At 72.4% G+C, this 56078-nt stretch carries 50 protein-coding genes, 3 pseudogenes and 2 riboswitches (1 of these 55 running past the window's edge); of the genes and pseudogenes, 30 read left to right on the top strand and 23 right to left on the bottom strand.

The features are described from left to right. On the top strand, nucleotides 1-115 hold the final stretch of the coding sequence (locus tag ACZ5ON_RS02040) for an ArsR/SmtB family transcription factor (RefSeq protein ID WP_465583735.1). The gene continues 242 nt to the left of window position 1, outside the view; the window shows 115 of its 357 coding nt (coding positions 243-357); the start codon falls outside the window, past its left edge; it ends in the stop codon at nucleotides 113-115. Nucleotides 116-168: 53 nt separating this feature from the next. Here ACZ5ON_RS02040 and ACZ5ON_RS02045 read toward each other — a convergent pair whose 3' ends face one another. Next, nucleotides 169-1089 (bottom strand): alpha/beta fold hydrolase, encoded by a 921-nt coding sequence (locus ACZ5ON_RS02045; protein ID WP_465583738.1) that lies wholly within the window; start codon nucleotides 1087-1089, stop codon nucleotides 169-171. Nucleotides 1090-1226: 137 nt separating this feature from the next. Between ACZ5ON_RS02045 and ACZ5ON_RS02050 the strand changes: the two genes are divergently transcribed. Next, nucleotides 1227-1703: a MarR family transcriptional regulator gene (locus tag ACZ5ON_RS02050; RefSeq protein ID WP_465583743.1), complete on the top strand. Its 477-nt coding sequence runs from the start codon at nucleotides 1227-1229 to the stop codon at nucleotides 1701-1703. A 191-nt stretch (nucleotides 1704-1894) separates the two neighbouring features. Here ACZ5ON_RS02050 and ACZ5ON_RS02055 read toward each other — a convergent pair whose 3' ends face one another. Together ACZ5ON_RS02055 and ACZ5ON_RS02060 are read right to left on the bottom strand one after the other, a co-directional pair. After that, nucleotides 1895-4156, bottom strand: a complete 2262-nt coding sequence (locus tag ACZ5ON_RS02055; protein WP_465583746.1) for a glycosyltransferase family 39 protein — start codon at nucleotides 4154-4156, stop codon at nucleotides 1895-1897. Between the two features lie 166 nt (nucleotides 4157-4322). After that, nucleotides 4323-5453, bottom strand: coding sequence for an alpha/beta hydrolase (locus tag ACZ5ON_RS02060; RefSeq protein ID WP_465583750.1), 1131 nt, complete (start codon nucleotides 5451-5453; stop codon nucleotides 4323-4325). 310 nt (nucleotides 5454-5763) lie between these two features. Here ACZ5ON_RS02060 and ACZ5ON_RS02065 point away from each other — a divergent pair, with 310 nt between their 5' ends. Next, entirely contained in the window at nucleotides 5764-6207 is a 444-nt protein-coding gene (locus tag ACZ5ON_RS02065; RefSeq protein ID WP_465583753.1) for a hypothetical protein, read from the top strand. A 247-nt stretch (nucleotides 6208-6454) separates the two neighbouring features. Here ACZ5ON_RS02065 and ACZ5ON_RS02070 read toward each other — a convergent pair. Then, nucleotides 6455-6745 (bottom strand): annotated as a pseudogene (locus ACZ5ON_RS02070) (serine hydrolase); the annotation flags it as partial. Between the two features lie 65 nt (nucleotides 6746-6810). Between ACZ5ON_RS02070 and ACZ5ON_RS02075 the strand changes: the two are divergent. Both ACZ5ON_RS02075 and ACZ5ON_RS02080 read left to right on the top strand, forming a co-directional pair. Continuing rightward, on the top strand, nucleotides 6811-7410 hold the full coding sequence (locus tag ACZ5ON_RS02075; RefSeq protein ID WP_465583759.1) for an ArsR/SmtB family transcription factor: 600 nt from the start codon (nucleotides 6811-6813) through the stop codon (nucleotides 7408-7410). Nucleotides 7411-7417: 7 nt separating this feature from the next. Next, on the top strand, nucleotides 7418-8848 hold the full coding sequence (locus ACZ5ON_RS02080) for an alpha/beta hydrolase family protein (RefSeq protein ID WP_465583763.1): 1431 nt from the start codon (nucleotides 7418-7420) through the stop codon (nucleotides 8846-8848). Between the two features lie 310 nt (nucleotides 8849-9158). On the opposite strand, the gene ACZ5ON_RS02085 is transcribed toward ACZ5ON_RS02080, so the two are convergent. Further along, on the bottom strand, nucleotides 9159-10022 hold the full coding sequence (locus ACZ5ON_RS02085; protein WP_465583767.1) for an alpha/beta fold hydrolase: 864 nt from the start codon (nucleotides 10020-10022) through the stop codon (nucleotides 9159-9161). Between the two features lie 501 nt (nucleotides 10023-10523). Further along, a complete protein-coding gene (locus ACZ5ON_RS02090) occupies nucleotides 10524-11123 on the bottom strand; it encodes a TetR/AcrR family transcriptional regulator (protein WP_465583980.1) in 600 nt (199 codons plus the stop codon). Nucleotides 11124-11183: 60 nt separating this feature from the next. On the opposite strand from ACZ5ON_RS02090, the gene ACZ5ON_RS02095 reads away from it, so the two are divergent. Together ACZ5ON_RS02095 and ACZ5ON_RS02100 are read left to right on the top strand one after the other, a co-directional pair. Further along, on the top strand, nucleotides 11184-12047 hold the full coding sequence (locus ACZ5ON_RS02095) for an alpha/beta fold hydrolase (RefSeq protein ID WP_465583770.1): 864 nt from the start codon (nucleotides 11184-11186) through the stop codon (nucleotides 12045-12047). 801 nt (nucleotides 12048-12848) lie between these two features. Further along, nucleotides 12849-14465: a hypothetical protein gene (locus ACZ5ON_RS02100; protein WP_465583774.1), complete on the top strand. Its 1617-nt coding sequence runs from the start codon at nucleotides 12849-12851 to the stop codon at nucleotides 14463-14465. Nucleotides 14466-14569: 104 nt separating this feature from the next. Here ACZ5ON_RS02100 and ACZ5ON_RS02105 read toward each other — a convergent pair whose 3' ends face one another. After that, nucleotides 14570-15322 (bottom strand): ferritin-like domain-containing protein, encoded by a 753-nt coding sequence (locus ACZ5ON_RS02105; protein WP_465583777.1) that lies wholly within the window; start codon nucleotides 15320-15322, stop codon nucleotides 14570-14572. Between the two features lie 469 nt (nucleotides 15323-15791). Then, nucleotides 15792-16046 carry an alpha/beta fold hydrolase gene (locus ACZ5ON_RS02110; protein ID WP_465583780.1) on the bottom strand — a complete coding sequence of 85 codons (255 nt, stop codon included), beginning with the start codon at nucleotides 16044-16046 and terminating at the stop codon, nucleotides 15792-15794. 277 nt (nucleotides 16047-16323) lie between these two features. On the opposite strand from ACZ5ON_RS02110, the gene ACZ5ON_RS02115 reads away from it, so the two are divergent. Beyond that, nucleotides 16324-17109, top strand: a complete 786-nt coding sequence (locus tag ACZ5ON_RS02115) for a pyrimidine reductase family protein (protein WP_465583783.1) — start codon at nucleotides 16324-16326, stop codon at nucleotides 17107-17109. Here ACZ5ON_RS02115 and ACZ5ON_RS02120 read toward each other — a convergent pair. After that, nucleotides 17079-18083 (bottom strand): hypothetical protein, encoded by a 1005-nt coding sequence (locus tag ACZ5ON_RS02120; RefSeq protein ID WP_465583786.1) that lies wholly within the window; start codon nucleotides 18081-18083, stop codon nucleotides 17079-17081. The genes ACZ5ON_RS02115 and ACZ5ON_RS02120 overlap by 31 nt on opposite strands. Before the next feature lie 171 nt (nucleotides 18084-18254). Between ACZ5ON_RS02120 and ACZ5ON_RS02125 the strand changes: the two genes are divergently transcribed. After that, entirely contained in the window at nucleotides 18255-18452 is a 198-nt protein-coding gene (locus tag ACZ5ON_RS02125) for a superinfection immunity protein (RefSeq protein WP_465583789.1), read from the top strand. 16 nt (nucleotides 18453-18468) lie between these two features. Here ACZ5ON_RS02125 and ACZ5ON_RS02130 read toward each other — a convergent pair whose 3' ends face one another. Further along, entirely contained in the window at nucleotides 18469-19212 is a 744-nt protein-coding gene (locus tag ACZ5ON_RS02130; protein WP_465583792.1) for a class I SAM-dependent methyltransferase, read from the bottom strand. Nucleotides 19213-19531: 319 nt separating this feature from the next. Here ACZ5ON_RS02130 and ACZ5ON_RS02135 point away from each other — a divergent pair, with 319 nt between their 5' ends. Further along, nucleotides 19532-21703, top strand: a complete 2172-nt coding sequence (locus tag ACZ5ON_RS02135; RefSeq protein WP_465583795.1) for a PIG-L family deacetylase — start codon at nucleotides 19532-19534, stop codon at nucleotides 21701-21703. A 52-nt stretch (nucleotides 21704-21755) separates the two neighbouring features. Here the strand turns inward: ACZ5ON_RS02135 and ACZ5ON_RS02140 are convergent, their stop codons facing one another. Further along, nucleotides 21756-23609 carry a stealth family protein gene (locus ACZ5ON_RS02140; RefSeq protein WP_465583802.1) on the bottom strand — a complete coding sequence of 618 codons (1854 nt, stop codon included), beginning with the start codon at nucleotides 23607-23609 and terminating at the stop codon, nucleotides 21756-21758. Between the two features lie 773 nt (nucleotides 23610-24382). On the opposite strand from ACZ5ON_RS02140, the gene ACZ5ON_RS02145 reads away from it, so the two are divergent. From ACZ5ON_RS02145 to ACZ5ON_RS02155, 3 genes are all read left to right on the top strand, one after another. Beyond that, nucleotides 24383-25336 carry an SPFH domain-containing protein gene (locus ACZ5ON_RS02145; RefSeq protein WP_465583805.1) on the top strand — a complete coding sequence of 318 codons (954 nt, stop codon included), beginning with the start codon at nucleotides 24383-24385 and terminating at the stop codon, nucleotides 25334-25336. Nucleotides 25337-25358: 22 nt separating this feature from the next. After that, a complete protein-coding gene (locus tag ACZ5ON_RS02150) occupies nucleotides 25359-25592 on the top strand; it encodes a type II toxin-antitoxin system antitoxin (RefSeq protein WP_465583808.1) in 234 nt (77 codons plus the stop codon). Nucleotides 25593-25760: 168 nt separating this feature from the next. Beyond that, entirely contained in the window at nucleotides 25761-26390 is a 630-nt protein-coding gene (locus tag ACZ5ON_RS02155) for a GOLPH3/VPS74 family protein (RefSeq protein WP_465583811.1), read from the top strand. 84 nt (nucleotides 26391-26474) lie between these two features. Here ACZ5ON_RS02155 and ACZ5ON_RS02160 read toward each other — a convergent pair. Together ACZ5ON_RS02160 and ACZ5ON_RS02165 are read right to left on the bottom strand one after the other, a co-directional pair. Then, a pseudogene (locus ACZ5ON_RS02160) lies at nucleotides 26475-26996 on the bottom strand (cupin domain-containing protein). Nucleotides 26997-27100: 104 nt separating this feature from the next. Continuing rightward, a complete protein-coding gene (locus ACZ5ON_RS02165; RefSeq protein WP_465583814.1) occupies nucleotides 27101-27514 on the bottom strand; it encodes a DUF488 domain-containing protein in 414 nt (137 codons plus the stop codon). Between the two features lie 202 nt (nucleotides 27515-27716). Here ACZ5ON_RS02165 and ACZ5ON_RS02170 point away from each other — a divergent pair. Then, nucleotides 27717-28229 (top strand): annotated as a pseudogene (locus ACZ5ON_RS02170) (DinB family protein). 2 nt (nucleotides 28230-28231) lie between these two features. Here ACZ5ON_RS02170 and ACZ5ON_RS02175 read toward each other — a convergent pair. After that, nucleotides 28232-28900: an HAD family hydrolase gene (locus tag ACZ5ON_RS02175; protein ID WP_465583817.1), complete on the bottom strand. Its 669-nt coding sequence runs from the start codon at nucleotides 28898-28900 to the stop codon at nucleotides 28232-28234. A gap of 4 nt (nucleotides 28901-28904) precedes the next feature. Further along, complete coding sequence (locus ACZ5ON_RS02180) at nucleotides 28905-29042, bottom strand: hypothetical protein (RefSeq protein ID WP_465583820.1); 138 nt, start codon at nucleotides 29040-29042, stop codon at nucleotides 28905-28907. A 93-nt stretch (nucleotides 29043-29135) separates the two neighbouring features. Between ACZ5ON_RS02180 and ACZ5ON_RS02185 the strand changes: the two genes are divergently transcribed. Next, the gene (locus ACZ5ON_RS02185) at nucleotides 29136-29282 is read left to right on the top strand and encodes a hypothetical protein (protein WP_465583823.1); all 147 of its coding nucleotides are present in this window, start codon (nucleotides 29136-29138) and stop codon (nucleotides 29280-29282) included. A gap of 171 nt (nucleotides 29283-29453) precedes the next feature. Then, on the top strand, nucleotides 29454-29900 hold the full coding sequence (locus ACZ5ON_RS02190; protein WP_465583826.1) for a DUF1508 domain-containing protein: 447 nt from the start codon (nucleotides 29454-29456) through the stop codon (nucleotides 29898-29900). 163 nt (nucleotides 29901-30063) lie between these two features. On the opposite strand, the gene ACZ5ON_RS02195 is transcribed toward ACZ5ON_RS02190, so the two are convergent. After that, on the bottom strand, nucleotides 30064-30459 hold the full coding sequence (locus tag ACZ5ON_RS02195; RefSeq protein ID WP_465583829.1) for a DUF2087 domain-containing protein: 396 nt from the start codon (nucleotides 30457-30459) through the stop codon (nucleotides 30064-30066). Nucleotides 30460-30805: 346 nt separating this feature from the next. On the opposite strand from ACZ5ON_RS02195, the gene ACZ5ON_RS02200 reads away from it, so the two are divergent. Then, nucleotides 30806-32179, top strand: coding sequence for a hypothetical protein (locus ACZ5ON_RS02200; protein ID WP_465583832.1), 1374 nt, complete (start codon nucleotides 30806-30808; stop codon nucleotides 32177-32179). Between the two features lie 237 nt (nucleotides 32180-32416). Further along, nucleotides 32417-33088 (top strand): hypothetical protein, encoded by a 672-nt coding sequence (locus ACZ5ON_RS02205; RefSeq protein ID WP_465583835.1) that lies wholly within the window; start codon nucleotides 32417-32419, stop codon nucleotides 33086-33088. An 88-nt stretch (nucleotides 33089-33176) separates the two neighbouring features. On the opposite strand, the gene ACZ5ON_RS02210 is transcribed toward ACZ5ON_RS02205, so the two are convergent. Both ACZ5ON_RS02210 and ACZ5ON_RS02215 read right to left on the bottom strand, forming a co-directional pair. Then, nucleotides 33177-34301, bottom strand: a complete 1125-nt coding sequence (locus tag ACZ5ON_RS02210; RefSeq protein ID WP_465583838.1) for a hypothetical protein — start codon at nucleotides 34299-34301, stop codon at nucleotides 33177-33179. A gap of 147 nt (nucleotides 34302-34448) precedes the next feature. Next, nucleotides 34449-35345, bottom strand: coding sequence for a phosphotransferase family protein (locus tag ACZ5ON_RS02215; RefSeq protein WP_465583842.1), 897 nt, complete (start codon nucleotides 35343-35345; stop codon nucleotides 34449-34451). 433 nt (nucleotides 35346-35778) lie between these two features. Here ACZ5ON_RS02215 and ACZ5ON_RS02220 point away from each other — a divergent pair, with 433 nt between their 5' ends. Together ACZ5ON_RS02220 and ACZ5ON_RS02225 are read left to right on the top strand one after the other, a co-directional pair. Continuing rightward, nucleotides 35779-36105, top strand: a complete 327-nt coding sequence (locus ACZ5ON_RS02220; protein WP_465583845.1) for a hypothetical protein — start codon at nucleotides 35779-35781, stop codon at nucleotides 36103-36105. Between the two features lie 113 nt (nucleotides 36106-36218). Beyond that, the gene (locus ACZ5ON_RS02225) at nucleotides 36219-37007 is read left to right on the top strand and encodes an AfsR/SARP family transcriptional regulator (RefSeq protein WP_465583848.1); all 789 of its coding nucleotides are present in this window, start codon (nucleotides 36219-36221) and stop codon (nucleotides 37005-37007) included. A gap of 225 nt (nucleotides 37008-37232) precedes the next feature. Here the strand turns inward: ACZ5ON_RS02225 and ACZ5ON_RS02230 are convergent, their stop codons facing one another. Further along, nucleotides 37233-37649, bottom strand: coding sequence for a DUF3592 domain-containing protein (locus ACZ5ON_RS02230; protein ID WP_465583852.1), 417 nt, complete (start codon nucleotides 37647-37649; stop codon nucleotides 37233-37235). 416 nt (nucleotides 37650-38065) lie between these two features. Here ACZ5ON_RS02230 and ACZ5ON_RS02235 point away from each other — a divergent pair, with 416 nt between their 5' ends. The 4 genes from ACZ5ON_RS02235 to ACZ5ON_RS02250 all read left to right on the top strand — a co-directional run bounded on the left by ACZ5ON_RS02235 (nucleotide 38066) and on the right by ACZ5ON_RS02250 (nucleotide 42686). Next, entirely contained in the window at nucleotides 38066-38389 is a 324-nt protein-coding gene (locus ACZ5ON_RS02235) for an SAV_915 family protein (protein WP_465583857.1), read from the top strand. Continuing rightward, nucleotides 38386-38835 carry an Lrp/AsnC family transcriptional regulator gene (locus tag ACZ5ON_RS02240; protein WP_465583860.1) on the top strand — a complete coding sequence of 150 codons (450 nt, stop codon included), beginning with the start codon at nucleotides 38386-38388 and terminating at the stop codon, nucleotides 38833-38835. The genes ACZ5ON_RS02235 and ACZ5ON_RS02240 overlap by 4 nt, the downstream gene beginning before the upstream one ends. 155 nt (nucleotides 38836-38990) lie before the next feature. Beyond that, on the top strand, nucleotides 38991-39959 hold the full coding sequence (locus tag ACZ5ON_RS02245) for a DUF4331 family protein (protein ID WP_465583863.1): 969 nt from the start codon (nucleotides 38991-38993) through the stop codon (nucleotides 39957-39959). A 234-nt stretch (nucleotides 39960-40193) separates the two neighbouring features. Next, nucleotides 40194-42686: a DUF4118 domain-containing protein gene (locus tag ACZ5ON_RS02250; protein ID WP_465583866.1), complete on the top strand. Its 2493-nt coding sequence runs from the start codon at nucleotides 40194-40196 to the stop codon at nucleotides 42684-42686. Between the two features lie 45 nt (nucleotides 42687-42731). On the opposite strand, the gene ACZ5ON_RS02255 is transcribed toward ACZ5ON_RS02250, so the two are convergent. Continuing rightward, nucleotides 42732-43259: a universal stress protein gene (locus ACZ5ON_RS02255; RefSeq protein WP_465583869.1), complete on the bottom strand. Its 528-nt coding sequence runs from the start codon at nucleotides 43257-43259 to the stop codon at nucleotides 42732-42734. 386 nt (nucleotides 43260-43645) lie between these two features. Here ACZ5ON_RS02255 and kdpB point away from each other — a divergent pair, with 386 nt between their 5' ends. Beyond that, nucleotides 43646-45727, top strand: a complete 2082-nt coding sequence (gene kdpB, locus ACZ5ON_RS02260; protein WP_465583983.1) for a potassium-transporting ATPase subunit KdpB — start codon at nucleotides 43646-43648, stop codon at nucleotides 45725-45727. 57 nt (nucleotides 45728-45784) lie between these two features. Here the strand turns inward: kdpB and ACZ5ON_RS02265 are convergent, their stop codons facing one another. Then, entirely contained in the window at nucleotides 45785-46144 is a 360-nt protein-coding gene (locus tag ACZ5ON_RS02265) for an ArsR/SmtB family transcription factor (protein WP_465583872.1), read from the bottom strand. A 105-nt stretch (nucleotides 46145-46249) separates the two neighbouring features. Here ACZ5ON_RS02265 and ACZ5ON_RS02270 point away from each other — a divergent pair, with 105 nt between their 5' ends. Then, complete coding sequence (locus ACZ5ON_RS02270) at nucleotides 46250-47488, top strand: MFS transporter (protein ID WP_465583875.1); 1239 nt, start codon at nucleotides 46250-46252, stop codon at nucleotides 47486-47488. Between the two features lie 439 nt (nucleotides 47489-47927). Here the strand turns inward: ACZ5ON_RS02270 and pdxR are convergent, their stop codons facing one another. Beyond that, nucleotides 47928-49367, bottom strand: coding sequence for a MocR-like pyridoxine biosynthesis transcription factor PdxR (gene pdxR / locus ACZ5ON_RS02275; protein WP_465583878.1), 1440 nt, complete (start codon nucleotides 49365-49367; stop codon nucleotides 47928-47930). A 96-nt stretch (nucleotides 49368-49463) separates the two neighbouring features. Between pdxR and ACZ5ON_RS02280 the strand changes: the two genes are divergently transcribed. Together ACZ5ON_RS02280 and ACZ5ON_RS02285 are read left to right on the top strand one after the other, a co-directional pair. Continuing rightward, on the top strand, nucleotides 49464-50108 hold the full coding sequence (locus ACZ5ON_RS02280; protein ID WP_465583881.1) for a DsbA family protein: 645 nt from the start codon (nucleotides 49464-49466) through the stop codon (nucleotides 50106-50108). 270 nt (nucleotides 50109-50378) lie between these two features. Beyond that, nucleotides 50379-50547, top strand: a riboswitch (cyclic di-AMP (ydaO/yuaA leader). 2 nt (nucleotides 50548-50549) lie between these two features. Next, nucleotides 50550-51497, top strand: a complete 948-nt coding sequence (locus tag ACZ5ON_RS02285) for a CAP domain-containing protein (protein ID WP_465583884.1) — start codon at nucleotides 50550-50552, stop codon at nucleotides 51495-51497. 103 nt (nucleotides 51498-51600) lie between these two features. On the opposite strand, the gene ACZ5ON_RS02290 is transcribed toward ACZ5ON_RS02285, so the two are convergent. Further along, complete coding sequence (locus ACZ5ON_RS02290; protein WP_465583887.1) at nucleotides 51601-51867, bottom strand: hypothetical protein; 267 nt, start codon at nucleotides 51865-51867, stop codon at nucleotides 51601-51603. Between the two features lie 377 nt (nucleotides 51868-52244). On the opposite strand from ACZ5ON_RS02290, the gene ACZ5ON_RS02295 reads away from it, so the two are divergent. Both ACZ5ON_RS02295 and ACZ5ON_RS02300 read left to right on the top strand, forming a co-directional pair. Continuing rightward, a complete protein-coding gene (locus ACZ5ON_RS02295) occupies nucleotides 52245-53660 on the top strand; it encodes an NAD(P)/FAD-dependent oxidoreductase (protein ID WP_465583890.1) in 1416 nt (471 codons plus the stop codon). Nucleotides 53661-53790: 130 nt separating this feature from the next. Beyond that, a riboswitch (M-box (ykoK) riboswitch) is annotated at nucleotides 53791-53966 on the top strand. A 337-nt stretch (nucleotides 53967-54303) separates the two neighbouring features. After that, nucleotides 54304-55953, top strand: a complete 1650-nt coding sequence (locus ACZ5ON_RS02300) for an NRAMP family divalent metal transporter (RefSeq protein ID WP_465583893.1) — start codon at nucleotides 54304-54306, stop codon at nucleotides 55951-55953. Nucleotides 55954-56078 lie beyond the last annotated feature (125 nt).

Here is a 56078-nt window from a genome sequence, read left to right on the forward strand (position 1 = left end):
GCGGCTGAACGAGCTGCGCCGCGAGGAGTTGCAGCAGCGCTTCCCCGGAGTGCTGGATGCGATCCTCGCCGCCGCCGGCCCGGGCGAGCCGGGGCCGGTCGGCCAGGAGGACTGAGGGGTCGACCGGGTGGGCGGTGGGGGTCGTGGCGGCGGGTCGGCGGGGCCCGGTCACGCGGTGGGGGCGGTCTGTGCCGGGCTGTTGAGGAAACGGGTCAGGTGGTCGTTCAGTGGAGCGGGGTCGGCCATCGGCGCCGCGTGGTGCGAGACGCCGGGCAGCACGGCGACCTCGGCGTTCGGTAGCAACGCCCGTGCACGCTCGGCGACTCGGGCGCTCCGGTGGGGGTGGCTCAGCTCCGCCGTCAGGACCAGGGTCGGACTGCCGAGCGAGCGCAGCTGCTCGATGGCGGGGCGCGGGCCGGTGACCGGCTTGGATGTCGGGAAGTGCGCCGTGCCGAGCGCATGCACGGTCGACCAGGCGGGGTCGATCAGCCCTCGGGCGGGCGCACCGCCGGTCTCCCAGTCGATGAAGGCGCGGGCGCTGGCGGCCGTCGGCCGGAGCAGCATCGGAAGGGCCCGCAGCAGGTAGCCGAGCCGGTACCCGGCGAAGCACTGTGTCGGGTCCAGCAGGGCGAGCCGCTCCACCCGGTGCGGGGCGTGCAACGCGTAGGTGAGCGCGATCCAGCCGCCGTAGGAGTGGCCCACCACGGCGGTCGAGTCCAGGCCAAGGTGGTCGAGGACGGTGTCCAGCCATGCCGTCATGTCCTCGGCGTGCCGGATCGGGCGCCCGTCGTGGACGCTTCGGCCCGGATCGCCGATGAGGTCGACCGCGTACACGCGGTGGGTGGCCGCGAGTGCCGCGACGTTGGCGTACCAGACCGCCGAGGTGGCGCCGCCGCCGGACAGCAGCACCACCGGGCGGCCGTCCTCGGGGCCACAGGCGTTGAGCCGGGTGGTTCCGAACTCGGAGCAGGCGGTGATCGGCGTGGGCGGGACCGGCCAGCGGGCCAGTGCGGCTTCGTACGCGGAGAAGAAGGCGGTCTCGGCCTCGGGCGTTCCGAAGGCGGGCGGGCCGGCCGGTCGTGTACTCATGCTGCAACCCCCAGATCTGGCAGAATCCACCTGTCAAGCAACATTCTCGATGAGCAATACTCTCGCTCAGCGAGATATTAGATCCATCGGTGCCCCCGTGGAAGCCCGGACGGGCCCGAGCGGACGGAAGAAGGAACATGGGAACGGAGCAGGGCTCGACGGGTGCCGTCGACAGCTCGATGCAACTGGTGCACCTGCTGCGCGCGCTCACCGTCGAACTCGACCTGCTCGGCGGCGAGTTCGCGAACCTGCACGGGCTGCACCCGACCGACCTGCGTGCCCTGATCCACCTGCTGGACGCCGCACGCGCCGGAACCGAGGTGACGCCCGGCCGGCTGGGCGAGCAACTGCGCCTCAACTCCGCCGGGACGACGGCCCTGGTCGACCGGCTGGAGCGGCTCGGCCACATCCGCCGGGTGCGGGACACCCGGGACCGCCGCCGGGTGCTGCTCGTGGTCGAGGAAGGGGCGATGGAACTCGGGCAGTCGTTCTTCGGTCCGCTGATCAACGGGATGGTGACGGCGCTCGGCGACTTCGACGCCGCGGAACTGGCGGTGGCCAGACGCTTCCTGCTGGCGATGACCCAGGTGGTCGCGGCCACCCGGGAGGGATAGCGGCTACGGGGCGGTGACCGGCGGGTCGCCCGGCGGTGGCCGGCCGGGTCGACTGGCCGCCCGACCCGCGACAGGGTGAGGCCGAAGGAGGGGTGGGCCCAGCGGGGATCGTCCAGGTGCCCTCGCGAGGACGGCCGAGGGCCCACCGGCGGGGAGAGCCGGTGGGCCCAGGGCGGTCAACGGGTGGTGCTTCAGCCGGTGGCCGGCGCCGTCAGGTCGTAGACCGTGGTGTTGCCGACGGTCCTGGCGGTGTGGTGGGCGGCCACCCAGGCGGCGATCTGGTTGGACTGCGAGTTCGAACCGCCGCGCGTGAAGCCGCCGTTGAAGCGGGAGCTCTCGCCGGCGCCGTTGTCCCCGCTCCTGCCCCCGGCCGCTGCGCCCATGCCGGCGCCCTCGCCGGAGCCGATGAAGTAGTGGATCCTGCCCTCCTTCACGTACTGCTGGAAGGCCGCCAAACTCAGCGAGGGATCGGTGCCGTTGAAGCCACCGAGGGCCATCACCGGCTTTCCGGTGGCGAGTTGGTAGCTGGCCTGGTTCTGCGAACCGACGGTGGCCGCAACCCAGGTGTACGAGCCGGCGTTCTGCTCGAGCAGGTCGGCGAGCTGGCTGCTGACCCGGGCACCGTTGAGCAGCCCGCCCGTTCCGCCGCCGCCCGTTCCGCCGCCGGGGAAGCCGCCGCCCATGCCACCCGGGAAGGAGCCGTTCTGGCCGCCCGCCCGGCCGCCGCGCTGTCCACCGGGAGAGCCGCCGGGGAAGCCGCCGGGGAAGCCGCCCGGGAAGCCGCGCCCGCCGCGTCCGAAGCCGTCGCCGCTAGCCACCCGGGGCCCGGCGGTCACGATCGAGCCGGTGTGCGCGGTCGACACGGTGTCCAGTGCGTACGCCGTCGGCCCGCCGAGGGCGGTGGCCAGGCCGGCCAGGCCGGCCACCGCGGCCACCCGCCCGGCCAGTCGGCCCGCCAGCAGCAGTGCGGCCGCCGCCAGCAGACCGCCGACCAGGACGGCCCACCGCAGCCACGGCAGAAAGGACGAGCTGCGTCCCAGCAGTACGTAGGACCACACCGCCGTCCCGGCCGTCACCACGGCCAGCAGCGCCGCGTACGGCAGTTGCTTGCGGGCTCGCCACAGCCCGTCCACGCCCATGCCGACCAGCGCGGCGACGGCGGGGGAGAGGGCGACGGTGTAGTACTGGTGGAAGATCCCGGACATGAAGCTGAAGACCAGTCCGGTGCAGACCAGCCAGCTGCCCCAGACCAGGAAGGCGGTCCGGGCGCCGTCGGTGCGGGGGTGGCGCCGGGTCGCCCAGAGGCCGAGCGCCAGCAGCACCAGCGCGGCCGGGATCAGCCAGGCGATCTGGCCGCCGATGTCGGTGCCGAAGAGCCGGGTGATGCCGGTGCTGCCCCAGTGGCCGCCTCCGCCTCCGCCGCCGCCCGCGGGGCCGCCACCGCCGACGCTGCCGGTCTCGTTGCCGGTCAGTCGGCCCAGGCCGTTGTAGCCGAGCGCGACCGAGATGAAGCTGTTGTCCTGCGAGCCGCCGATGTACGGCCGGGAGGAGGCCGGAACCAGCTCGACGATCGCGACCCACCAGCCGGCCGAGAGCACCAACGCCAGCCCGCCGAGCAGCAGTTGGCGTACCCGGTGCCAGAGGCCGGCTGGTGCGGCCACCAGGTGGATCAGCGCGAAGGCGGGCAGGACCAGGAAGGCCGCCAGCGTCTTGGTGAGGAAGGCGAAGCCGAACATCGTCCCGGTGAAGACCAGCCACCGGGCGCTCGCGGTCTCGGTGGCCCGCACCAGCCCGTACGCGGCGAGCGAGAGCAGCAGCACCAGCAGCGCGTCAGGGTTGTTGAAGCGGAACATCAGCGCGGCGACCGGGGTGAGCGCCATCGCCGCACCCGCGACCAGGCCGCCCAGCGGCGAGAAGCGCCGGCGCACCGTCGCGTACACCGTGGCGACCGTGGCCACCGCCATCAGCGCCTGCGGGGCGAGGATGCCGAACGAGTCGAGCCCGAAAACGCGGGCCGAGAGCTCCATCGGCCACAGGAACATCGGGGGCTTGTCGACGGTGATGAAGTTCGCGGCGTCCGAGGAGCCGTAGAAGAACGCCTTCCAGCTCTGGGTGCCCGCCTGGACGGCGGCCGAGTAGAAGGAGTTGGCCCAGCCGGAGACCGAGATGTTCCACAGGTAGAGCACGGCGGTCGCCGCCAGCAGGGCGAGCAGCGCGGGGCGGGCCCAGCGGGGGTCGTCCGGGCGGCCGCGCCAGGCCCGGGCGGGCAGGGTCCGCAGCCGGCCGCCCCAGGACGCCAGGCCCTTGGGGCCGGGGGCGGGCAACTCGACCGGGGGGAAGAGCGGTTGTCCGGCTGTGACGCTCGTACCGCTCGCCGGGGGCTCTGGCGGCGGGTAGTTCGCAGCCTCGGGCCACGGTTCGTCGGTCGGAGGAGCGGAACTGGTCGAGGTCATGGCACCACGCTCGGGGCCGTCACTGAGATTCCCATGAGTCCCAGCTATGAGCGTGGTGTGATCTCGCCCGGGCCGGACGGTCGGGGATCGCCCCCCGGGCTGGTGCGAGCCCACCGGCTGGCAGCGTGGGGATGGCCGTGCCGTACCGGGGCCGAAGGGCCGGCTACTACGCGGACTTCGCGGGCTGCGGCGGGGTGATCCGCTTGCCCAGCCACTCCAGGGCGGGCGGGATCTCGCGGGTCCAGGTGTGGAAGTTGTGGCCGCCGCTGTTCAGGGTGATGGTGGACATCGCGGTCGGGGCCCTGAACGCGGCGACCATCTTCTGGGTCGCGGCGTAGTTCTCCTCGTTGGGGCTGGTCGCCAGCAGCAGCGAGACGGGCTCGGCGGGCTTGTTCTTCAGCCGCCACAGCAGGTCGTTCTCCCGCTTGAGCTCGGCGCTGCCGCCGAACAGGTCACCGGTGGTGGGGTCGTTGGAGACGCTGTAGTAGGCGGAGTACGAGGCGGCCGCCCGGTACGCGTCGGGCTTGCGCAGCGCGAACTTCAGCGCGCAGTACCCGCCGGTGGAGTCACCCATCGCCGCGCGCGCGTCGGGCCGGTCCAGCACCCGGTAGTCGGTGGCCATCGCCTTCGGCAGGTCCTCGGTGAAGAAGGTCTCGACCTTGGGCCCGCCGGGGATGTCCATGCACTCGGTGTCGCGGTTGCCGGACAGCGTCGGCTGCATCATCACCAGTACGGTGGGCGGCAGTTGCTTGGCCTCGATCGCCTTGAGCGTGGAGGCCGGGTACTGCAGCAGGCTGATCAGCTTCTCGGCCGAGCCCGGGTACCCGGAGAGTACCAGGGCCATCGGGAACCGCTGCCCGACGTACTCCGGCTGGAAGTACTGCGGCGGCAGGTAGACGTACGCCTTGCCGGCCATGCCCGAGGCCGCGCCCTGGATCTGGACCTGCTGGATCAGGCCGGAGCGGTCCTTGGCCGAGCCCTGAGAGGAGTACATCTTCTGCTCGCCGGTCACCGAGATCGCCTTGCCGCCCGGCTTGTGGTCGACCACCGTGCCGGGGGCGCCGTCCAGGCCGAGCAGGTCGCTCCAGGTGCTGTAGAAGCCGAAGTACGAGTTGGCCACCAGCGCGAGCGCGGCCAGTACCGCGACCTGGGTCACGAGGAAGGCGCCGATCCTGCCCAGCCAGGCCCGCCAACTCCCCCCGCTCAGGCGGGGCCAGAGCCACATCGTGGCGGCGAAGACGGCGATCGCCAGGACGGTGGCGATGATCTGCAGCGGAAATCCGGTCAGGCTGGGCACCCGCCGATGGTAATTGACCTCTTCACGGGCCCTCGGGCGGCCCCCTGTCCGGAGGCTCGGTGGGTCGCGCCGACCGGTCGGTCTGAGGCTGTGAGGCCGTACGGCTTGCTGGGCGTGAGGTCGTACGGCCTGATGGTGACGGGCTGCGGTGCCCGGGGCCGTGCCGGCGCCGCGGTCAGCCGATCGGTGGACCGCCTCAGCCGTCCGGTTGGTCGGCCGGTCCAGCCGCGGTCCCATGGGATCGGCTGATGCGCGGCCTGCCGCGGTGTTGCGACGCTGGAGGCCGTCCAGCCGGAAAGGAGAAGGCCAGATGAACATCCGCACACCGCGGCCCGCAGCGACGGCCGACGAAGCTCTGGACCACCCACCCACCCTGACGGCGTTTCGCACCATGAAGCGCCTGATCGGCGGCTACGCCGCGATCAGCGTGCTCACCCTAGGGGCCGTCTACCTGCTCCGCCACGACACCGGGCTGGTGAACCGGACGGTCTGGATCCGGGGCGGGATCGTCGCCCTCACCTCCCTGCTGATGCTCGCCTTCGCCGTCGGCGCCTCCCGCGGCCGCCGCCGGGCGTACCTCCGGCTGCGGATCGCCTCGGGCGTCATGACGGTGGCCATCGCGGTCCTCGTCTCGCTGCCGGGCTTCCTACCGGTGTGGATGAGGCTCGAGCAGGGCGTCTGCGGGATGTTGCTGGCGGGTGTCGTCGCGATCGCGAACGGCAGGCACCTGCGCGCGCTGTTCGCCACCAGGTAGCCCGCGTCGGTCGGGACCGGCCTGACCTTCGTGTGGCTGAGCCGAGTCGGCGGCGCCGCCGACTCCCCCGCGACCACCACCGTCCCGCCTCCCGGGCCGGACCGGCGTCCGCCCGGTCCGTCGAGGTCGAGGGGCGGATCGGTCCGGGAACCGGCCCAGGAATCCAGCATGGAAGCGGTCCTTACGCATGGTCCGGTCGCCGTCTAGGTTCGGAACCGAGGGGGCCGGCGGAGGGAGACGGGCGTGAACGCGTCGCTGCCAACGGACTTGGCGCGACGGACATGCCGTCGAGCAGCAGAGCGTAGAAACGGTTGAGATCCTCCATGGTCGACACCAGAGCGGCCGCCGGGCCCGCCCAGGACATGTCGTAGACGCTGTAGTCGCGCGGTGGGTCGATCAAGCAGTAGAAGGCCTCGTACATGCGCGAGTGCGGTCCCTCGATGTCCGGACCGGTCGGGAACCCGGTGTGCCGGAGCCCGGCGCGCTCGATGACGTTCCGGGTGACGCACTCCTCGGCCGTGGTTCCGGCCACCTGCTGTCCGCTGCCGTCAGATTGCAAAGAGTACTTGCAAGGCGCCTTTGCAACTCTGTAGGTTGAGCGGCATGACAGTCCAGCCCCCGCCTCAGGAGATCACTGACGTTGCCGCGCTGAAGGTGCTGGCGCACCCGATGAGGCAGCGGATCGAGCAACAATTGCGGCACGGTCCCGCCAACTCGGCCGCTCTCGCGGCGACGCTCGGCGAGAGCACCGGCCTGATCAGCTACCACCTGCGGCAGATGGCCCTGCACGGGTTCATCGAGGAGGTCCCCGAACTGGCCAAGGGGCGGGAGCGCTGGTGGCGGGCGGTCCCCGGGGACCGTCGCTTCCCGCCGCACAGCCGACAGACACCGCAGATGCGCGACGCGCTCACCGAGATGAACCGGCTGAACTTCGCCGAGCTCGTCGAGCAGTTCACCCGGTTCGAGGCGGAGCGGGATGCCATCGGGCCGTGGGCCGACGCCTTCATCTTCTCCCGCACCACGTTGCGCCTCGCGCCGGAGGAACTCCGCAGGTTCTTCGAGGAGTACATCGCGCTGGTCTACCGCTACTCGCGTCCCGTGGAGGAGGCCGGTTCCGACGCACGCGCGGTGCTCGTCCGGATGCTCGGCTTCCCCGAGATCAACGAGCCCTCCGGGGCGTCCGCCGGCCCGGTCGAGGAGTGAGTGTTCCGTGACAGTCGATCACACGCGCCGGAATGCCGGACGTTTCCTGACGGCGTTACTGCTGGCCCTGCTGGCCGCCGCATTCTGGCCTGCCGAATCCGCTTGTGCCGCCGATGACCTGGCCCGTACCGAGGTCACCTTCCAGGGCGGCGGCGGGCTCACGCTACACGGAACGGTCCTGGAACCGGCAGCGCACCACGACGCGCTTCCGGGCATCGTGCTGGTCGGCGGCTCCGGGCCGGGCCCGCGCGAGGAGTACCTCGCAGAGGCCGAGGGATTCGCGCGCGCCGGGATCGCGACCCTGGTCTACGACAAGCGGACCACCGGCTACTCCACGCTGCACCGGGACTTCCGGCTGCTCGCAGACGACGCGTTGGCCGGGGTGGAACTGCTGCGCTCCCACCCCGGTGTCCAGCCGTCCGCGGTCGGGCTGTGGGGCTTCAGCGAGGGCGGCTGGGTGGCGCCACTTGCCGCAGCCAGTTCTCCGGACGTGGCCTTCGTGATCACCATCGGCGGATCCGGTCTGACGCCGCTGCGTAGCCAGGCATGGAACCTCGACACCCACCTCGCCCACCGCGGCGCCCCCGGATCGCTGCTCGGTGCCGTCAGCGGTCCAGGCGCCCAACTGCTCGACACTGCAGGACTGTTCCCCGACGCCGACTACGACCCGCTTCCCGCACTGGAGCACCTGCGCCAGCCGGTCCTTGCCCTGTGGGGCGAGCACGACACCAAGGTTCCCCCGCAGGAGAGCTCACAGGTCTTCCGAACCGTACTCGCCAAGGCCGGCAACGACCACGTCACCATCGCCTTCGTGCCCGGAGCAGGCCACAACGGGCACCGCAGTTCGGACGGCTTCGACAACCTCGGCGGCCCGACGTTCCAGGGCCACCCGCTCGGGGCGCTCGGCCCCGGATACCTCGACGTGATGACCTCGTGGACCAAGCAGGTAGCCGCCGGGCAGCCGCCGCTGTCCACCGCTGCCCCGGCCCCGCCGCAAACACTCCTGAGCCGCGATGCCGACTCCGGCCCCTGGTACGAGTCGGCAAGCGTGCGGTGGGCAGCCGCAGCCCTCCTCCTGGCGGGCTTCCTCGGCAGCCCCCTGATCGGATCGCTCCGCCAAGCACCCGCACGGCTGCGCCGCCCGGCCCGCTACCTGTCCGTGCTCGGCACGGCAGCCGTCGTCGGGGCTCCGGTGTTCGTGGTGTACGTCTTCGCCACCGACGCGAAGGCCATCGGCCCTGTCATCGCCGGACGCCCACTACTGTGGCTGCTGCTCCAAGTCGCCACTGGCGCCGTCCTCGCTCTCACGCTGGCTCTGGCTGTGGCGGCGTGGCGCGAGCGACGTGTGCTGCCCGCCCGGACCTCGACCGTGCTGGTGACACGGATCACCACCGGTCTGCTGTTCGTTCCGTGGGCGCTGGGCTGGGGGCTGGCCTAGAAGACCGATGAAGGTCTTGGGTTCTGGCCCCATCGCGTGCGTGGCGGGACCACACTCGTCCCGTGGCGGTGGGGGAATGGTCCGGGGGGACTGACACGGAGAAGGAGGACCACAAGGCCGCCCGCCTGCGCCGGGGTTCACGCGGCGGACGGCCTCCGGGCTTCGACAGAGACCGGTACAAGGACCGCAACACGGTGGAGAGAGCCATCGGCAAGCTCGAGCAGCTCAGAGCCGTCGCTATCCGATATGACAGACGAGGGACGTCTACCTCGGCACTGTCACCGCCGCCGCTGTCCTCAGCTGGCTCCGATCATGATTCGGCAGGCAAGAGCGCGGCGATTTCACCCAGAACTCGGGCCGCCGGTGCCGGGTCGACCAGCCACTTCAGGTGGCTGCTGGTGAGCGTACGGACGTCGTAGGGGTTCTCCGGCGTCAGCGCGTCGCCCTCGCGGATCATCCGGTCCTGCATGGCGAGCGGCACGCTGGTGTCCTCAGCCAGCCGGACGTACGTCTTGGGGATCCGCCCCCAGGTGTCGGGCTGCGCCCGGTCATCGGGCGTGCCGGCGTCGAGGTTCTCGTCGGGCTGGAAGGTGTTGAGGAAAACCATGAACTCCTCGTCCGTCCCGTCGGCGAGGAACGCCGCCTTGAAGGCCGCGAGGACGCCAGGGTCGGCGGTGCGGAAGTTGGAGCGCAGCAGCCCGAGCTCGGCAGGGTTCCCGACCATCGCCGATGCCAGCCCGGTGGCGTCGACCGTGGCCATCTCGGGCTCGGCGTAGTAGGCGCTGACGTCGAGGTCGACGGGGCACCAGGCGGAGACGTAGACGATGCGGTCGATCAGGTCGGGCCGCCGGTTGGCTGCGACGGTGGCCGTCATGCCGCCGCGGCTGTGCGAGACGAGGATGACGGGCCCGTTCCGCTTGGCCCGCTCCAGTATCCCGATGAGGTGCGCGGCGTTGTCGGCGAGCGTGACGCCCTTGATGGCTCCGGGCGCGGTGGCGAGCCCTCCGAGGTCCTGCGGCGCCTGATAGGCCCGCGGGTACGTCGCGGCGAACCCGTGCCCCGGAAGATCGACGGCGACCGAGCGGTGTCCGAGGAGGCCGAGTTCGGCCTGGAGCGGCGCGAAGGAGAAGGAGTTCGCGAAAGCTCCGTGAACCAGTACGAACGTCGGTTGCATCTATCTACACTCACTTTCTGGTCCTCTGCGGCGTCGGCGGCACGCGCGTCGCTCTTCCCGACGCCGCGAGCCACCTCGCGGCCGAGGAACGAGACGTCGTCCTGCGGCGCACCATCCGCCGCAGACACGTCTTCGTGCATGGCAAGCGTCAGCGGTCAAGCGCGGAGTCACGAGGGCGGCGTGCGAACGGCTGCCCACTGTCCGGTGATTCACACTACTCAGTGAAAGATCATCAGCACTACCCGGACGAGCCCTTTCAACGCCCGGACCGCAGCCACCGCGACTATTCCGGCCAGGGCGCTCGCCGAGATCGGTGAGATCGCCCGGGTGGAGCCGGACCACATCCCCGATCGGTGCACCGAGGGCCGGGCCCGTCGGATCCGGTCCGCTCTGGTGCGCCTCACCGACCCGTTGGCGCCCGTGCGTCACGTCGACGGCCGACCCGATCGGCGTTCTGAACCGGGACACCGGGCCGGACTCGGAGTCGGCCCTCGCCGTTCCTCAGGACGACCGGAACAGCTCGTCCAGGTGGTGGTCGAGGATCGCCAGAGCGGCCTCGCCGGTGCGCTGGTAGCCCAACACGCTTGAGCCCAGGCCGTTGACCATGGCCAGCAGTCCGGCCGCGGTCATCTCGGGGTTCCGGTCGGGGTCGATCTCCCCGGCCTGCTGGGCCGCGCGGATCTGCTTGGCGAGGAAGGCCTCGAGCACGTCGGGCTGGGATGTGCCGTGCTGCCCCACCAGTTCGGGATCGGTGAGGACCAGGGTGTAGTAGGCGGCGTAGGTTCTGGTGATCCGGCGGCTCTCCTGGTCGGTCGGCAGGATGCTCGACAGGATCGCGGTCACGATGCTGCGCGGTGTGGCGGGGGAGCCCGCTGCCCTGATCCAGCTGTCCATGCGGGCCTGGAGTTGGGTGCCGAGCCTGGCCAGCGCGTCCAGCAGAAGCGCCTGCTTGGTGGTGAAGTAGTACTGCACCAGCCGCAGTGAGACGCCGGCTTCGGCGGCGACCGCCCGCATGCTGGCCGACTGCAGGCCCTGGGTGTCGGCGATGCGCAGCAGCGCCTCGGCGATCTGCCTCCTGCGCTCCTCGTGATCCACCCGCACGGTCATGATGCGACCTCCCTCTCCTGGTACACCCGTATCATGCCGTGATACACATGTATCATGAGAATCAGCGAGTTCAGGAACGACCAGGCCAGAGACCGATTCCGGGCTGCCTACGAGCGGACCCTGGAGGAACTGTGGCCTGAGCCGCGGACGGCGCTCGACATACCGACCGCCTTCGGGACCACCCGCGTCTACCGGACCGGGCCGCCGAGCGGTGAACCGATCGTGCTACTGCCGGGATCGGGCGGAAACGCTCTGATGTGGCATCGGTACATCGACGTGCTGGGACGGCACCGTCCGGTCATCGCCGTCGACACGATCGGCGAGCCGGGCGCGAGCGTGCAGACCGCTCCGGTCGGCGACGGACGGGACGGTGCGGCCTGGCTGGACGAACTCCTGGCCGCGTTGGACGTGACGGCGGCCCATGTCGTCGGCTGCTCCTACGGCGGCTGGCTGGCGCTCAACCACCAGATCCACCGCCCCGGCCGGACCGCCTCTCTCACCATGGTGGACCCGGCGGGCTTCGCCGACTTTGGCCCCGGGTTCTACGCCTGGCTGATCGCCGGCGGGCTCGCCGCAGCGGCGCCGCGTCCGCTCCGCCCCCGTCTGGCTCGCCTGGTCGGCAACACCGCCATCCTGGAGAGCGAGCTCATGAGCCTGATGCGAGCGTCGATGGGGTTCCGCCGCGCGCTCCCGGTGCCCCCGGTCTTCTCCGACGAGGAACTGCGCCGCTTGCGCGTTCCATCGCTGTTCCTGCTCGGGGCGCGCAGCGCCATGCACGACTCGCGCGAGGTCGCCGAACGCCTCGGCAGGCTCGTGCCCCCGGCCCGGGTGGAGATCGTGCCCGGCGCTGGCCACGCGCTGCCAACCGACCAGCCTGCTTTGGTGGCTGAACGCATCCTCGACGTCGCCGGGCGGTAGTCCCACCTGCTCATCGAGAGGTGCTCCTCAAGAGTCGCACTCGAGAAAGCCTCGGACTCAGCAGCGGTCATGAGTGCTGGCCGGCCGGTACTACCAGGCCGGCTCGATCGTCCGGTGCACCAACGGCGGTTACTACCGGGCCACCCAGCGGCGGCAACCCCGCCCAGGTGCAGAGCCGGACCAACGCGTACCAGAACTTCACCTGGATCCTCGGCGTCGACCCCGGCCCGAATCTAGGATGCTGACGGACGGTCACCGGGCCCGCCACCCGGATCTCCTGGTCGCCTGGGCGAGGTAGTGAGAGTGAACGGACCGGCGAGGCCGGCCGGCACGAACACCGTGGTCGAGTGCTTCGAGTCGTGTTCGTCCGGTTCGCCGGTCCCGGGGTGCCTCACGGCGGGGCGTCGTGGCCAAGCTGGCCGTGTCGTGGGGGCCTCCGGTCGCTCGTGCCGTGCTGCCGGGGGCCGAGGTGGCGGACCAGGTGAGCAGTGCGGCGGCGACCGCTCCCGGGCCGGCCAGGAACGGTCGGCGGTCAACTGTCGGACGGGCAGGGCGAGTACGCGACAGCTGAACACGCGATCCCATCGGCCTCGGGGGTGACCGTCGGGCCGTATCGTGCACTGCGGTGTCGACGGGCGTACGGGGCGGCAGGGATCAGATCGTTTACGCACGATGCTCTGTGGATCTGATCTCTTGAGCATTGCTTGAGCAGCGGTTTACCTTTGCTGACTACTTGTCAGTAGCATGTCGGCGCAGGCAAGTTCTGCCTTCCCTACCCTCGTGACGAAGGTGATCACCAGCTTGTCCATACGTACCTTTGCGCTGCCCGCGCTCGCCGCAACCGCGTTGTTCACGGTCTGCGGCTGCAATCCGACCACGCCGGCGGACCGGTCGGCCGATACCGCGGCCACGGCCGCCGAGGCCGCGTCCGCCCCGATCGCCCGGACCGCTTCGAGTCAGGTGACCGGCCTGGACACGGCCGGTGCCTCGAAGGTGGTGCTGGCAACTCCGGCTGCGGAGACCTCGGCGGCCGGCCAGGCCACCACCGGCGCGCCGAACGTGGCGCTGGCCAGCCCGTCCCCGTCCGGGGCGCCCGCCGTGATCGGCACTCCCGACCTGAAGCTGGACTCCTACGACCAGCGGACCGGCGAGGCCGTCCTCGCCGTCGCCGACAAGCCCGCGGTCGCACCCGGCCACAGCACCTCGGCGTCAGCCCCGGCCTCGGCGTCCGCATCGGCATCCGCGCCCGCCTCGGCCAAGGCCTTGGCCTCGGCCTCAGTCTCGGCCTCGGCCTCCGCGTCCGCCCCGGCCAAAGCCGCTGCGGCCGCTGCCGTGGCCGGTGTCCGCGCCGGTCAGCTGATCGACAGCCCGCCGTCGTCGGCCGCGCCGCGCGGCGCGCTGGTGGCGATCACCGACGTGCGGCCGGTCGACGGCGGAAAGGTGGCGGTCAGCACCCGCCCGGCCACCATCTCCGAACTGCTCGGCCAGACCACCGCCAAGCTCCGCAGCGCTCTCGACTCGCACAACATCAAGGTCGAGCCGCTGGTCAAGGACCTCAAGGTGTCCTTCGACCCGCATCCCGGCGGCGGCAACGGCTCCGTCTCGGCGGGGCTGCAGCTGAACGCGAACACCACCATCCCGCTGCCGCACGGAGCATCGGTCGGTCTCTCCGGCTCGCTGGAACTCGACCCGACCGTCGACTTCTCCTACCAGGGTGGCCACGGCATCCTCGGCCCCCAGCAGGCCCGGGTCGGCTTCGATCTCGGTGCGAAGGCCAACTGGCACGTCAACGCCGGACTCACCGCGTCCGCCACCCCGATCCGGATCCCGGTCGCCAAGCTCAACGCCAGCCCGGTGCTGATGGTCGGACAGCTGCCCGTCGTGGTGAACCTGGATCTCACCCTTGCCGCGGAGATCGCCGCGGACGGTACCGTCACCGTCGACGTCGAGCAGGACCTCGCCGGCAGCTGGGGCATCCATGCCGACTACACCAAGGGCAGCGGCTGGACCACGGCCACCGACCCCGGCACCACCACGATCTCCCCGGTCCGGGCCAAGTTCGCCGGCAGCGCCTCGGTGCGTACCGGGCTGGTCGCCGACGCATCGGTCGCGCTCTACGACACCGTCGGCGTGAAGGCGACCATCGAGCCGTACCTGCGGACCTCGCTCGACGGTTCGGTCGCCATCGACACCAGCGGTGCCGCGCCGACCGTCAACGGGAAGTTCGGTCTGTACGGCGGGCTCGACGTCAAGGGAGCCCTGATGGCGCGCATCGCGATCCTCGGCACCCCGCTCCTGGAGAAGGACCTGCCGCTCCCGGTCTTCCACCGCGAATGGCCGATCGTGCTGCGTGGTGTCGGAAACGGGGCCGCTGGCGGCCCTGACGACTCCAAGGGTGTAGTCACCAAGAAGAACTGACGTCCAGTCGGTTCGACTTCCGTCCGGGGATCGATGGTCAGGTCGATCCCCGGACGGGCCGGAGCAAGGGGCGTCGGCGGTTCGGCGCCGGGCCCCGCGTACCGTCAGGCCGAGAGGGGAAGCTGCGAGGCGGCCCCCGCCGTGCGGGCTCGGTGCCTGCCGAGCATGGCCGCCGCGACGCTCGTCGAGGAGCGCATGACGCGGGCGAGGAAGCGGGTCCGCCGCACCTGGAGTGCGCTCAGTGCCGGGCCGTGGTCCAGGGCGACGAAGAGGGTGGCGGCCAGTAGCAGGAGGCGCCAGCCGAGCACCGTGACGGGTCGCAGGGCTGCGGGCAGTTCCTCGATCGAGTGGCTAAGGCGCTTGCAGTGGAAGGGGATGTGGCGCCGTTCGTCGGCCAGGATCCTGGCGGTGACCTCACGGGTCAGCGGGTCCTCGGCCCCGTCGCGGACGGTCCGGTAGTACTCGACGGCGACCAGCTCGGCGATCATCAGGACCATCAACTCCAGGCGCATCCCCAGCAGTCGGCGGAACCACACGAAGATCCGGTCACTCCAGTGGCCTTCCAGGATGGCGAAGCCACCGGCCGCCAGCAGGCGGGCCAACTGGCGCCCGTGGTTCTGCTCCTCCGCGATGAACAGGCGGACCGCGGTGGCGTAGGTGTCGTCACCGGCCTGGTCGGCCTTGCTGATCAGGTTCCGGCCGTCCCCGTCCTCGCCGACCTGGAAGCGCTGGAGGCTGTGCCAGACGGCGGCCGGCAGGGTGGCCCCTTGTGACCAGTCAGGGTCCCCGGCCCTGGCCCGGCGCTCCTTCTCGGCTTCGAACTCCGCCACCCAGTCGGCGAATCCGTCCGTGCTCATCTCTTCCCCCTGCGTGTCAGTCATCGGATGGAGGACGCCCGCCGCACGGACCGGTCGTGACTCGCCCCCACCGGTCCGGGTGGCCTGCGGACACAGCGGTCCCCAAGGCGGGTGCGCGGCGGAAGCGGCGCGCCGCCGCGGCGTCCCGGCACACCGTAACCTAACATTGAACGCGTTCAAATCTGTGGCCGGGCGGTGCGCGGCGGACCCCGTCCGGACGCTGCCCCGGGGCGCGGGTGGCGGGAGGCAGTGAGCCGCCCCCACCCCGGACCTCGCCGAGAGGCCGCCTGTAGCGCACCCCCGTGCCGGTAGCCCCGGGGTGCGGACCGCGCTGCCGCTGGTCGCCGGAGCGATCCTGCTCAGCCTTGCCGCGGCCGCCCTCCCGGCCTCCGCACCCGCCCGGTGCAGGTGGGTACGGAGCGGCAGTAGCGGCCCCGGGGCGCGGCCCCGATCGCCGCCCTCCGGTGGCTCATCGGGTGAACTCGTCCACCAGCTTGACGAACTCTTCGGGCTTCCCGAAGAGCGCCACGTGCCCGGCGTCGATCTCGGCGTAGTGGCTGTCCGCGATCGCCGCGTGCAGTGCCCTGCTGTTCTCGACGGGCACGGTGGCGTCCTGGGTGCAGCCGATGACCAGGGTCTCCGCCTGGATGCGGGGCAGCAGGGCGCGGATGTCGACGCGGAGGTCGTAGTCGACGTGGCACAGGGTGCCCGGGGTGGGCGGCAAGACCCGTCGACCTCGACTGCCAGGTCCTGCTCGCCCCCGAGGGCGACCAGCGCCTCGTCCTCTACACCCCGCCGGCCGGCACCGACGCGGCCGGCCGCCTCGCCCTCCTCGACGTGGTCGGCACCGAGCGGTTCAGCCCGGCCGGCTGAGGCACCGAAGGATCTGTCGCGATTCCGACTGGCGAACTCGCACGGAACCTGGGCATTGGCGACGCATCGACACATCGTCGGCCCGGCTGTGGCCGACGGCGGGACGTGAGGGTGCCAGACTGGTCGACATGAGGCGGCTGTACCCCCAACCCGTGCTGGTGGCACCGGAGTCGGACCGGGCCCGGTGGCTGGCCGAGGTGTACCGCTATCCGGCCGGGGCAGCGGCCGGGCGACCCTGGGCGCGGGCGTGCATGGTGTCGGCGCTGGACGGGGCGGCGGTGTGGCAGGGGCGGTCGGGCGGGCTCTCGGGGCCGGCGGACGCGGAACTGCTGGGCGTGCTGAGGGCGTTGGCCGACGTGGTGCTGGTCGGTGCGGGGACGGCGCGCAGCGAGGGGTACGGACCTGCCGAGGTGCACCCGGAGCTGGTGCGTGCCAGGTCGGCCGCCGGGCAGGGACCGGCGCCCGCGATCGCGGTGGTGAGCGCCCGGCTGGACCTCGATCCCGCCTCGGACCTCTTCGCCCGCCCTGCGGCGTCCCCCGGCGCACGGACCCTGGTGATCACCACACGGCAGGCACCGGCCGCCGCCCGACGGGCGCTGGAGCGGGTCGCCGAGGTGGTCGTCGCGGGCGAGGAGCAGGTCGAACCATCGCTGTTGATGGGAGAGTTGGCGAGGCGCGGGCTGTGTCGGGTGCACTGTGAGGGCGGTCCGCGGCTGCTCGGCCTGCTGTGGGCGGCCGGGCTGCTGGACGAGCTCTGCCTGACCGTCTCCCCGCTGCTCACGGCGGGCGGGAGTCCGCGCATCCTGGCGCAGCGGGGTGTGGCGGACCGGACCGCGATGGCCCTCGCCGCGGTGCTGGAGGAGGACGGCTTCCTCTTCACGCGCTACACCCGCAGCTGGGCGGCCTCGCGGTAGGCGCGGCTGTCGCGTTCGACCTGGTCGAGCACCTCGCGCGCGGCGTGGATCCGGGCCTCCAGGCGGTCCAGCACCCAGACCCGGGCCGCCGTCACCAGGCCGATGTTGCTGCCGCCCTCGGAGATTTCGCCCGGTGGGGTCCAACGCCCCTTCCTGGTGCGTCGCTTCATGATGTCGTCGGCCTCGCGCAGCACCGCGTTCACGGCGCTGTGGATCTCCACCCGGTGGTCGTGGGACCACTGCGGATCCGACGACCGCCCGAGCTGCTGCTCGAACCGGCTGAGCACGGGCGGGCCCTGGCGGCGCCAGCCGGTGCGCAGCAGCGCGTCGGCCCGGCCGAGCGCCGTGGCCACTGCGCCTTCGCCGGGTGGGAGCCGGCGGGCGGTCCGGTGGATCGTGCCGGGCTCGGCGAGCATCCAGCCCTGGGCGACGGCCTCGCAGGCCAGCAGCAGCCCGAGCTCCGCCCCGCCGGGCTGGTCGAGCCGGTCGCCGAGAGCGCGCAGCAGCTCGGTCCGTACGGTCAACACCGATCCCGGGGCGGGGAGTTGGCCGGAGCGGAGAGTGCCGGCCAGTACGCCCGGTGCGATCGGACCGGGCGGTGGACCGTCGGGGGCGGCCGCCCTGGCCCCGTCGGGCAGCAGCTCCAGGCCCGGAGAGAGGCACCAGCCGAGTTCGGGGTGCGCGGTCATGAGCTCGATGTCCCGCGTCAGCGCGTCCTGCGGGAGCAGCCCGTCGGCGTCCAGGGTCCGCAGCAGGCATCCGGTGGTGCGGGTGAGAGCGTCCCGGTCGCAGGCCGGCGCTGCAGCGGAGATCCGTCCGTCCTCGGGCAGCCCGGCCGCAGGCAGGTCCGGGACGCCCTGGAGGACCCACTGCCACTGCCAACCGTCGGGCAGCCGCTGGGCGGACAGCGAGTGGTACGCCTCCGGGAGGCGGTGTTCGTCGGGCACGACGGTGACCACGCTGATGGTGGGCATTGCTGCCGCCTTTCGGGAGGCTGACCGGCCGCAGTCGATGGTAGGGGCCGGTGTGCCGGTTGGTGAAGAGGTGGGCACACTGGGTGACTGAGGCTGGTGTGCGCACTTGCGGTGCGACAACGCGCATTCCGCCATCTGTCCTTCACGGCAAGGGACTTGTACGCTCGCAGCATGGTGAGAAGCGGGGGAGTGCCGGTGTTCCTGATCGCCGGGGTGGTGGTGTACTTCGTCCCGACTCTGGTCGCCTTCCTGCGCGGCACCCTGAACAAGGGGTCCGTGCTGGTCATCAACCTGTTCCTGGGTTGGACCTTCCTCGGCTGGGTGGTCGCGTTGGCGATGTCCTTCAGCGGCTCGCGCTCGCAGCGGTAGCGGCGGCCCGGGGCCGTCAGGCCAGCCGCCGGAGCCGCAGCACGTCCGGGCGGTAGCCGTCCTCCGGGCCGAAGCCCGCCTCGGCCAGCTCCTTCGCCAACTCGTCGTCGGCCAGCGGCCACTGGTGGAAGGTCTCGTGGGCCCGCCGGATCTCCCGGCCCCGCCGGTGCACCAGGTAGAGGTAGTCGAGCCGGATGCGGTCGTGCTCCGGCCGCTCGGTCAGCCAGGCGGTGTAGACGTCCGCTCCGACCCGGGCCTCGCCGACCCGGTGGTGTCCGGCCCCGGCGAGCAGGGCGGCGGGCGGGCGGTCCACGAGCAGCAGGCCGTCCGGCAGCAGGCAGTCGGCGAGGGCGCGCCAGACCTCTCGGCGCTCGGCGGGCGGCAGGCAGGCGACCACCCGGAGGCAGACGGCCAGGTCCGCCTCCGCCGACAGTGCGAGCTGCTGGGCCCGGCAGGGATGGACCGTCACCCGCCCGAGCGCTTCGCTGCCGGCCGAGGTCAGCCGGGAGAGCAGGACCGCCCGCATCGCGGCGGCCGGCTCCACCGCGTGCACCGGCACGGTCGAGGCGCCGAGCAGCACTGCGGTCACCAGCCCGGTGCCGGCGCCGAGTTCCACGATCCCGATCCGGGCGGCCGCGGCCGGACCGCGCAGCGCCAGTGCCTGGCGCCGGTACTCCGCGCCGTGCAGGACGTCGTAGAACTCCGCGGAGACCGCGTACGGGGCCTCCGCGCCCGGTCCGCGGGGCGCCTCCTGCTCCACCAGTCCATCATCGGTGCAACTCCACCGCCCCTCAATCGCTGCCGGGCAGCCGGATGCGCTGCGCTCCGCGGCCGTCGCCCTGTGCCGCCGCCCCGGATGGATGTGGCGAGGCGGCCACCGGGGCAGCCAGGAGGGCGTCGGCCGCTTGCCGGGCGTGACCCGGCCGGTGGATCCGCTGCCGGGCGAATCGCTGGTGGACGCCCGTGGCCAGAGGTCGAACAGCGAATTTTAGTATTGTTCCCCGAAACAGATCTTGACACGGGGACCCCCACTTCAGCGGAGCGCGGCCGACCCCGACACTGCCCAGGGGGACCGACCCGTGAGCCCGATTCCAGCCGCGCAGGACAGCGTGCCCGAAGCCGTACCGCCCCGGCGGACCGTTCGTACGTGGGGCCGCCGGACCGTCATCGGCGCCGGGCTGGCCGCGCTCTCACTGACCGGCCTCGGCGGGATGTTCCGGGCCGGCCCGGACGAGGACGAGGCCGCTGTGGCGGACCTGTCCAGGGCCGGCGGCGCGCCCACCGGGGAGCGCTGGCACGGCTCGCACCTGCAGATCATCGCGCACCCCGACGACGACCTGTACTTCATGAACCCGCTGCTCCAGCGCTCCATCGCGGAGGGCTCCACGGTGGCCACCGTGGTGATGACCGCCGGCGAGGCCGACGGCAAGAACAGCCCCACCGACGACGACCGGGAACACGGGAGGACCCCGACCGACAAGCCCGGCTACACCGAGGCCCGGCACAACGGACTCCGCTCGGCCTACGCGCTGATGGCCACCGGCAACCAGCGGGCCACCTGGCGCCGCGAGGTGGTGACCCTCGGTGACGGCGCCCAGGTGGAGCGCTGCACCCTCGCCGAGCGCCCGGCGGTGCAGCTGTACTTCTTCAACCTCGCCCAGAACCTGCACGGTTCGGCCAAGGCGCCGGACGGCACCGGCGTGCGGATGCGCACCCTCTGGTCCCAGGACGTCCCGCTGGAGAGCACCCTGCCCGGTACCGGTTCGCCGGTCACTGGGCCGCAGGACTTCAGCCGCGACCGGGTCGTCGCCTGCCTGGTCGACCTGCTGGAGCAGCGCCGGCCCACCGTGCTGCGCACCCTGGACCCGGACCCCGAGCACGACCCGTACGAGCCGGGCATCTCGCTCGCCGACCACATCGACCACACCGCGACCGCCCAGTTCGTGCTGGCCGCGTTGCGCCAGTACACCGAGCAGACCGGCGAGCGCCCGGTGGTCGAGCACTTCCGCGGCTACACCAGCAAGTTCTGGCCGTCGAACCTGAGCTACGCGGCCAAGGCCGAGAAGCGCAAGTACCTGATGCCGTACGCGGGTTACGGCGCCCCGTGCCCGGCGAACGACTGCGGCGACTACCAGGTGCGCCCCGACCCCGGGGACTCCACCCACATCATCAGCACCGCCTACCGCTACACCCCCGACACCGACTGGCTGGTCAAGGACGGCACCGGCCGGTTGAACGCCTTCGCGGTCCTCGGCGGCCGGGTGGCGCACTGGGCCGAGCAGGCGCCCGGCAGCGGGAGCTGGGGCGCGGTCCGCTACCTGGCCGGCGACTGGCTGATGCCCAGGCTCCAGGTGCGGGTGGACAAGGCGGGCCGGGTCCAGCTGGTCGCGCTGCGGCGCTGGGCCGGGGAGAAGGACGCGGTCGGGGTGGAGGTGGTGCGGGCGGTGCAGGGCGCCCCCGGCGGCGACTTCGGCCCCTGGGAGTCGCTGGAAGGTCCGGACTACGGCAACTCCGACCAGCGGGTGCGCCGTGAGATCGGCGGTCCGGCCGCCGCCTTCGACGCGGACGGGCGGCTTCATGTCTTCGTCCGCAACTTCGCCCACGGGCTGAGCCACCGCCACGAGCTGCCGCAGGGCGGCTGGAGCCCCTGGCAGAAGCTCGGCGGATCGCGGCTGCAGGACGCGGTGACCGCGTTCACCGGCCACGACGGTACGGTCCAGGTCTTCGCGACGGACACCTACGGCGTGTTGCGCTGGCGTCAGGCGCGGTCGGGCGGCGAGTTCCGGGAGGAGCGGATCGGCGTCCCGGTGCCGGTCGCCGGTTCGGTCACCCCGGTGGAGTCCGCTCCCGGTCGGCTCACCCTGTACTACCGGGAGGCCGGCAGCTGCGACGTGGTGGCCTACCGACAGGAGTCCGACGGCGAGCACTGGCCGCCGCTGCCGGCCGTCCTCGCCGGGCACGACGGCATCGGCGAGGTCGCGGTGGCCCGGCACGGCTCGGGCGGTCGCGGCGGCACCGCGGTCGCGGACCGGGCCGGGTCCGGGCTGCTGAGCCTGCTGGTCGCGGGGCCGGGCACGGCGGGGATCGCCTGGGCGGAGAGCGGCGGGCAGCTGGTGTACGCCCCGGCCCTCGCGGAGGACTCGACCGGCCGGATGGTGGCGGCGGTGATCGGCACCGACGCCCGCCTCCACCTCACCCGCCGGTCGGCCCCGGACGGCGGCAGCGCCTTCGGGCCCTGGACCACGGTCTGAGCGCGCTGCCCGAGCGCTTCTCGGTTCGGCGCGCGGTCCGGCGTCGCTCGGTTCAGCGCTTCTCGAAGGGGCTGGGCTGCGGGAAGTACGCGTTCAGGAACGGCTGCAGCAGCTCCAGCTGGTTCGCCAGGTCCTTGCGGTCCGAGACGGTGTCGTTGATGCAGAAGACGTCCAGGTCCCGGGCGGCGAGGATGCGGGCGAGCCGCCGCGAGGTGCTCTGGTGCATCAAGTCCAGGTAGGCATACTTGAGTTCGGACGGCACGGCGCGGGCGCTGTGGTAGCCGTAGTAGTGGTGCAGCGAGGAGGCCACCGACAGGTCCGAGGGGCTGCGGAACTTGGCCTCCGAGGTGGCCTGGTGCAGCTCCTTGAAGTGCTCCTCGATCTCGGACAGCACCTCGCGCCGCAGCGCGTGCGGAACGTGCTGCATCTTCTGCACCAACGTGCTGCCGAAGTCCTCCTCGATCAGCCGCCGGTTGTTCTTGGCCGCCGCCGAGACCGGCGAGTCCAGCAGCGAGGGGGTGGTGCCCAGCGGCACGGCCGCCACCGACGGGAAGAACTTGCTCAGCCCGTTGGAGTGGAAGAACAGCTGCGGCGAGATCGGGCGGCCCAGGAAGACGTCGTCGTTGAAGTAGAGGAACTGCTCGGACAGCCCTTCGATGTGGTGCAGCTGGCTCTCGATGGCGTGCGAGTTGAAGGTCGGCAGGACGTCCTTGTCGCGGAAGATCTCCCGGTGGCTGAGCACCTTGATCCGGGGGTTGGAGGTGTCCAGCCAGGCGGGAGTCTGGTCGTCGGTGACCAGGTAGACGGTGCGCACCCAGGGCGCGTTGAGGTGCAACGACCGCAGCGAGTAGCGCAGTTCGTCCCGGCTCATGTAGCGCGCGTCGTTGGCGGCCTCGGGGTTGAGGTCCCGGGCGGAGCCGTCGGCCTCGGCGCGGCGGCGCTGCCAGGCCGGGTCGTTGCCGTCCACCCAGGTGTAGACGACGTCGATGGGGAAGCGGATGTCCTCGGGCAGTGCGCGGGCGAACTCGGGCCGGGTCGGGACCGGGTGCTCGGGGCGGTCCCAGGCCTCCAGCCGGGTGAACATGCCCACGGGCGCGGGGACGGGCTCGTGCCACGCCGGGACCCGCTCGGTGATCCGGTTGCGGCGCGGGGCGACCAGCTCGCCGTCCTCGGGCGCCCAGAACTCGATGTCGCAGCCGTACTCGTGGCCCATCACATAGGTGGTGCCGGGGTCGGCGTGGAACCAGGTCATCCGGATGACCTCGGCCTGTGCGACGGTGGACCAGGTGTGCTTCTCGAAGCCGGGCTCGGAACGGGTCGGTACGGTGGGCCGGTCGGTCGGCATGACCGAGACGTAGCCGGGGACGGTGGCGCAGAGCGCCGCCAGAGCCCGGTGCGCGGCCGGACGGTCGGCTCGCGAGACGGCGACGGCGGCGGAGGTCTCCTGGAAGCCGCGGACGGCGAAGCAGTCGATCCCGGCCTCGGCCAGGGCGGTACGGACCAGGGTGAGGTTGTCGTTGCGGGCCTGCAGCGGGGCGACGTCCGGGCGGAGGCTGACGATCTTCCGCGCCCGGCCGACCTGGATCAGGGTGACCCGGCCCGACTCGAACAGTGCGGGGTGGCGCTTGGCCAGCAGACCGCCGTGCACCGTGGCGACCTTCTGCTGGACCGAGAGGCTGCGGGAGAGCCGGTGGATCACCTGGGTGCGGAGCTCGTACGGGACCATGCCGGCGATGGCCGCGCGGCTGCGCTCGGGGAGCAGCCGTCGGTACACCCGGACGACCTTCGAACGCTCCGACTGGAGCACGCCGACGGTGCTGGGGGCGGTCGGTGCGACGGCCGACTGCGTCTTGGCGGGGAGTGCCGTCTGCCCGCCGGGTTCGCCGTCTATTCGCGAGCCAGCCAACGTATCCCCCTGGTGCATGGATTCCGGAGCTCACCGTCCGTCAGTCGGATCGGACACTTAATTTCATCACATCTTCATCCCCCTCAGCCTTGAGTCAAGGGGTACCTGTCGCTCCTTCGGGAGATGTCGAGGCTTATGTCCGGTTTGCTGACTTTCGATGCGGTGTCCCGGTGGCGTGGGCGAGGCTGCGCCCGGCCGGTCGTTCCGGCGTCGCGGGCCCGCGCCGACCAACCGTCAGCAGGCTTTCCAGGGTACCCCCGCACCGGTCCGCCCCCGGCCCTCTGTGGCGGGAAGGCCCAGGCCGGAGGTGGTGCGGGGGCGGGGTCGAGGCGCCTGCGATGATCGTGACATCCACCACATTCCCGGTGATTTCCGCCGAAGGGGCAAGCGTGCCCGAGTCGGAGGAGTCGTGGGCCGGCCCGGTGTTCACCGGACGGCGTGAGCTGCATGGACGGCTCCCGCCCGCGCCGCGTCCGACCGGGATCGGATCGAGCGCCGGCGAGCTGCTCGCCGTCCGGCTTCCGCGACCGGACCGTGGGTGCCCCCGGCGTGCTGGGGTGCGGACCGTCCGCCGTCCGCCGGTGGCGGGTGGTTGGCGGAACTTCGCCAGGGGGCTCGCCGTGGCGTTGCCAGAAGCGGCTCCTCCGTGTGCGCCGGGGATGGGGTGGGGCTCCTCGGCGAGGGGGGCGGGGCGGGGTGAGGTTTGCGGGGTGCGAAAAAGTGATATCACTTTGCTAGGTTAGTGCCATACCGCAGGAGAGGAACCCGGTCCCATGACCACGCCGCACAACCACATCGACTCGGCGGACGACTTCGCCCTCGACGTCCCCACCCCGAAGGTCACCGAGCGCACCATCACCGGTCTGCCGGGGCTGCCGATGCTCGGGCTCGTCCTGCTCTGCCTGCTCGGCGGCATCGGCCTGGCCATCGCCGGCGGCAACCTGCAGAAGGGCGGTACGACCGGGGCCGGCATCGCGCTACTGGTGCTCGGGCCGGTGCTCGTCCTGTCCGGGTTCCTGCTGTCCCGGGGACTGCACGTCGTCTCGCCCGGGCAGGCCCGGGTCGTCCAGCTGTTCGGCCGCTACCGGGGCACCATCCGCGCCGACGGACCGACCTGGATCAACCCGTTCACCAGCTGCCGCCGGATCTCCACCCGGATCCGCAACCACGAGACCGAGACCGCCAAGGTCAACGACGCCGACGGCAACCCGATCGAGATGGCCGCGGTCGTGGTCTGGCAGGTCGAGGACACCGCGAAGGCCATCTTCGAGGTGGACGACTACACCGAGTTCGTCGCCATCCAGACCGAGACCGCGGTGCGCCACATAGCCAACAGCTACCCCTACGACTCGCACAGCGAGGGGGAGATGTCGCTGCGCGACAACGCCGACGAGATCACCCGGAAGCTGTCCGCGGAGATCGCCGCCCGGGTCGCCTCGGCCGGTGTGCGGGTGATCGAGTCCCGGATCACCCGCCTCGCCTACGCCCCCGAGGTCGCGCAGGTGATGCTCCAGCGCCAGCAGGCCGGCGCGGTGGTCGCGGCCCGTCGCCTGATCGTGGAGGGTGCGGTCGGTATGGTCGAGGCGGCCCTGGACCGGCTCGCCGAGCGCGACGTGGTCGAGCTGGACGAGGAGCGCAAGGCCGCGATGGTGAGCAACCTGCTGGTAGTGCTCTGCGGCGACCGGGGCACCCAGCCGGTCGTCAACACCGGCTCGCTCTACCAATAGAAGCAGTGAGGAGCAGCACGCGGTGGCGACGGAGCGGAAGAAGATCCTGCTGCGCCTGGACCCCGCGGTCCACGACGCGCTGGCCAGGTGGGCCTCGGACGAGCTGCGGAGCACCAACGCGCAGATCGAGTTCCTGCTCCGTCGGGCGCTCACCGAGGCTGCCCGGATGCCGGGCGATGCGGCCCGCCTGCCCCGCCGCGGCCGCCCGCCGAAGGCGAGCCGTGAGCCGGAGGGCCCACAACCGGGCGACTCCTGAAGCCGAAGGGCTCCGGCCGGGACGACCCGGCCGGATGCCCGGCCCCGAGGTCCGCTGACCCGGGCGCCCCGCCCCGGCCCTCCCCGGCTGCCGCTCTGCTCGCTCCCAGCACCGAGACCGACCCGTCGGCACCCAGCCGAGTCCAGCCGAAGCCACCCGGAGTCCGTCATGGAACTGCCCGAAACCCTCGCCGGAAAGCTCTACCTGCTCGCCTACGACCAGGAGCGCGAGCGCCTCACCTGCCGACGCAACCTGGACTTCCTGATGCGCGCGGCGATACTCACCGACCTGCTGCGCCGGGGCCTGCTGCGCGAGGACGGGCGCACGGCCGCCGCCGTGGGGACCGTGCCCGCCGGGCTCGACCCGCTGCTCGCCGACCTTTGGCAGCAGATCCACGACGGCCGGACGCGCAGCTGGCAGCTCTGGATAAGCTGGCGCCGCCACCGGACCGCGCGCACCGTACGGGACGGCCTGGCCGCGGCGGGCTGGATCGCGGTCGAGGAACACCGCGTCCTCGGCCTGTTCCCCGCCGCCCGGATCACCCTGCGCGAGCCCAGGGTGCGCAAGGCGCTGGAGGCAGCGGTCTCCTCGGCGCTGCGCGGCCCGCTCTCCCGGGTGGACCCGGACGACGCGGCGCTGGTGGCCCTTGCCGACGCGGCCCAGCTGCGCACCGTGCTGACCTGGCGGCAGAGGCGCGAGTTCCGATCGAGGATCGAGAAGCTGGCCCCGGCGGCCGGTCCGGTACCGCGTGCGCTGCGACGGGCGATCCAGAGCCGTGACGCGATGGCCGCGTCGTAGGGCGCGTCGACCGGCCCGACCTGACGGAGATCGGCGCGTGCTGCGGCGGGAGTCCGGAGGCGGAGAAGGCGTACCGCCGGTGGCTCAGACGGTCTCCAGGCGTTCGCCGCACCGGCTGCAGCAGGCCGGCGCCGCGCCCTCGGCCAGCTGCCCGCAGGCGGGGCAGACCCGGTCCAGTCAGCAGGCCGGATCGCCGCCCTCGGTGGGTCGGTCGGTCGAGGCGGGGTCAGCCGGTGGCGCGGAGCGGACCGTCATCCCGGGACGCCGCCGGTGCACGGTCAGCCAGGCCAGTCCCTGGGAGGAGGCGTGCAGCGCCCGCCGGGAGCCGTGCGGCAGCCAGGCCAGCGCGCCGGGGGTGAGCGGCTGGGACCGCCCCTCGGAGTACAGGGTGCCGCTGCCCTCGACCACCAGCAGCAGGACGTCCAGGTCCGGCTCGGCGTGCTCCTCGACCGCGCCGTCCGCCGGGAGGCGGACCAGGTTGGCGTCGAGCTGCCGCCCCGGCTCGGCGAGCCGCCAGAGCGCTCCGCGCTGGTCCGGGGCGGCCGCGGCGACGTACTCGGTGAGGTCGGCCAGCAGGCGGGGGACGTCGGAGCCGGTGGGCGGCATGGGCAACTCCTGCTCTCGGGGACGGTCTCGGTGGGACGGTCTCGGTGCCGGTCCGGGGGCCCGGGCAGGTGCCGCCCGGCGCATGCCGGACGGCACCTGGACGACTATGACTGCTGTGACTGCTTTCCGCCGCGGCCCGTTCCGCTGCGGCTCCTTCCGCCGTGGCCGCTCAGCCGGGCGGCGAGGACCGCGGCCTGGCTGTGATCGACGTCGCGGCTGGCGGTGAGCAGGGTCAGCGGGCCGCTGTCGGCGATCTCGGTCAGGCTGCGCAGGGCCTCCTGATGGTCCGGGTCACGCAGTTCGGCGAGGTAGCGGCGGCGGAACTCGCCATAGCGCTCGGGATCATGACCGTACCAGCGCCTGAGCTCGGTGGACGGCGCCACCTCCTTCATCCAGACGTCGAACGCCCCGGCGTCCTTCCGCAGACCGCGCGGCCACACCCGGTCCACCAGCACGCGCACACCGTCATCGGCGCCGGCATCGGAGTAGATCCTGCGGTACTCGACATGTCTGGCCATGACCGGCCTCCGTGCGGCTCCTCGGGTACGCCCTCTACGGCCACTATGCCCCGCACTGGAACACCGCGCCTCGCCCGGGCGTTCTCGGCCCCCACTTCCGTCTTCCCGGCCGGTCCTCCTCCCGGGTGGCGCCATGTCGCCGCCGTTCGGACCGAGTTGGCAGGTCCGGGAGCTGTCGGTGGCCGTTGCTACGGCCTGCGACATGAGTACACGGGTACCGCTCACGGGCGGGGAAAAGGAGAGTCTTCGCGCCAGCCTCGACCGGCACCGGGACGTGGTGCTGTGGAAGCTGGCCGGCCTCGACGAGGAGCGGGCCCGGCGGCCCATGACACCGACGGGGACGAACCTGCTGGGCCTGGTCAAGCACCTGGCGGCGGTCGAGTACGGCTGATTCTGCACGACCTTCGGCGTCGAGGCGGAGCCGCTGTGGTTCGCCTCCGAGGACGACATGCGGGCGGGCCCGGACGAGACCACCGCCGACATCGTGGCCTTCTACGGCCGCGCCCGGGCGGCCGCCGACCGGGTCATCGACCGCCTGGACCTCGACGCCCTCGGCACCTCCTGGTCCGGTGAGCGGGTGTCGCTGCGCTGGGTGCTGATCCACATGATCGAGGACACCGTCCGCCACGCGGGCCACATGGACATCGTCCGCGAGCTCATCGACGGCTCCACCGGTGACCACCCCCGGGCCGCCGCCCCGGCGTCCCAGGGCTGAGCTCACGGCGCTCCGGGGCCCGTCAACCCGCAGAGCAGCTGCGGAAGTTCCGCCATGTCGTGGAACACCACGGTGTTCGGCCCCCGCAGCCACTCTGCGGGGGTCAGTCCGCCCGCGTAGCCGAGCGCCCGCATCCCGGCCGCCCGTGCGGCTGCCACCCCGAACCGGCTGTCCTCCACCACCACGCAGCGTGCCGGGTCGACGCCCAGCCGGGCTGCCGCGTGCAGGAAGAGATCGGGGGCCGGTTTGCCGTGGGCCACCTCCTCCGCGCTGAACACCCGGCCCTCGAACCGCTCGTACAGCCCGGTGAGGCCGAGCGTTCGGCGGAGCCGGGAGTGGCTGCTGCTCGATGCCACGCACATCGGGAGGTCAATCCGGTCCAGCGCCTCGACCACGCCCGCCACCGGCTTCAGTTGGGTCTCGAACGCGTGGTCGTAGAGCGGCTGGAACTCGTCGTCCCACCCGTCCGGCAGGCTCCGGCCGAGGTGCGCCTCGATCTCCCGGACCATGTGCGCATGGGAGCGGCCGACGAAGCGGCGGACGATCTCCTCCTCGGGCATCTCCCAGCCGAGTGCGGCCAGGACGACCGCGTCGACCCGGACCGCCAGTCGCTCGCTGTCCACCAGCACGCCGTCGCAGTCGAACACCACCAGTTCGAAATGATCATCCATCAGGTCAGGCTATCCGGGCCGGATCCCGGTGGCTGACGGGGGAGACCGGGGCGTCCCAGTCGATGCGGTGGTCGAACATCCAGGCCGCCTTCTCGGGCCTGACCAGCCTGGCGACCACGCGCATCAGCATGTTGTTGACCACGCGGCCGACGGGCCCGGCGGCCTTGTTGCTATTGCCGGACTGGAGGCCTCGCTCGCCGACGAGCCCGCGGACGGGCTGGGGCGGGTCAGCCTGTTGGAGATCGAGTACCTGCGCGCCGTGACCGAGGCGGAGGTCCGCTGGCTGCGCGCGGTGATCGAGGACTTCCACTCCGGCCGGCTGTCCTGGACGGCCGCCGACTTGCCTGCCGAGGATGCCCCGGAGCCGTCGGCCGGTAGCTGACCGCCTCGCTTCGCGGCGCCACGGGAGGTCTGGTCCAGTGGAGATTAACGAGGGAGAACTTCTGTGCCAATAGCCAGCTTTGACGGATGGTCCGGCTTCCCGTCCGCCAGTGTGCACACATAGCGTTGGACTCGGTGTCGATCATTCAGTGCGAGTCCCGCGGGGGCAGCGGTGGGTTCCGGACGTGCCGGAGGGCGTGGAACGGCCGGGGCCGGCCGGGAGGGGCTGCAGGCCGAACGGGTGCCGAGCGGCTGCTTCCGGTGGCAGCTGAAGGCCCCGAACGGGCGGGTGGTCGCGGTCTCCCCATCCGGGTACGAGTCCGCCCTCGCAGCCGAGCGCGCCTTCGCCGAACTGGCCGTCGCAGGGCCGGAGCTGGTGGCCAGGATCACCCACGTCCGGGAGGGTCTGGGCTGGATCTGGGTAGTCCCCGGCGCCGGGGGCGATCCGGTGGCACGCTCCAGCCGGGCGTACGAGCGGCACGCGACCTGCCAGAACGCCTTCCGCCGGTTCGTCGCGCTGCTGGCCAAGCCGGACCTCCCCGGGAGGAAGGGACTTCCCTCCGGGCCCGGTCTTCCCGCAGGGTCCGATCACTCAGCAGGGCCCGGACTGCCGCGATGACCGGCGGGCGCCGGACCCGGCTGCCGGCGCTCCGGGGCCGGACCGCACGGTCGGCCGGGCATTCGGCGCGCCCACCGGGCCGGTCGCTCGGTGCTCTACGCCCGCACCCTGGTCGCGGAATCCCTGCTCGCCGCAGTCCCGTAGCGCGCTGTCGCCCGGACGGCTACCGCAGCGGGGCGGTGGGGCGGTCGTCGCGGAGGCGGTAGACGCTGTTCTCGCGATCGAGGATGTGCTCCTCCACCAGGTCGCGGCGCAGGCCGGCGTGGTCGGCGTCGCCGCCCTCGCACCAGCGCCGCAGGATCTCGTTGACCTCGGGCTCGGCGTACTCGACGCCGTGCGTGAACGACTGTGCGGCGACGTGTTCCAGGACGACCAGTCGCTTGGCGCGCTTGACGGGGAGCCGGTTCAGGCGGCCGTCCCGGACGAAGGAGCGGAGTACGGCCCCCGCCTGCGGGGCGGCAGGGCTCGCCGGGGTGGTGGGGGCCTGCGGGACGGTCGGATGCGCCGGGGACCCGGAGCCCTGCTGGTCGGTGGGGCCCTGCGGGGTGCGGGAGGTCATGTCGGGCGTCCTCGTCTTCGACTGGTCGGGTGCGGAGGCGGTCGACTACCGGAGCGGTCGCCGAGCCGCCGTCATCCTGCCGTCGCCGATCGCGCCGGCGCACCCGAATAACGGGCCGCCCGCCCGAACGCCCGGGTGCGTGCCCGGCCACCGGTGCCCGCCCGCTTCCGACCCCGCCGCGCCGGGCGCACCGCCCCGGCCACGGCGATCCGGACCGCCGGGCATTCGGGTGCCGACACCGTCAGAGGACCGAGTGGCCGCGAAGTCTAATGCATCATCAGTATCCCTTGCGCTGGGACAAGTTGGTCAGAAGGGCGGAGGGGTGACGGGATGCATAATCCATCGCGTGATCGCTTCTCTTGATGACGTCGAGCGTCTGCTGCGCCCCGCCGGGTACCTGGGGCTCGCCGCGCGCCCGCTCTACCTGCTGCCCTTGTTGCGCACGGGCTGCCTCTCCGAGCTGTTGACCGTGGAGGGGGCGGACGTGGGCTGGGCCGAGCGGTTCGGGGCCCGGGTGCACTCGCTGGAGGAGCAGATCGCACGCCGGGGGGACACGCTCAGTGGGCGACATCTGGAGGAGCTGATGGACCTCCTGCCGGCCCTGATCGGAAACCGGTGGCGCGGAGAGGAGTTCGGGCTGACCGCCTATGGCACGTACCGCGAGCACTGGCGCCGGGCGATCGAGCGGACCGGCGCGACCTTGCTGGTGCCGCCCGCGCCCGGTGGCGGGGACCTGCTGACGGACAAGGTGCTGATGCGCGACTGGTTCGAGCACCTGGGCGTTCCGGCGCCGGCCAGTGTGGTGGTCGACGGCATCGACTACCAGCTGCTGAGCGGGAAGTTCGGGCCGGCCTTCGTCGTCCAGAAGCCGAAGGGTAGTTCGGGCGGCAACGGCACCTACCTGGTCACCGGCGAGCAGGAGGCCCGTGAACTGCCGCAGCGAAGCCGCTGGTTGGTGAGCGAGTACGCGGGCGACACCACCTTCAGCTTCAGCGGCTTCGTGCCCCGGGAGGGGTTCCCCGAGGTGCTGCGGCCCGCGCTCCAGATCACCGGCGTGGAGGGGCTGGGCTCGGGCTTCGGCGGGTACGTCGGCACCGACTTCCAGGCGCCCGCCCTGCTGCCGACCGATGCGCTGGCGACCGGGCGCGACGCGATGGAGCGGATCGGCCGCGGCCTGGCCGAGCTCGGCTACCGGGGCATCTACGGCGGCGACTTCGCGCTGCGTGCGGACGGCTCGGTGGCCACCCTGGAGATCAACTGCCGGGTGCTGGGCTCCACCTGGCTGCTCGGTGAGCTGGAGTTCGGCGCCGGTCTGCTGCCCACCATGGTTCGGCACTTCGCCGAGCGGCACGGCCATGACACCATCGGGAAGCCGGACCTCGATCCCGTCGACGCGGTGCAGTTGACGATCCGTCACACGGATTCGGCGGCAGTGCTGCTGGAGGCGCCGGTCGGCGGTGTGTACGCCCTGGAGGGCGACCGGCTGGTCTTCCGGCGGCCGGGAGCCGGGCTGCTGGAGTGCGGGCCGGCGCACGCCCAGGAGTGCGTGCTGGTCAACCTGCCCCGCGCCGGAACGCTGCTGAACCCCGGCGGCATCCTCGGCCGGCTGGTCACCCGCCGCCCGCTGACCGTCGCCGACGGCCGCTCGCTCAATCCGCACGGTCAGGTCCTCGTCAACGCCATGCGCCGTCTGTACTCTTTCGTGGACCCGGCGAGTTGACACGGGCGCCCGGCGGGACGAGTGGATCATCGGGTCGCCGACGCGGCCGGCCGGTGGCTCCCCTGGTCAGGGTGCGGCCGCGGATCACCCTGCCGCGTGCGAGCGCCTGATGGAATCGACGGCATCGCTGATTCCGGCATCCAGGTTTGGGGGTGGCGCTCCGGTGGGAGGTGTTTCATGATCGCTTCGGCCGGGAGAGCGACGATCATGGAAAGGGGTGGGCCGACGATGGCTTCCATGGGGACGATCATGAGTACACCGGGTGGAGACCTGTTCGGGGCGCCGCTGTCGGAGTCCGATCTCGCCGGAGGCGCCGACCGGTTCGAGGGAGACGCGCACGCCAGGCTGCGGCAGTCGATGCGGGCCGTCGAGCGGGCCTTCGGAGAGCTGGACGCCTGTGACGCCGTGCTCGACCGGGCCACCGCCCGGGGTCGGGAACTCGCCGCGGAGCTGGGAAGGTTGGTCGCTGCGGAGAGCGAGCAGGACGTCCCGTCCCTGCTGGACGCGCTGAAGGAGCTCGCCGACGAGGTCCAGCGCTCGGAGGAGAGCCGCCGGGTGGTCGGTCGGATCCTCGGTCAGGCCGAGCCCTCGGCGCGGCCGGGCGTGCCCGTTCCACACCTCCCGGAGGAGCAACTGCCGCCCGTCCCGTCGGTGTACGACGAGCAGCCGGCCCGCTCGGACGGGCCGAAGGGCGTGTCCGGGCTGCCGGCCGAGTTCGAGCCGCGCCTCAGGGCCGCGCATGCCGAGCGGATCCGGCAGACGGCCGACCACCTGGTGGGGACGGTGCGGCGGCTGGTCGGGCCGGAGTTCATCGACACCGGTTTCGTCCACGACTCGCTGGTGGAGGCCGATCTGACCTTCGAGCTGTGGCGGCGCTGCCTCGCGGACCGCCGCCTCGACCTGGACTGAACGGCCGCAGCACTCCGACCGGCCACGGCAACCCCGGTCGAGCGCAGGCTGCGCGCGCGGGCGCCGGTGGCGGCAGGCGACGGTGGGCTCAGATCAGCCGGTCGCGGTGGCGAGTCGCCCTGGCCCGGACCAGGTGGGCGAACTCCGTCCGGCTCAGGGCCTCCTCGCCCGTCGGCCCCTCCTCGTCGTCCGGGGCGTTCTCGACGTGCTCGGCGTACAACAGCCAGCAGCCGTGGACGGCGGAGACCAGGTCCTCCAGGAGGTCGCGGGCCGGGCGGCGGGGGTCGAGCGGGGTGAGGCGGACCCGGGAGAGCTCGGCGCGGAGTTTGGGGTCGTCGGCACCGTACTTGGCGATCAGCTCCTCGACCGGTGCGATCTGCGCGCGGAAGGCGACCAGGTCGGGCAGGACGCCGTCGGCCACCTGGAGGGCTTCGCCGACCAGGGCGGTGACCGCGTCGTACGGGGTCACCCCGGTCTCCAGCAACTGCAGGACGTGGGTGGGGCTTTCGTGCGGGAGGGCCTCGATGTCGTCGGCGAAGCGGATCACCGCGGCGGTCGGGTGCCCGGACCGCTCGGCGGCGATCTCGGCGGCGGCGTGCAGCCAGTGCGCCGCCGCGACGGCCGCGGAGGTCGGGTCCACTGCGGTGAACAGCGCCTCTTGACCGAACGGGTCCTGGCTGAAGAGCTGATCTGCGGCGGCCACCTGGACCGGTGACGCGTCCTCCAGGCTGAGCAGTACGGCCTGCCCGGCCCGCCCGGTGAGGCCGCCGAGCTCGGCGCTCTCCACGGCGGCGAGCTCGACCCCGACCTCGGCGCTCACGGCCGCGGTCAACTCCCGGTCGGCCAGGACGTGCAGGGCCCGGCCGACCTCGTGTGCGGACTCCAGCAGCGGGCTGTACTCCAGGATGATCCCCTCCTCGTCCGGGAGGTTGGGGCGGGTGATCGCGCGCAGCGCCTCGCCGAAGGCCCCGCGCTCCTGTTCGCGCCGCCACTCCTCGCCGATGGGTTCGAGCGGGTCGAGGGCCGCGGCCGGGTGGGTGTAGGTCTGCCAGGCGGCGGTGGACAGCCGGGCGAGCGCCGCCGTCAGCCGGCTCAGCCGCGCGGGCTCGGACACGTCGGGCACGGTGGCGACGAGGGTGGCGAGTTCACCCTCGCCGGTCTCCCAGGTGGCGATGAGTTCATGGCGCGCCGGGTCGATGGCGTAGCGGGTCATGCGGACTCCTCTCCCAGTCGCCTCCGTGATACCACCTGTCGTCGGCGCTTCGGGGGCCGATCGCGACTTCACCGGCCGGAGGCCGAAAAGGAGTCCCAACCCAGGTCTGCGGTAGGGCTGTTGTGCGATTCTCGTACGACTCTTCGATCAGCCGAGCGGGGTCCAGTGCCAGGGGCGGGCGCCGTGCCGGCCCTGGAGGCAGGCGAGCCGGTAGTGCGCCTGCTCGCGGTGGCGGTGCGGGGCGTCGGCGGCGTGCTGGAGGGCGTAGCAGACGGCGCGGAGTTCGCGGATGGAACGGAGCAGCGGGTATCCGGGCCACGTCGTGACGTCACTGCCGTAGGCCGCGCAGAAGGCGGCGTACTCGCCGTCGGAGTGGAGGCCGAAGGTGCGGTGGTCCACCGCGGTCGAGACCAGGTCCCACTCGGGCGGGCCCAGGGCGGTGCGTTCGAAATCGAGCAGGTAGGCGGCGTCGGAGGTGACGGCGACGTTGCCGCCCCAGGCGTCCCCGTGGATCACCGTCGCCGGCCGGCCCGCCGGCAGCTCGGCGGCCCAGGCGGCGGTCAGGTCGGCGAGCCGCCGTCGTAGCCAACTCCGTTGGGATTCGGCCAGGGTGGTGGCGCCCTCGATGCGCTCGGCGAGGCGGACGAAGGGGTCGAGCCGGCCGAGCCGGAGGCCCGCGGGAGGCGCGGGCAGGCCGTGCAGGCGGCGCAGCAGCGGCGCCAACTCGGCAGCGCTAGCGCTCCGGTGGGGCGGCAGTTCGTGCCAGAAGGTGACCGGGCGCAGGTCCACCTCGACCGGGCCGGGGCAGTCGTCGAGCGGCCGTACGGCGGGGAGGCCGCAGGAGTGCAGCCAGTGGGCGACGGCGATCTCCCGTACCGCGGCGGACCATTGGCCGGGTCTGGAGATCCTGGCGACGACTCCGTGCGCGAGGCGCCAGGTCTCGTTCTCACCGAGCCGGACCGGTACGGCACCAGCGGCGTGGGCGGCGGACAGTCCGGCGGCGGCGCAAGCCCGGGGCAGCAACGCGCGGGATGCGGTGGTCACGCCGTCCAGGGTATCGGCCGTATCCCGCGCTCAGGCGGCGCCACCCGCCGCCCGTACCTCGCCGAAGGGGTGCGGGTCAGGCTGACCCCTGCCGCCGAGGGCGCCCTGGGCAGCAGGCCGTCCGCCGACCGGCGGGGCTGGCTGGCCTCGCGGCTGTTCGCCGCCGAGCGGGCCGAGGCGCCCCCGGGGCCCTATGGTCCGCCGGATGGTCCGTCCTGCCGGGGAGTTGGGCCCCGCCGCCGGCCGCCGCGACCAGGCCGACCACGGTGCGGCTGGCGGTGGTCCTTCCGGTCAGCGACGACCGCGAGGCCTGGGAGGTCATCTGGGCGGCCCGGCGGGAGCGGGGCGCACCGCCACCGCAACGCTACTGGCAGGGCCGGCTCGGGATGCGCCCCGGGACGTCTTCATCTCCCAAGTCCTCCAGTTCCAGGCCATGTTGGCGGAGCGTACACTGGCGCGTCCGCTGCCCGTCTCGATCCAGGCCGTGCTGGCCGAGCGGCTGGCCCGGCTGGACGATTCCTATCTGCGGCGGCACACCAAGACCGAGCTGGGAGAGGAGATCGCCCGGATGGTCGAGCAGTTGGGCGCCGGTCTGCTCGGTGGCGCACCGGCCGGGCGTGGACATCCTGGTCCCGACCGACTCGTGCGGGGAGCAGCAGGGGAGTTGGGTGGCCTTCGTGCGGCGCGCGGTCCGGTACTGCGGCGGGGAGGGCGCTGCGGCGGGGAGGGCGCGGTCGCGGCCGAGTCCGCTGTGAACTGAGGTGCGCAGCGGCACCGGAGGTCATCCGGTCACCCTGGGTTGCCACAGGTGACGTTGGGGTGACGAAGTGCGCATACCATCTGCAGGTCGGGCTTCGAGCGGGAGGGCCGTCCGTGCATGCACAGTTCCCGGAGTCGCCGGTACTGATCCCCGGACAGGGGCAGGCGCCGACTCTGCATCTCTTCGGTGGGCCGCGGGTGGTCCAGGCAGGGCGACGGCTGGAGGTTCCCGAGGGGAGTAAACGGCTGCTCGCCTTCGTCGCCCTGAACGGCGGCCGGGTCGAACGGCGGTATGCCGCAGGGGTGCTGTGGCCGCACGGCGATGACCTGCGGGCCGCGGGCAATCTGCGCTCCGCGCTGTGGCGGCTGAGAGCCGCCGGCATCGACATCCTGGACTCCGACAAGTACGCGCTCAAGGTGCGCGAACACACCGTGGTCGACCTCTACGTCCTCTGCGACTGGGCGGGCCGGTTGATCGACGGCACGGCCACCACCGGGGACCTCTGCGCGCTCAAGTGGCGGGCGGACGCACTCGATCTGCTGCCCGGCTGGTACGACGACTGGGTGCTGATCGAGCGCGAGAGGATCAGACAGCGGCTGCTGCACGCGCTGGAGGCGCAGAGCCGCCATCTGGTCCGGGTCGGGCGCTTCGCGGAGGCGGTGGAGTCCGCGATGGTGGCGGTCGGTGTGGAGCCGCTGCGCGAGAGTGCCCAGCGCTCGCTGATCGAGGCGCACCTCGCCGAGGGCAACCTGGTGGAGGCGCTGCGCAGTTACGACGCCTACCGCAGCCTCACCCGGCGCGAGCTCGGGGTCGAGCCCGGTGGCGAGCTGGCGGCACTGCTGCGGATGTACTGCGAGTCAGGCCATCGCCGGCTGCGGACGGAGGGGGCGGGCCGCTCCTGAGCCGGCGCCCGTGGAGCTCCCGTACGCCGGCGCGCCGGGCCCGCCGAGTCCGTCTACCTGCTGGTCCGGCGTTCAAGTCCCGTGCGGCAGCGCCGGGTTCCGTGTCGCTATGGGGTTCCGTGCGGCGTCAGGCTCCGTACGGCGGCGCCACTTCCGGATGGCGTCAGTTCCGGCCGGCGACGCCGGGTCCGGTTCCCCGGTTGTGCCGAGTTCGCCGGGCTCGCGTCACGTCCCGTACAGCAGCAGGCTCAGCGCGGCGAGGACGACGGTGGCGCCGGAGGTGAGGAAGACGTACTCCAGCCAGCGGCGCTCGCGCCCGTCCACCAGTACCTGGGCAGGGTCGGCGGGGTCGTAGGTGATCCACACCTGGCTGCCGTCGGCCAGGCGGCGGGAGCGGCTGGACGGCACGGGGGAGAACACTTCCACCACCTCGCCGTCGGCGGTGGTGAACTGCAGCAGCGGGCGTGGGCTGCCCAGCAGGTCCTCGGCGCTCAGCGCCCGGTATCTGACCAGCGCCCGGGCGGGTAGCCCCACCCGCCGCAGCCGCCGGGTCTCCTGTAGCCCGGCCCGCCCCGCGAGCAGGGCCAGCAGGCCGCCGAGCGCCGCGAACAGCGTCGGACCAATCCAGACCGTGCCGCCCATCGTCCCGTCCCCCGCTCCAGTGAACTTCCGGTGAACTCTGCCGACTTCCCGGGCGGTGGAATCCCGGTCCTGATGTGACCTTCCCCTCGCCGAGCCGGGGGTCTCATCGGTTTCCGCTAATTTCCGCGGGCCGCGGAAGCGGTGCCACCCCCTCCAGTCTGCGCCCGTTGCCGCCGGTCCGCCCCTCTGTCCTGCGGATATTCCGGACCGCCCGGTCCGGGGTCGGTCCGGGGTCGGCCCGGGGGTGGCCGGGACGCGTCAAGACGGCGTCAGGAGAGTGGCGTTCATGGTCAACACGCCGTCAGGAGGTCTTGCGATACCGTGGATCCGGCCTAGCGTCGATGGTGCCCTTCTCCGGGTCGAGGACGATCCGCAGAGCAATCCGCAGAGCTTTCCTTCGCAGCAGGAGGCCCGCTGTGACCAGCACCGAAACCGCTCCGGAAGAGCCTGACGAACATACCGCCAGGTACGTCCCGGTCCGGAGCGTCGGAACCGCGAGCGTGCTCCGGTTCTTCCGCCGACGGGACGGCAGCCGCTGTGTCCTGGCCTTCGGTTCGGCTACGGATGCACGCGAACTTCTCGGCCCTGAGCAGGAGTTGATTGATCTGGCGATCCCCGCGCTGCGGGAGATGATCGCCCCTCTGGGTGTCCGGCACATCGTCCTGGATCCCAAACTGATCGCCCCCGCCGTCACCGACACCCCGCAGCGCCAGTTCACCGCGCTGGAGCCCCAGCGGTGAGCGCACTGCCGGTGCCCGCCGCGCGGCTGGACGAGCTGGATGTCGCCTTACTGCGTGCGCTGCGCGCCGACGGACGCGCCCCGGCGGGCATGCTCGCCGAGCGGCTGTGCGTGACCGAGGCCGCCGTGAACGCCCGGCTGCGGCGGCTGGCCGCCGACGGGGTCCTCACCGGGGTGCGCGCCGAGGTGGACCCCTCCGCCCTGGGGCGGCCGCTGTTGGCGGTGGTCCGGGTCCGCTACGGTCCGAACCCAATGGAGTTCACCCGTTTGGCGGAACATTTCCCGGCCGTCCAGTCCGGGCTCGCCCTCGCCGGCGAGGCCGACCTCGAACTGCACCTCGCCTGCGTCGACCGGCGGGAGCTCCGCGCGGTGGTGCACGGGCTGCGTCAGGCCGGAGCCGCTCACGTCCACGCGGAACTCGTCCTCCGCCGCCTCACCGCCCACTGAACCGGCCGGGTGCCGGCCCTGCGGGGCGGCGGCGGGAACCCCCCGCGGGGTGCGGGAGACCGCGCCCCGCAGGAGCTGCCGCCCCGCCCCCGAGTGAGGTCCGCCGGGGCCCGCGAGGTGATGCGCCGCCCTGCCGCCCGGCAGATGCTGAGGGCATGTCCCACCACCTCAGCGGGCCCGGCGGCCGCTCTCCCCGTGGCGACCCGAGACTCGACCTCACCGACGTGTACGCGTTCGCGGTGCACGGCGGCCGCACCGTGCTGATCATGAACGTCCATCCGGACGCCCCGGCCAAGGGCGCCGCCTTCCACCCGGGCGCGGTCTACCGTCTCAACATCGACACCGACGGCGACCACCGCGCCGACGTGGCCTACAGCTTCGTCTTCTCCGACCCCGCGGACGGCCCGCAGACCGCCGCCGTGCACCGGGCGACCGGCGAGCAGGCCCGGGCGCACCAGGTCGCTGGGAAGCAGCTGCTCACCGGTGTCCCGGTCGGTCTGGACATCGAGCCCGCCGTGGTCGTGGACCACACCTTCAAGTTCTTCGCCGGGCTGCGCAGCGACCCGTTCTTCGTCGACCTGGACGGCATCGTCAGGGGCTTCCGGTGGACCGGCGTGGACTGGAGCGGCGACAAGAACGTCCTGGGCATCGTGCTGGAGCTGGCCGACGAGGACCTGGGCACCGTGGGGCCGTTCGGCGTCTGGGCCAGGGTGAGCCTGCACGAGAACGGGCGGCTGACCCCGGTCGACCGGGGCGCCCACCCGTCCCTGATCGCGTACTTCGCCGAGGACGACGACGCCAGGGACGCCTACAACGCCGGGGAGCCGGCCGATGACCTGGCGACCCATCTGGCGCCGTTCACCGCCGTGCTGCAGCACACCGGCGGCTACGAGCGGGCCGCCGCCGAGCAGGCCCTGCGCACCGTCCTGCCGGACATCCTGCGCTACGACCGCAGCAGGCCCGCGGCCTACCCGAACGGCCGGACCCTCACCGACGACGTGACCTCCGCCCGGCTCGCCATGGTCACCGGCGGCAGGATCACCACCGACCACATCCCCGCCCACACCGACCTGCTGCACGACTTCCCCTACCTCGGCAACCCCCACCACGCCAGGCACCCGTAGCACTCCGGGCGCCTCCCCGGTTTAGACCGACCGGCAGCGGGGGTCCCCCCGGCCGGAGGCTGGGGGCGAGGGGCCCTCGGACGCACATCCCTCGTCGCGCGCAGCGCCGCTGCGCTCTCTTCCCCCACCCGGCCGAAGGCTGGGGGATGTGCCCCCTCCTTCTTCCGCGCTCCCTTATTGCCGGTCGGTCTTATCGTGGGACCGGACGTATACGCGAGCGAGGAACGATCCCCCGTGGCCGCTGGTGGCGGAACCCTGAGCGTCTACCTCGGCGCGGCGCCGGGAGTCGGCAAGACGTACGCCATGCTGGCCGAGGGCCGGCGGCTGCGTGCGGGCGGCCTGGACGTGGTGGTGGCGCTGGCCGAGACGTACGGGCGGCACGGCACCGAGGAGCAACTCGGCGACCTCCCGGTGGTGCCGCGCCGCACCGTGCACTACCGGGGCATGGCGCTCACCGAGATGGACCTGGACGCGGTGCTCGCCCGCCACCCGGCCCTGGCACTGGTGGACGAGCTCGCCCACACCAACGCCCCCGGCAGCCGCAACACCAAGCGCTGGCAGGACGTCTGGGAGCTGCTGCGGGCGGGCGTCGACGTGGCCACCACCCTCAACATCCAGCATCTGGAGAGCCTGAGCGACGTGGTCGAGCAGATCACCGGGATCGTGCAGCGCGAGCAGATCCCCGACGCCGTGGTGCGCGCCGCCGACCGGATCGAACTGGTCGACCTCAGTCCGGAGGCGCTGCGCACCCGGATGGCACAGGGCGAGATCTACCCGAGCGACCGGATCGACGTCGCCCTGGACAACTACTTCCGCGCCGGGAACCTGGGCGCGCTGCGCGAGCTCGCGCTGCTCTGGCTGGCCGACCGGGTGGAGGAGGAACTCGCCGACTACCGTGCCAGGCACGGAATCCGGGCACCCTGGGAGACCAAGGAGCGGATCCTGGTCGCGCTCAACGGCGCCCCGCAGGGCGAGCACCTGGTCCGGCGCGGTGCCAGGACGGCGGCCCGGGTGCACGGCGACCTGATCGGCGTTCACGTCCGCACGGACGACGGCGCCATCCAGCACGAACCGCCGGGCCTGGCCGCGCAGCGCGCCCTGCTGCGCGAGCTGCACGGCAGCTACGTGGAGATCGGCGGCACCGACGTCGCCAGGACCCTGGTGGACTTCGCCCGGGCGGAGAGCGCCACCCAGATCCTGCTCGGCCCGACCGGTCGGTCCCGGCTGCGGGAGCTGCTGACCGGCTCGGTGATCAACCGGGTGATCCGGCTGGCCGGTCCGATCGACATCCGGGTACTGCCACCGCCGTCCCCCGAGCAGACGGCGCTGCCGAGGGCCCCGCGCCCCCGCCGGCCCGCCCACGTACCGGCCCGGCGGTGGTGGACGGCCTGGCTGCTCGGGCCGCTCGGGGCACTCGCGGTGGCCGCCGTGCTGTCACCGCTGCGCGAATCGCTGGGCCTGTCCGGGGTCCTGCTGGGCCTGCTGCTGCTGGTCGCCGGGGTGGCCGGGCTCGGCGGACTGGCACCGGCCGCCGGGACGACTCTGACCTCGGTCCTCGCCGCGGACTACTTCTTCACCGCGCCCCGGCACAGCCTGGCGGTCAGCCAGGGCGCCGACCTCGCCCCGCTCGGGGTGTTCCTGTGCGTCGCGGGGATCATCAGCCATCTGATCGACGGGCTGACCCGCCGCTCCCAGGAGGCGGCCCGGGCGCGGGCCGAGGCCCAGGCCCTGATCAGGCTGGCGGGGGAGACGGTCCGGGGCGAGGGCCGCACGCTGCGCCGCCTGCTGTCCGAACTGCGCCGGGCGTTCCGGCTGGAGGCGGCGGGCATCCTGGCGCCGACCGGCGCGGGCTGGCGCCCGGTGGCCTCCTCCGGCGGTCCGCTGCCCGCCCGCCCGGAGGACGCCCCGTTCGCTGCCGAACTCGGCCAGGGCACCGTGCTGGTGCTGGCCGGCGGGCCGATCGACGAGGAGAACACCCGGCTGCTGGGCCCGTTCGTCACCCAGTTGCGGCTGGCCGAGGAGCACGAGCGGCTCACCCGGGAGGCGGCCGCCGCCCAGTCGCTGGCCCGTACCGACGCGCTGCACACCACCCTGCTGGAAGCCCTCGCCCATGACCTGCGCGGACCGCTGGCCGCCATCCGGGCGGCCGCGGCCCGGCTCGATGTCGCGCCGGAGGCCGAGACCATCGCCGCCGAGACCGAGCGGCTGAACCACTCCGTCGCCAACCTGCTGGACCTCAGCCGGCTGCGGGCCGGCCGGGTCCCGGTCGCACTGCGCCCGACGTCGCTCGGCGAGGTCCTGCACGCGGCCGTGGCCAGCCTGCCGGGTACGGGGTCGGAGCTGGCGCTCGGTCCCACCACCGGACTGCCGCCGGTCGAGGCCGATCCGGGACTGCTGGAGCGCGCCCTCGCCAACGTCCTGGCCAATGCGCGGGCCTGGTCGCCACCGGGCGCCGCGGTCCGGGTCGACACCGGGACCGTGGCGGACCGGGTGCACCTGCGCGTCATCGACCGGGGGCCGGGCATCGCCCCCGAGGAGCGCGAGCGGATCTTCCAGCCCCTGCGCGGGCGCCGGACCGGGCCGGGCGGAGTGCGGGAGACCGGTACCGGGTTCGGACTCGCGGTGGCCAAGGGTTTCGTCGAGGCCATGCACGGCGAACTCTCCGTCGAGGGGACCCCGGGCGGCGGCGCGACCTTCGTGTTCAGCCTCCGCCGGTCCGACCGCTGAGCCGACTGCCGGTCCGACCTCAGGTTGGTCCGCCGGTCCGGCCGGTCAGCTCGCGGTCGTGCCCGCCGGACGGGCCCAGGCCGCCGCCCGGCCCGACAGGCGGGGCATCGGCGCCCCGCTGCGCACGGTGAACTCCAGGCTCTCCAGCAGCTCGGACGGCGAGACCACCAGGACCTCGCAGCCGGCGTGCGAGCGGCAGTAGCGGGTCACCGAGCCGTGGATCACGTGCTGCAGGCGGCTGCGCCGGCCCGCGCCGAGCACCAGCAGGTCGGTGGGCCGGTCGGCGGCCGCGACCAGGGCCGGGCCCGGATCGGCGCGCACCACCACCGGGCGGATCACCATGTCGCTCGGGTAGCCGCCGAAGGCCTGCTCGAAGACGGTGTCCATCATCCGGTGTGCGGAGTGCTCCAACTCCGGGAGCGGGCGCAGCCGTTCGGTGTTGGCATGGCTCCGGGCCGCGACCGGGACCAGCACCGCGCTGCGCCGCGCGGCCTCCTCCACGGCCCGGTGCACCGCCGCCAGACTGCTCAACGAGCCGTTGACCCCAACGACCACCCGGACACTCTCGATCATCGCCATCCGCTCCCATCGGGATCCTGGGCCAGTGCCGGCATTCCACCTCCATTCGACCTCGAACGGCCCGCCCGGCAGCGCGGTTTGACGCGGACCGTACGCCGTGACCGGCGACCTTGACGCGATTTTGACGCAGTGCGCCCGACGGGCGGGCCGAGGGCGTCAAAGCGGTGTCAATGTTTTCTGACGTGCCATCAGGAACGCGTCAGAACCAGGGAGGACGCCCCGGCCCGCGCGGTTGGCTGCGGCTTGGCCCGTACCCGTACCGATCCGCCGCCCGCCTCGCACTTCCCCGCCGCGGGCCCGTCCGAGAAGGTCGCCCGATGCTCCAGCAGGCTCCCGAGAGGGACGTCAACGTCCGTACCGTCACGCCTCGTGCGTCCGCGATGCCCGCCGGGAGGCGACATCGGGCGGCAAGCGGGCTCTTCGATCCGAAGCAGCTGGTCACCTCCTTCCCGGAAGCGCTGCGCAAGCTGCACCCCCGGCTGATGCTGCGCAACCCGGTGATGTTCGTGGTCGAGGTCGGCTCGGCGCTCACCACCCTCTCGGCCGTGGTCTCGCCGAGCGTGTTCACCTGGTTGATCAGTGTCTGGCTCTGGCTCACGGTGGTGTTCGCCAACCTGGCCGAGGCGGTCGCCGAGGGGCGCGGCAAGGCGCAGGCGGAGTCGCTGCGCAAGGCGCGGACAGGGACGGTCGCCCGGCGGCTGCTCAGGTGGCGGGTGGGCCTGGACCACTGCGCGGAGGAGCGGGTACCGGCCGAGGCCCTGCGGCAGTACGACTTCGTGGTGGTCGAGGCGGGGGAGACCGTTCCCGGCGACGGCGACGTGGTCGAGGGCATCGCGGCCGTGGACGAGTCCGCGATCACCGGTGAGTCCGCGCCGGTGATCCGCGAGTCCGGCGGTGACCGCAGCGCGGTGACCGGCGGCACCAGGGTGCTCTCCGACCGGATCGTGGTGCGGATCACCTCCAAGCCCGGGCTGACCTTCATCGACCGGATGATCGCCCTGGTCGAGGGCGCCGAACGGAAGAAGACCCCGAACGAGATCGCGCTCAACCTGCTGCTCGCGACCCTGACCGTGGTCTTCATCCTGTGCATCGTCAACCTCCAGCCGCTGGCGATCTACGCGGGCGCCGAGCAGAGCCTGACCGTCCTGGTCGCCCTGCTGGTGGCGCTGATCCCGACCACCATCGGCGCGCTGCTCTCCGCGATCGGCATCGCCGGCATGGACCGGCTGGTGCAGCGCAACGTGCTGGCGATGTCCGGCCGGGCGGTGGAGGCGGCCGGCGACGTGGACGTCCTGCTGCTGGACAAGACCGGCACCATCACCTTCGGCAACCGGCAGGCCACCCGCTTCGTCCCGCTCCCGGGCGTGGACGGCGCCCAGCTCGCCGAGGCCGCCCAGCTCTCCTCGCTCGCCGACGAGACCCCCGAGGGCCGCTCGATCGTCTCCCTCGCCAAGCGCCACGGGCTGCGCGAACGGGCCGAGGGCGAGCTCGGGCGGATGGAGTTCGTCCCGTTCAGTGCGCAGACCAGGATGAGCGGGGTCGACCTGAGTTGGCCCGACGGCAGTCCGACCGTCCGGGTGCGCAAGGGTGCGTCCGCCGCCGTCTCCGCCTGGGTGTACGAGCTGGGGGGACAGGTCCCGCCGCAGGCGCAGCAGGCGGTCGAGATCATCTCCTTGGGCGGCGGCACCCCGTTGCTGGTCGCCGTCCACGACCGGCACGGCGCCCGGGTGCTGGGCGTGGTCCAGCTCAAGGACGTGGTCAAGGACGGCATCCGGGAGCGCTTCCTGCAGCTGCGCCGGATGGGCATCCGCACCGTGATGGTCACCGGCGACAACCCGCTGACCGCCAGGGCCATCGCGGACGAGGCCGGGGTGGACGACTTCCTGGCCGAGGCCACCCCCGAGGACAAGATGGCCCTGATCAAGAAGGAGCAGGAGGGTGGCAAGCTGGTCGCGATGACCGGGGACGGCACCAATGACGCCCCGGCGCTGGCACAGGCCGACGTCGGAGTGGCGATGAACACCGGCACCATGGCGGCCAAGGAGGCCGGCAACATGGTCGACCTGGACTCCAATCCGACCAAGCTGATCGAGATCGTGGAGATCGGCAAGCAGCTGCTGATCACCCGCGGTGCGCTCACCACCTTCTCGATCGCCAACGACGTCGCCAAGTACTTCGCGATCATCCCGGCGATGTTCGCCAGCACGCACCCGGGGCTGCACCACCTCAACATCATGGCCCTGCACAGCCCGACCTCGGCGATCACCTCGGCGATCATCTTCAACGCACTGATCATCGTGTCGCTGATCCCACTCGCCCTGCGCGGCGTTCGCTACCGCCCCTCCTCGGCCTCCGATCTGCTCGCCCGCAACCTGAGGGTGTTCGGGCTCGGTGGTCTGGTGCTGCCGTTCGTCGGGATCAAGCTGATCGACCTGGTGGTGCAGTTCATTCCCGACCTTTGAGTCAACCCGCCTGCAGTGCCGGGGAGTTGGCCGCTCCCCGGCGCCTGGCGTCGCCGTTCATCCGGGGAGCGGGGTCCATTCGGCGACCAGGGTGAGCAGGCCGGGGAAGCGCGCGTCCAGGTCCGCCACCCGGACATGGCTGCGGCGCTCGAGTCCGTACTGCCGCTGGCGGATCAGCCCGGCCTCGCGCAGGGCGCGGAAGTGGTGCGTCAGCGAGGACTTCGGCCGGTCGAGGTCGAACCAGCCGCAGGGGTGGTCGAACTCCTCGGATTCGAGCAGCAGTTTGCGGATGATCCCCATCCGGAGCGGATCGGCCAGCGCACCCATCACCACTTCGAGGCGGAGTTCCTCGCGGCTCGGCTCGGGGAGGGCTTCGGGCAGGCCGGCGGGGGCCTCGATGGTCTTGCGGGCGGCCATGGCGGCGGCTCCTCTCGAATTCTCCAGTACGACTCCAATCGTACAGCGTGCTATGTTCGAGTCTAGTCGTACTGGCGGCCGTCGTGTCCGAACGGGGGAATTCTCATGGCTGATACTCAGATCTGCGCAGCTCCAGGGAAGTCGGTCTTGGCCGAGGCTGCGGTCGAGGCGCCGAGGCGGGAGATCTGGCTGGCGGCCTGGCCGGTGACGGCGGTCTTCGTGCTGTCCAACGCGCCCACACCGCTGTACAAGCTCTGGCAGCACCAACTCGGCTTCTCCAAGGGCACCATGACGGTGATCTTCGCCTGCTACATCGTGGGCCTGCTCGGCACCCTGCTGGTGGCGGGGGTCGCCTCCGACCGCCTGGGGCGCAAGCCCGTACTGCTCCCGGCGCTCGGCCTCGGCGTGCTGTCCTGCGGCATCTTCGCGACGGCCGGCTCGGTGCCCGCCCTGGCCGTGGCCCGGCTGCTGGCCGGCATCGCGGTCGGTGCCACGGTCTCGGCCGGCATGGCCGCCGTCAGCGACATCGGCGGGCCCGGGCGCAAGCGGCTCGCCGCGCTGCTCGCCTCGGCCGCGATGGTGCTCGGCGCCGGACTCGGGCCGCTGAGCGCCGGAGTGCTCTCCGAGCTGCTGCCGGCGCCGACCGTGACCGTCTTCCTGGTCGAGACCGTCCTGCTGCTCACCGCCGTGCTGGAAGTGCTGCGGATGCCGCTGCCCCGGCGCTCCCCCGCGGCGGCGGGATCCTGGGTCCGGGTGCCGTCGGTCCCGCGCGCCAACCGGATCCAACTGCTGCTGGGTGCCGCCGTGTTCGCGCCCGGCATCACCGCGACCTCGTTCGTTCTCTCACTCGGCCCCTCGCTGCTCTCCGAACTGCTCGGCACCTCCAGCCGGGTGGTCGCCGGGGCGATGGCGTTCGTGATGTTCTCGGCCGCGACCGGTGTGCAGTTCCTGGTGCAGCGGCTGCGGACCCGGGCCGTCCTGGTGCTGGGCTCGTCGGCCATCGCCCTCGGCATGCTCGCCCTCGTCCTCGCGGTGCGCGGCGCCTCGGCGGTCCTGCTGGTGATCGCGGCCGTGCTGGCCGGCGCCGGCCACGGTCTGGGCCAGCTCGGCGGCCTGTCCCTGCTCAACTCGGCCGTTCCCGCCGCCCGCCTCGCCGAGGCCAACGCCGCCCTCAGTGCCGCCGGCTACATCCCGGCCGGCCTCTTCCCGGTCTCGGTCGGCTACCTCAGCGACGCGGTCGGCCTCCCCGGCGCCGCCACCGCCTTCGGCCTGACGATGACCGCCATCGCCCTGCTCGGCGCCGCCGTCGTCAACGTCCTGCACCGCCGGGGGCGGCTCGGCTAGCCGGAGCGGCAGCCGGCGGCGCACCTGCGGCGCGTCGGAGTTGAGGGGCCGTGCCGAGCGCTCATGGCTGTCCGGTGGGCTGGCGCTGCGAGGTGGGGCCCCCGCTCTCCGGCCGGAGCGCCGCGCCGTCCCCGCTGCCCGGTCGTGCGGCCCCGGGGCCGACTCCCGCGCCGGTGCGGGCTCCCGCCCTGCTTCCGGCGTCCGTTCCCGTCGGAGTCCGCCGCGCCCGGGCTCCGGACGGGCCGGCCGGTCGCGCCCGGGTGACCAGGACGAGCGGAAACCGCGGCTGACCGCTACACGGCGCGACATCACCAGCTAGCGGGCGGTGGCGCACCACCGGCAGCGGGGCGAACTCCGCAGGAGTTCTGCGGGCGACCTCAACCCCGGGCGCCGGAGCGGGGGTTGACCACGAGTGGGGCGGACGGGCCCGGCCGCCCGTTCAGTACTGGACGGGCAGGGCGGCGGCGCGGAGACTCTGCCGCAGGCACTGCAGGCCCTCGGCGATCCGGTCCCGGTCGATCGCGCCGAAGCCGAACACCAGCCCAGGCCGGGTCGGTTCCCCGGCGCTGAAGTCGGCGACGGTGTTCACCGCGACCCCCGCCCGCCGCGCGGTGGCGAGCACCGGTCCGAGGTCCACGCCGGGAGCGGTCCGGGCGCACACGTGCAGTCCGGCGGCCGAGGGCACCGGTTCCAGCCAGGGGACGAAGTCCCGGGCCAGAGTGGTGGTGAGCAGCGCGTGGCGGGCGGCGTACTCCCGGCCGGCCCGGCGGATGTGCCGTGCCAGCAGGCCCTCGTCGATGAACCGGGCCAGTGCTGCCTGGGCGACCGGGTCGCCGTGCCAGTCGGACAGCTGCTTGGCACTGCGCAGCGCCGCTTGCAGCGAGGCCGGGGCGACCAGGAAGCCGAGGCGCAGCGCGGGCAGCAGGGTCTTGGAGTAGGAGCCCACGTAGACCACCCGGCCGCCGGGATCCAGGCTCTGCAGGGGCTCCAGCGGCCGCCCGGTGAAGCGGAACTCGCTGTCGTAGTCGTCCTCGACGACCACCGCGTCGTGCCGTTCGGCCCAGTCCAGCAGGGCGGCGCGGCGGGCCAGCGACATCGGGGTCCCCAGTGGGAACTGGTGTGAGGGAGTGGTATAGACCAATCTGGCCTCCCGGGGGAGGGCGTCCACCATCAGCCCCTCGGCGTCCACCGGTACGCCGACCACCCGTGCGCCCAGTGAGCCGAACAGCAGTCGCGCTGGCGGGTAGCCCGGTTCCTCGACGGCCACGCAGTCCCCGGGCTCGATCACCACCCGGCCGACGAGGTCCAGTGCCTGCTGCGCCCCCTGGGTCACCAGGACGTCCTCGGCCGTGGCCCGAACCGAGCGGGAGAGGCCGACGTGGCGGGCGATGGCCGCGCGCAGATCGGCGTGGCCCTCGGGCGGCCCGTAGTCGGCCCGGCCGAGCCCGCTCGGCCGCAGCTCGTCGGTGATCAGCCGCCGCCAGGTCTGGAAGGGGAACAGTCGCCCGTCGGGCGTGCCCGCGCGGAAGTCGTAGACGGGCTCCGGGGATCGGCCCTGAGCAGCCGGGACGGACTGCCAGATCCGCCTCGGCTGCGCCCCGGGCCCGGCCGGTGCGCGGCGGGTGGCCAGCGTGCCGACGGACTGCCCGGACACGAAGGTGCCCGACCCCGCCCGGCCCTGGAGGAAGCCCTCCGCGGCCAGCCGCTCGTAGGCCGAGGCCACGGTGTTGCGGGACACCCCGAGCCGGCGGGCCAGCTCCCGGCTGGGCGGCAGCCGTTCGCCGGGGCGCAGCCGTCCGTCCAGGACCGCGTCCAGCAGGTGCCGGTAGATCCGGGCGGCTCGATCGCCCCGCTCGCTGAGGGTGACATGTACATCCATGATTGGCCCAATCAGATTGATCCGAATTGGAGCTTAGCCAAGGCCAGTTGGTCACATAGCGTCTCCTCGGACACTCAAGGAACAGGAGATTCACACATGGCGACCACTGCCGAGATGACCGTTGAGACGACGACCGTGGACATGTGGTTCGACCCGGTGTGCCCGTGGGCGTGGATCGGCTCGCGCTGGCTGCTGGAGGTGGAGCAGGTCCGTCAGGTCCGCACCCGATTCCGGGTGTTCGGTCTCGCCGCGCACAACGACGGCCGCGAGGTGGACGACTGGTACCGGCAGTGGCTCGCCGAACGGCGGGGCCCGGCCAGGGTGGTGCTGGCCGCCGAACGCGCGCACGGCAACGGGGTGTTGCGGGATCTGTACGCCGCGCTCGGCAACCGGATCCACCTGGAGAAGGCCCCCGTCGGCCGAGAGCTGTACCTGGCCGCGCTGGAGGAGGCGGGCCTGCCCGCCGGACTCGCCGACGCCGCCGATGACGCCGGGCTCGACCCGCTGCTGCTGGCCGGCAACCGGGTGGCCCTCGACCCCGTCGGCGAGGACCTCGGCGTGCCCGCGATCCACATCCCCGGTCCCGACGGCTCGGTCAACGCGTTCTTCGGCCCGGTGGTGAGCCCGATCCCCCGCGGTGAGGCGGCCGGGCGGCTGTGGGACGGCATACTGCTCGTCACGGAGGCCGAGGGGTTCTTCGAACTCAAGCGCGGCCGCACCTGCGGGCCGATCGTCGACTGACGCGCGCCGGCCGCCTCGTCCGCCCCCGCCCCCCGTGGGGGCGGCGGCCGTCGCGACCGCCATCAACAGTCGAGAGATTTGTCCGATTAGGTCACTTATGTAGGATTACGTCAGTGAATATGGCTATCCATCAGATCTTCACTGGATGTCCATGTGATGCGCATGATACGAACTTGTGTCTTGCAGGCCGATCTGCCTAGCGTTCAGGCTGTCCGCACCTGCGGACCCTGCCGCCGGGACGCCGAGTCCTGTCCACCGGTCGGCCGGACGTCGAGCAGTGCACCGGGCAGGAGCGGGGGAACCAGGTAGTTTGCCGCGCCCTGCTCGACCCGTTCGCGGGCGAGACGAGTGCGGCTAGGGGTGAAGCCGCCGTGTGCGGCCGGGCTACCTCACGGCCCGAACCCGACAGCTCACCTCGCAGGCGTCGCAGAGGGACGCCCCATGCTGAATTCAGGTACCGGCCGGCATCGCCGTGCGCGCCGGAGGCACACCCCGCGGCTGGCCGCCACCGCCGGGATCGCCGGCGCCGGCTTCATGCTGCCGCTGCTGAGCGCGAGCGGAGCCTCCGCCGCGCCCGGCTCCCACACCTACGCGAGCCATGCCGGCTGGCAGGACCACCATCAGGACCGGCACCAGGGCGACGCCGATCGGCACCGCCACCACCAGGCCGGCCCGCACGCCGGGCCCTCCGCTCCGGCCTCGGCCGAAGCCTCGCACGCCTCGCCGTCGCCGTCCGCCCCGGCCTCCCACGCACCGGAGTCCGCGACTGCGCGCCCCGGCGGCGAGTCCCAGGGCTCCCACTCCGCGCGGCCCTCCGCGCCGGCTTCGGCCCCGGTGTCGCACACGTCCGCGCCGTCGTCTCCGGCCGCGTCGCCGTCCGCCCCGGCCGCGCACGCCCCCACCACTCCGGCCGCGCCCACCACTCCGGCCGCGCCCACCACCCCGGCCGCGCAGACCGGTTCGAGCTCGGACGCCGTGCAGCAGGTGCTCGGCTTGATCAACCAGGCACGGGCCGCCCAGGGCCTGCCTGCCTACACCATCACGGCGGGGCTGACCAGCAGCGCCGAGGCCCACAACCACACGATGGCCGGTGGCTGCGGCATGTCCCACCAGTGCCCGGGCGAAGCCGAGTTGGGGGCGCGGGTGACGGCCGCGGGCGTCCAGTGGAACGCCGTCGGGGAGAACATAGGCTACGGCAACGGGGTCTCCACCTCGGCCCAGGACATCGCCGCCATGGCGGTCAGTCTGACCCAGGACATGCTGAACGAGACGCCGCCGGACGACGGCCACCGCAAGAACATCCTCAGCAGCGAGTTCACCCACATCGGCATCGCCGTCTACCGCGATGCCAGTGGAACCGTCTGGCTCACTCAGGACTTCTCCAACTGACCCGTCCGTCAAGGGCGTAGGCCGAGGCCGATCCGACCCAGTCCCGGGCGGGTCGGGCGCCTCCGCCCCGCGGGCGCCAGTCCCGGGTGGAGCGGCCGGAGGGTCAGGAGCTGAGGTCGAGCGCGCCCATCGGGTGGCCGGCCCAGATTGCCCGAGCAGCCTCGTGCGGGTGTGCGACCACCTGCGGGCGCTCGGTCGCGAAGGCCCGCGTCAGCCGGTCCGGAGAGGAGTAGCGCGGCCAGCCGGCCTGCCCGGTGGCCGCGAACTCGCTCCAGATCCCGCGGAAGGAGGCGATCCCCGCAGGGCCGATGCCTCGGACGGTGCCCTGGGCGGTGCGGACCTCGGGAAAACCGGGCAGCGGAGCGCGCACGGCGGGACCTCGCACGGTCGGGCGGGTCGGCGGTCGCCGGCCCCGGCGACGACCCTGACAGCTAATTGGGGAGACTTCCCCAATTAGCTGTCAGGGTCGTCATTCCGTCTCGAGGGGGTGGTTAGCGGCCCCGCTCGGGAGGGCAGAATGCATCCGGTCCGTGCTCGTACGCTCCCCGCGTGCGCTGCGCGCTCCCACTCACGCCGTACGCCCGCCGTCCAGTACCGCCGCACGCCGCGTCGCGCCGCCGAGCACCGCACCACCCAGCCGTGCGCGGGTGCTGCTTGCATCGCGCGCAGCACGATCCGCACCGCACCACCCGCCGAACAGTGCGGGGCTCGACGCCGTGAGCCCCGCCGGCCGAAGGGGGAATCGAGATGCCGCTGCCGGTTGGCAGAGCCGTCGTGCTGGGAGGCAGCCTGGCCGGACTGCTGCACGCCTGGGTCCTCGCCGAGGCGGGCTGGCAGGTGACCGTGGTGGAGCGCGACCGCCGGCCGGGCAAGGCCGAGTTCGCCGGGGGAGTCCCGCAGGCCCGGCAGGCGCACCTGCTGATGCCGGCCGGCCTGTACGCCATCGAGCGACTGCTGCCGGGCACGACCGCGCTGCTCACCGGTGAGGGTGCACAGCACTTCGACCTGGCCACCGACATCCGCTGGCTGACGCCGACCGGCTGGCTGGACTCCTTCTCGCCCCGGCACACCATCGTGAGCTTCACCCGCCCGCTGATCGACTGGGCGCTGCGCCACCAGGTCCTCCTCCACCCGGGCGTCGAGGCGCGCCACGGAGTCGAGGCGGTCGGACTCGCCGTCGCCGGAACGCGGATCGCCGGAATCCGCTGCCGTGAGCGCGGAGCCCGCGACCGCACCGAGTCGGTGCTGCCCGCCGAGGTGGTGGTCGACGCCACCGGCCGGACGTCCCGCACCCCGCACTGGCTGACCGAACTCGGGCTCGGCGCACCGGAGGAGAGCGTGGTGGACGGCGGTGTCGGCTACTCCACCGGGCTGTTCCGCCGGGCCGGGGCGGATCTGGCCGGCAGCCGTGCGATGTACTTGCAGCCCAGGCCCGGCCGCAACCCCCGGTTCGGGATGCTGGTCCCGGTGGAGGGCGATCGTTGGATGGTGACGGTCGGCGGGATGCGCGGCTTCAATCCGCCCGCCGATGCCGATGGATTCCTCTCCTTCGCGCGGGAGTTGAGCGTCCCGGAACTCTACGGGGTGGTCCGGGGGCTGGAGCCGGTCGCCCCGATCCACGGCTTCCGTCCGCCGCCCAGCCGGCGGCGGCACTACGAGCGCCTGGCTGACCTCCCCGAGGGGCTGCTCGTGGTCGGTGACGCGGCCTGCACCTTCAATCCGATCTACGGGCAGGGCATGTCCGTGGCGGCCCGGTCCGCGCTGGTGCTGCGCGAACTGCTTCCGGCCGGCGCCCGCCCGGCACGCGGGCCGGGTGCGGCAGGGGGGACAGGTGTCGCACTCCCGGTGGACTCCCGGAGGATCCAGCGCGCGGTGTCCCGGGAGGCGGGGGCGGCCTGGCAGATGGCCTCCTCGGAGGACCTGCGCTACGACACCACCGTCGGCGGCCGCAGGAATCCGCTGCTGAAGCTCCAGCACGCCTACATGGACCGGGTGTTGAGCGCCGCCCTGAATCACCGGGCCGCGCAGGGCGCCTTCATCGACGCCCTCTCGCTGACCGCACCGCCGAGCAGGCTCTTCGCGCCCGCGGTGCTCTGGCAGGCTGCCTGGCACGGCGGTTCAAGGGGCCGGCGCGCCGAATCCCGGTCTCGGAGCACGCGGTAAATCGGTTCATTGATGCCGGAGTTGCGCGGGGTGGCACCGGGGTTCCCGTTCGGACCGAGAGGAACGGTCAAAATTCGGTAAATGTGTTCGGCGCACCCTTCCGTCGGGTCTACGCTTGACGAGGTTTGAAAAGGCACCTCGTTCGGTGAGGCGTCTTCACGGACACAGGCCACTGATCCCAACCGTCGAGAGACGCTCCGGATCAGGACAGATCCTCCCGACCTAAGGGTTGATCCCAAGTGGCTTCCGACCTGCGGGCCGGATCACGCCGTGGAGTGCCAAAGCTCTGACGAGTTGGGGTGAGCCGGCCGTCGAGGCTGGTCCGCTCCTTGCCGTGTCGATACGACGCACCGCTGCGTCCCGGCCGGAAGGAGGCGAGAGACATGGATTCGAGTTGCAGTAGTCCGGGCCATAAACGGGCCCATAACCGCATGTCCTCGTTCTCCATCGGCACGCGGTAACAACCCTCTCCACGAGCATTTCTGACAGACCGTCGGCTCAGTGCGGCGCCATGCCCTCATTTCCTTGTGACCTCATGGCGTTATTCCGCCATGGGCTGCCGCGGTATGCCCTGATGGAGGGGATTGCTGCTTCGCGCCGCCCGAACTCTCCCCCTGAACCGGGGGGGCAAGGGAGGTTCGCCATGACCGACACCACCATGACTCCACCGACGATCCCGGCGCCGCGTGCCGCGGTCCTCGACGACGCCCACATCGGCGACATCCAGGGCGCCCTGGGCACCATCAGCCTCAGCGACACCGCCCCGCGGCAGGGCCTCTCCGCCAAGCTCAAGACGCTGCTGGCGATCGTCGGCCCCGGCCTGATCGTGATGGTCGGCGACAACGACGCCGGCGCGTTCTCCACCTACGGCAGCGCAGGCCAGAACTACGGCACCCACCTGCTGTGGACCCTGCTGCTGCTGGTTCCCGTGCTCTACGTCAACCAGGAGATGGTGCTCAGGCTGGGTGCGGTCACCGGTGTCGGCCACGCCCGCCTCATCCTCGAGCGCTTCGGCAGGTTCTGGGGCGCGTTCAGCGTGATCGACCTGTTCCTGCTCAACGCGCTGACGCTGGTCACGGAGTTCATCGGGGTCACGCTGGCGGCGGGCTACCTCGGCCTGCCGAAGGGCGCCTCGGTGGTCCTGGCCGCTGCGGTCATCATCGCCTCCGCCTTCACCGGGTCCTTCCGCCGCTTCGAGCGGATCGCGGTCGCGCTGTGCGTCGGCTCGCTGCTGCTGGTGCCGATCTACTTCGTGGTCCACCCGAGGACCTCGCAGATGGCGCACGACTTCTTCGTCCCCGGTATGCCGGGCGGCGGTGGCGAGTTGGCCACCGTGATGCTGCTGATCATCAGCATCGTCGGCACCACGGTCGCCCCCTGGCAGCTCTTCTTCCAGCAGTCGTACGTCATCGACAAGCGGATCACCCCGCGCTTCATGAAGTACGAGAAGGCCGACCTGTGGATCGGCATCGTCATCGTGGTCGTCGGCGCCGCGGCGATGATGGGCTTCACCGCCGCCGCGTTCGCCGGCACCGACGGCGCCGGCCAGTTCACCGACGCGGCGGGCGTGGCCAAGGGGCTGGAGGAGCACGCGGGCAAGCTGGTCGCCGTGCTGTTCGCGATCGCCCTGCTGGACGCCTCGATCATCGGCGCCTTCGCGGTCTCCCTCTCCACCGCCTACGCCATCGGCGACGTCTTCGGCATCAAGCACTCGCTGCACCGCGGGGTCGGCGGTGCCAAGGGCTTCTACGCCGTCTACGCGGGTCTGGTCGCGGCCGCCGCCGTCATCGTCCTGGTCGCGAGCGACGGCACGCTGGGCCTGCTCACCCAGGGCGTCCAGGTCCTGGCCGGTGTACTGCTGCCCTCCGCCTCGGTCTTCCTGCTGCTGCTGTGCAACGACAAGGAGGCCCTGGGTCCCTGGGTGAACGGTCCCAGGACCAACGCCTTCACCTCCGCCGTGATCGGCGTCCTGGTCACCCTGTCCGTCATCCTGACCGCCTCCGTGCTGTGGCCGGACATCAGCTCCGGGGCGATCCTCGACATCATGGCCGGCTGCGGTGTCCTCGGGGTGCTGGCCGCCGGGTACTCCTTCACCCGCCGGCGCACCGCCACCAAGGAGGATGAGATCGACCGCACCGGGCGCGAGAACTGGCGGATGCCCCCGCTGGAGACCCTGGCCAAGCCGAAGGTCTCCACCGCGTACAAGATCGGCATGGGCGCGCTGCGCACCTACCTGCTGGTCGCGATGATCCTGGTCGTCGTGAAGCTCATCGAGGTGGCCCTCTCCCGCTGACCCCGGCGGTGGGGGGGGGGGGGGGGGGGGGGCCCCCCCCCCCCCCCCCCCCCCCCCCCCCTCCCCCTCTCCCCCCCCCCCCCCCCCCCCCCCCCCCCCCCCCCCCCCCCCCCCCCCCCCCCCCT

It is taken from the genome of Kitasatospora sp. NPDC032150, assembly GCF_055579945.1.

Bases quoted from the DNA above. Each gene is read 5' to 3' on its own strand.
- ACZ5ON_RS02285 (WP_465583884.1), top strand. From the start codon at position 50,550: ATGCTGAATTCAGGTACCGGCCGGCATCGCCGTGCGCGCCGGAGGCAC.
- ACZ5ON_RS02155 (WP_465583811.1), top strand. From the start codon at position 25,761: ATGGAACTGCCCGAAACCCTCGCCGGAAAGCTCTACCTGCTCGCCTAC.
- ACZ5ON_RS02220 (WP_465583845.1), top strand. From the start codon at position 35,779: ATGTTGGCGGAGCGTACACTGGCGCGTCCGCTGCCCGTCTCGATCCAG.
- ACZ5ON_RS02095 (WP_465583770.1), top strand. From the start codon at position 11,184: ATGAGAATCAGCGAGTTCAGGAACGACCAGGCCAGAGACCGATTCCGG.
- ACZ5ON_RS02210 (WP_465583838.1), bottom strand. From the start codon at position 34,301: ATGACCCGCTACGCCATCGACCCGGCGCGCCATGAACTCATCGCCACC.
- ACZ5ON_RS02265 (WP_465583872.1), bottom strand. From the start codon at position 46,144: ATGGCCGCCCGCAAGACCATCGAGGCCCCCGCCGGCCTGCCCGAAGCC.
- kdpB (WP_465583983.1), top strand. From the start codon at position 43,646: ATGCCCGCCGGGAGGCGACATCGGGCGGCAAGCGGGCTCTTCGATCCG.
- ACZ5ON_RS02065 (WP_465583753.1), top strand. From the start codon at position 5,764: ATGAACATCCGCACACCGCGGCCCGCAGCGACGGCCGACGAAGCTCTG.
- ACZ5ON_RS02050 (WP_465583743.1), top strand. From the start codon at position 1,227: ATGGGAACGGAGCAGGGCTCGACGGGTGCCGTCGACAGCTCGATGCAA.
- ACZ5ON_RS02075 (WP_465583759.1), top strand. From the start codon at position 6,811: ATGACAGTCCAGCCCCCGCCTCAGGAGATCACTGACGTTGCCGCGCTG.
- ACZ5ON_RS02230 (WP_465583852.1), bottom strand. From the start codon at position 37,649: ATGGGCGGCACGGTCTGGATTGGTCCGACGCTGTTCGCGGCGCTCGGC.
- ACZ5ON_RS02280 (WP_465583881.1), top strand. From the start codon at position 49,464: ATGGCGACCACTGCCGAGATGACCGTTGAGACGACGACCGTGGACATG.
- ACZ5ON_RS02300 (WP_465583893.1), top strand. From the start codon at position 54,304: ATGACCGACACCACCATGACTCCACCGACGATCCCGGCGCCGCGTGCC.
- ACZ5ON_RS02085 (WP_465583767.1), bottom strand. From the start codon at position 10,022: ATGCAACCGACGTTCGTACTGGTTCACGGAGCTTTCGCGAACTCCTTC.
- ACZ5ON_RS02195 (WP_465583829.1), bottom strand. From the start codon at position 30,459: ATGACCTCCCGCACCCCGCAGGGCCCCACCGACCAGCAGGGCTCCGGG.
- ACZ5ON_RS02245 (WP_465583863.1), top strand. From the start codon at position 38,991: ATGTCCCACCACCTCAGCGGGCCCGGCGGCCGCTCTCCCCGTGGCGAC.
- ACZ5ON_RS02270 (WP_465583875.1), top strand. From the start codon at position 46,250: ATGGCTGATACTCAGATCTGCGCAGCTCCAGGGAAGTCGGTCTTGGCC.
- ACZ5ON_RS02175 (WP_465583817.1), bottom strand. From the start codon at position 28,900: ATGGATGATCATTTCGAACTGGTGGTGTTCGACTGCGACGGCGTGCTG.
- ACZ5ON_RS02055 (WP_465583746.1), bottom strand. From the start codon at position 4,156: ATGACCTCGACCAGTTCCGCTCCTCCGACCGACGAACCGTGGCCCGAG.
- ACZ5ON_RS02255 (WP_465583869.1), bottom strand. From the start codon at position 43,259: ATGATCGAGAGTGTCCGGGTGGTCGTTGGGGTCAACGGCTCGTTGAGC.
- ACZ5ON_RS02125 (WP_465583789.1), top strand. From the start codon at position 18,255: ATGGTGAGAAGCGGGGGAGTGCCGGTGTTCCTGATCGCCGGGGTGGTG.
- pdxR (WP_465583878.1), bottom strand. From the start codon at position 49,367: ATGGATGTACATGTCACCCTCAGCGAGCGGGGCGATCGAGCCGCCCGG.
- ACZ5ON_RS02145 (WP_465583805.1), top strand. From the start codon at position 24,383: ATGACCACGCCGCACAACCACATCGACTCGGCGGACGACTTCGCCCTC.
- ACZ5ON_RS02115 (WP_465583783.1), top strand. From the start codon at position 16,324: ATGAGGCGGCTGTACCCCCAACCCGTGCTGGTGGCACCGGAGTCGGAC.
- ACZ5ON_RS02205 (WP_465583835.1), top strand. From the start codon at position 32,417: ATGGGGACGATCATGAGTACACCGGGTGGAGACCTGTTCGGGGCGCCG.
- ACZ5ON_RS02165 (WP_465583814.1), bottom strand. From the start codon at position 27,514: ATGGCCAGACATGTCGAGTACCGCAGGATCTACTCCGATGCCGGCGCC.
- ACZ5ON_RS02045 (WP_465583738.1), bottom strand. From the start codon at position 1,089: ATGAGTACACGACCGGCCGGCCCGCCCGCCTTCGGAACGCCCGAGGCC.
- ACZ5ON_RS02105 (WP_465583777.1), bottom strand. From the start codon at position 15,322: ATGAGCACGGACGGATTCGCCGACTGGGTGGCGGAGTTCGAAGCCGAG.
- ACZ5ON_RS02295 (WP_465583890.1), top strand. From the start codon at position 52,245: ATGCCGCTGCCGGTTGGCAGAGCCGTCGTGCTGGGAGGCAGCCTGGCC.
- ACZ5ON_RS02120 (WP_465583786.1), bottom strand. From the start codon at position 18,083: ATGCCCACCATCAGCGTGGTCACCGTCGTGCCCGACGAACACCGCCTC.